The sequence below is a fragment of the Microvirga sp. GCM10011540 genome, assembly GCF_042650665.1.
Lineage (GTDB): Bacteria > Pseudomonadota > Alphaproteobacteria > Rhizobiales > Beijerinckiaceae > Microvirga > Microvirga lenta.
Window position 1 is genome coordinate 54,457 of record NZ_JBHSBQ010000010.1, and the last position, 55,603, is coordinate 110,059.

56 protein-coding genes and 2 pseudogenes (2 of these 58 running past the window's edge) are annotated in these 55,603 nt (G+C 60.6%); 24 read left to right on the top strand and 34 right to left on the bottom strand.

Annotated features, from left to right (window positions below; all coding sequences use genetic code 11):
• Positions 1–814 carry the 3' portion of a GGDEF domain-containing protein gene (locus tag ACFOYU_RS04465; protein WP_377032589.1) on the top strand. The gene continues 125 nt to the left of window position 1, outside the view, so the window shows 814 of its 939 coding nt (coding positions 126–939); its start codon lies beyond the left edge, outside the window; it ends in the stop codon at positions 812–814.
• 180 nt (positions 815–994) lie between these two features.
• Here ACFOYU_RS04465 and ACFOYU_RS04470 read toward each other — a convergent pair whose 3' ends face one another.
• Positions 995–1,603, bottom strand: a complete 609-nt coding sequence (locus ACFOYU_RS04470) for a dienelactone hydrolase family protein (protein WP_377032590.1) — start codon at positions 1,601–1,603, stop codon at positions 995–997.
• Between the two features lie 476 nt (positions 1,604–2,079).
• Here ACFOYU_RS04470 and ACFOYU_RS04475 point away from each other — a divergent pair, with 476 nt between their 5' ends.
• From ACFOYU_RS04475 to ACFOYU_RS04490, 4 genes are all read left to right on the top strand, one after another.
• On the top strand, positions 2,080–2,505 hold the full coding sequence (locus tag ACFOYU_RS04475; protein ID WP_377032591.1) for an OsmC family protein: 426 nt from the start codon (positions 2,080–2,082) through the stop codon (positions 2,503–2,505).
• 74 nt (positions 2,506–2,579) lie between these two features.
• On the top strand, positions 2,580–3,647 hold the full coding sequence (locus tag ACFOYU_RS04480) for a TRAP transporter substrate-binding protein (protein ID WP_377032592.1): 1,068 nt from the start codon (positions 2,580–2,582) through the stop codon (positions 3,645–3,647).
• 27 nt (positions 3,648–3,674) lie between these two features.
• On the top strand, positions 3,675–4,142 hold the full coding sequence (locus ACFOYU_RS04485) for a TRAP transporter small permease (RefSeq protein ID WP_377032593.1): 468 nt from the start codon (positions 3,675–3,677) through the stop codon (positions 4,140–4,142).
• Complete coding sequence (locus ACFOYU_RS04490; protein ID WP_377032594.1) at positions 4,139–5,440, top strand: TRAP transporter large permease; 1,302 nt, start codon at positions 4,139–4,141, stop codon at positions 5,438–5,440. The genes ACFOYU_RS04485 and ACFOYU_RS04490 overlap by 4 nt, the downstream gene beginning before the upstream one ends.
• 378 nt (positions 5,441–5,818) lie before the next feature.
• Here the strand turns inward: ACFOYU_RS04490 and ACFOYU_RS04495 are convergent, their stop codons facing one another.
• Complete coding sequence (locus tag ACFOYU_RS04495) at positions 5,819–6,448, bottom strand: NAD(P)-dependent oxidoreductase (RefSeq protein ID WP_377032595.1); 630 nt, start codon at positions 6,446–6,448, stop codon at positions 5,819–5,821.
• Positions 6,449–6,693: 245 nt separating this feature from the next.
• Here ACFOYU_RS04495 and ACFOYU_RS04500 point away from each other — a divergent pair, with 245 nt between their 5' ends.
• Positions 6,694–7,068: a cupin domain-containing protein gene (locus ACFOYU_RS04500; RefSeq protein ID WP_377032596.1), complete on the top strand. Its 375-nt coding sequence runs from the start codon at positions 6,694–6,696 to the stop codon at positions 7,066–7,068.
• Positions 7,069–7,522: 454 nt separating this feature from the next.
• Positions 7,523–8,707, top strand: a complete 1,185-nt coding sequence (locus ACFOYU_RS04505; RefSeq protein ID WP_377032597.1) for a metallophosphoesterase — start codon at positions 7,523–7,525, stop codon at positions 8,705–8,707.
• 158 nt (positions 8,708–8,865) lie between these two features.
• On the opposite strand, the gene ACFOYU_RS04510 is transcribed toward ACFOYU_RS04505, so the two are convergent.
• A complete protein-coding gene (locus ACFOYU_RS04510) occupies positions 8,866–9,861 on the bottom strand; it encodes a glycosyltransferase family 2 protein (protein ID WP_377032598.1) in 996 nt (331 codons plus the stop codon).
• Positions 9,862–10,170: 309 nt separating this feature from the next.
• Positions 10,171–11,226: pseudogene (locus ACFOYU_RS04515) on the bottom strand (DDE-type integrase/transposase/recombinase).
• 161 nt (positions 11,227–11,387) lie between these two features.
• Here ACFOYU_RS04515 and ACFOYU_RS04520 point away from each other — a divergent pair.
• The 4 genes and pseudogenes from ACFOYU_RS04520 to ACFOYU_RS04535 form a co-directional block, all read left to right on the top strand.
• Positions 11,388–11,576, top strand: a pseudogene (locus ACFOYU_RS04520) (IS701 family transposase); the annotation flags it as partial.
• A gap of 92 nt (positions 11,577–11,668) precedes the next feature.
• Positions 11,669–13,957, top strand: a complete 2,289-nt coding sequence (locus tag ACFOYU_RS04525; protein ID WP_377032599.1) for an FdhF/YdeP family oxidoreductase — start codon at positions 11,669–11,671, stop codon at positions 13,955–13,957.
• Positions 13,958–14,131: 174 nt separating this feature from the next.
• Positions 14,132–14,845, top strand: a complete 714-nt coding sequence (locus ACFOYU_RS04530) for a cytochrome c oxidase assembly protein (RefSeq protein WP_377032600.1) — start codon at positions 14,132–14,134, stop codon at positions 14,843–14,845.
• A complete protein-coding gene (locus ACFOYU_RS04535) occupies positions 14,842–15,354 on the top strand; it encodes a CopD family protein (protein WP_226742562.1) in 513 nt (170 codons plus the stop codon). Before ACFOYU_RS04530 ends, ACFOYU_RS04535 begins: the two co-directional genes overlap by 4 nt.
• On the opposite strand, the gene ACFOYU_RS04540 is transcribed toward ACFOYU_RS04535, so the two are convergent.
• A complete protein-coding gene (locus ACFOYU_RS04540; RefSeq protein ID WP_377032601.1) occupies positions 15,324–15,839 on the bottom strand; it encodes a DUF2231 domain-containing protein in 516 nt (171 codons plus the stop codon). The genes ACFOYU_RS04535 and ACFOYU_RS04540 overlap by 31 nt on opposite strands.
• Before the next feature lie 129 nt (positions 15,840–15,968).
• Between ACFOYU_RS04540 and ACFOYU_RS04545 the strand changes: the two genes are divergently transcribed.
• The 3 genes from ACFOYU_RS04545 to ACFOYU_RS04555 are packed head-to-tail and all read left to right on the top strand — an operon-like array spanning position 15,969 to position 19,329.
• Positions 15,969–16,535 carry a cytochrome B gene (locus ACFOYU_RS04545; protein ID WP_377032602.1) on the top strand — a complete coding sequence of 189 codons (567 nt, stop codon included), beginning with the start codon at positions 15,969–15,971 and terminating at the stop codon, positions 16,533–16,535.
• Entirely contained in the window at positions 16,532–19,012 is a 2,481-nt protein-coding gene (ctaD, locus tag ACFOYU_RS04550; RefSeq protein WP_377032603.1) for a cytochrome c oxidase subunit I, read from the top strand. Before ACFOYU_RS04545 ends, ctaD begins: the two co-directional genes overlap by 4 nt.
• Positions 19,009–19,329, top strand: coding sequence for a hypothetical protein (locus ACFOYU_RS04555; protein WP_377032604.1), 321 nt, complete (start codon positions 19,009–19,011; stop codon positions 19,327–19,329). The genes ctaD and ACFOYU_RS04555 overlap by 4 nt, the downstream gene beginning before the upstream one ends.
• Positions 19,330–19,529: 200 nt before the next feature.
• Here ACFOYU_RS04555 and ACFOYU_RS04560 read toward each other — a convergent pair whose 3' ends face one another.
• On the bottom strand, positions 19,530–19,889 hold the full coding sequence (locus ACFOYU_RS04560; protein WP_377032605.1) for a DDE-type integrase/transposase/recombinase: 360 nt from the start codon (positions 19,887–19,889) through the stop codon (positions 19,530–19,532).
• A gap of 650 nt (positions 19,890–20,539) precedes the next feature.
• A complete protein-coding gene (locus ACFOYU_RS04565) occupies positions 20,540–20,701 on the bottom strand; it encodes a hypothetical protein (RefSeq protein ID WP_377032606.1) in 162 nt (53 codons plus the stop codon).
• 235 nt (positions 20,702–20,936) lie between these two features.
• On the opposite strand from ACFOYU_RS04565, the gene ACFOYU_RS04570 reads away from it, so the two are divergent.
• Positions 20,937–21,956: an LLM class flavin-dependent oxidoreductase gene (locus ACFOYU_RS04570; RefSeq protein ID WP_377032607.1), complete on the top strand. Its 1,020-nt coding sequence runs from the start codon at positions 20,937–20,939 to the stop codon at positions 21,954–21,956.
• A 266-nt stretch (positions 21,957–22,222) separates the two neighbouring features.
• On the opposite strand, the gene ACFOYU_RS04575 is transcribed toward ACFOYU_RS04570, so the two are convergent.
• Positions 22,223–23,683: a tetratricopeptide repeat protein gene (locus ACFOYU_RS04575; protein ID WP_377032608.1), complete on the bottom strand. Its 1,461-nt coding sequence runs from the start codon at positions 23,681–23,683 to the stop codon at positions 22,223–22,225.
• 537 nt (positions 23,684–24,220) lie between these two features.
• On the opposite strand from ACFOYU_RS04575, the gene ACFOYU_RS04580 reads away from it, so the two are divergent.
• On the top strand, positions 24,221–24,703 hold the full coding sequence (locus tag ACFOYU_RS04580) for a hypothetical protein (RefSeq protein ID WP_377032609.1): 483 nt from the start codon (positions 24,221–24,223) through the stop codon (positions 24,701–24,703).
• Between the two features lie 224 nt (positions 24,704–24,927).
• Here the strand turns inward: ACFOYU_RS04580 and ACFOYU_RS04585 are convergent, their stop codons facing one another.
• Positions 24,928–25,269, bottom strand: coding sequence for a winged helix-turn-helix transcriptional regulator (locus ACFOYU_RS04585; RefSeq protein WP_377032610.1), 342 nt, complete (start codon positions 25,267–25,269; stop codon positions 24,928–24,930).
• Between the two features lie 40 nt (positions 25,270–25,309).
• Here ACFOYU_RS04585 and ACFOYU_RS04590 point away from each other — a divergent pair, with 40 nt between their 5' ends.
• Positions 25,310–26,329 (top strand): NAD(P)-dependent oxidoreductase, encoded by a 1,020-nt coding sequence (locus ACFOYU_RS04590; RefSeq protein WP_377032611.1) that lies wholly within the window; start codon positions 25,310–25,312, stop codon positions 26,327–26,329.
• On the top strand, positions 26,322–26,735 hold the full coding sequence (locus ACFOYU_RS04595; protein ID WP_377032612.1) for a GFA family protein: 414 nt from the start codon (positions 26,322–26,324) through the stop codon (positions 26,733–26,735). The genes ACFOYU_RS04590 and ACFOYU_RS04595 overlap by 8 nt, the downstream gene beginning before the upstream one ends.
• A gap of 491 nt (positions 26,736–27,226) precedes the next feature.
• Here the strand turns inward: ACFOYU_RS04595 and ACFOYU_RS04600 are convergent, their stop codons facing one another.
• The 7 genes from ACFOYU_RS04600 to ACFOYU_RS04630 all read right to left on the bottom strand — a co-directional run bounded on the left by ACFOYU_RS04600 (position 27,227) and on the right by ACFOYU_RS04630 (position 33,778).
• Positions 27,227–27,982, bottom strand: coding sequence for an alpha/beta fold hydrolase (locus ACFOYU_RS04600; protein WP_377032613.1), 756 nt, complete (start codon positions 27,980–27,982; stop codon positions 27,227–27,229).
• Between the two features lie 792 nt (positions 27,983–28,774).
• The gene (locus ACFOYU_RS04605) at positions 28,775–29,503 is read right to left on the bottom strand and encodes an amino acid ABC transporter ATP-binding protein (protein ID WP_377032614.1); all 729 of its coding nucleotides are present in this window, start codon (positions 29,501–29,503) and stop codon (positions 28,775–28,777) included.
• On the bottom strand, positions 29,500–30,246 hold the full coding sequence (locus tag ACFOYU_RS04610) for an amino acid ABC transporter permease (protein WP_377032615.1): 747 nt from the start codon (positions 30,244–30,246) through the stop codon (positions 29,500–29,502). Before ACFOYU_RS04610 ends, ACFOYU_RS04605 begins: the two co-directional genes overlap by 4 nt.
• Positions 30,247–30,248: 2 nt before the next feature.
• Positions 30,249–30,947: an amino acid ABC transporter permease gene (locus ACFOYU_RS04615; protein WP_377032616.1), complete on the bottom strand. Its 699-nt coding sequence runs from the start codon at positions 30,945–30,947 to the stop codon at positions 30,249–30,251.
• A gap of 66 nt (positions 30,948–31,013) precedes the next feature.
• The gene (locus ACFOYU_RS04620) at positions 31,014–31,847 is read right to left on the bottom strand and encodes an ABC transporter substrate-binding protein (RefSeq protein ID WP_377032617.1); all 834 of its coding nucleotides are present in this window, start codon (positions 31,845–31,847) and stop codon (positions 31,014–31,016) included.
• Between the two features lie 56 nt (positions 31,848–31,903).
• A complete protein-coding gene (locus ACFOYU_RS04625) occupies positions 31,904–32,536 on the bottom strand; it encodes an RraA family protein (protein WP_377032660.1) in 633 nt (210 codons plus the stop codon).
• A gap of 39 nt (positions 32,537–32,575) precedes the next feature.
• Complete coding sequence (locus ACFOYU_RS04630) at positions 32,576–33,778, bottom strand: aminotransferase class I/II-fold pyridoxal phosphate-dependent enzyme (protein ID WP_377032618.1); 1,203 nt, start codon at positions 33,776–33,778, stop codon at positions 32,576–32,578.
• A gap of 108 nt (positions 33,779–33,886) precedes the next feature.
• On the opposite strand from ACFOYU_RS04630, the gene ACFOYU_RS04635 reads away from it, so the two are divergent.
• Entirely contained in the window at positions 33,887–34,792 is a 906-nt protein-coding gene (locus ACFOYU_RS04635; protein WP_377032619.1) for a LysR family transcriptional regulator, read from the top strand.
• 287 nt (positions 34,793–35,079) lie between these two features.
• Here ACFOYU_RS04635 and ACFOYU_RS04640 read toward each other — a convergent pair whose 3' ends face one another.
• From ACFOYU_RS04640 to ACFOYU_RS04655, 4 genes are all read right to left on the bottom strand, one after another.
• Positions 35,080–35,481, bottom strand: a complete 402-nt coding sequence (locus ACFOYU_RS04640; RefSeq protein WP_377032620.1) for a DUF1398 domain-containing protein — start codon at positions 35,479–35,481, stop codon at positions 35,080–35,082.
• Positions 35,482–35,525: 44 nt separating this feature from the next.
• Entirely contained in the window at positions 35,526–35,930 is a 405-nt protein-coding gene (locus ACFOYU_RS04645) for a MarR family winged helix-turn-helix transcriptional regulator (RefSeq protein ID WP_377032621.1), read from the bottom strand.
• A gap of 186 nt (positions 35,931–36,116) precedes the next feature.
• Entirely contained in the window at positions 36,117–36,575 is a 459-nt protein-coding gene (locus tag ACFOYU_RS04650; protein ID WP_377032622.1) for a hypothetical protein, read from the bottom strand.
• Positions 36,560–37,090, bottom strand: coding sequence for a class I SAM-dependent methyltransferase (locus ACFOYU_RS04655; RefSeq protein WP_377032661.1), 531 nt, complete (start codon positions 37,088–37,090; stop codon positions 36,560–36,562). The genes ACFOYU_RS04650 and ACFOYU_RS04655 overlap by 16 nt, the downstream gene beginning before the upstream one ends.
• A gap of 309 nt (positions 37,091–37,399) precedes the next feature.
• Between ACFOYU_RS04655 and ACFOYU_RS04660 the strand changes: the two genes are divergently transcribed.
• Entirely contained in the window at positions 37,400–37,831 is a 432-nt protein-coding gene (locus ACFOYU_RS04660) for a response regulator (RefSeq protein WP_377032623.1), read from the top strand.
• Between the two features lie 64 nt (positions 37,832–37,895).
• Positions 37,896–38,219 carry a hypothetical protein gene (locus ACFOYU_RS04665; protein ID WP_377032624.1) on the top strand — a complete coding sequence of 108 codons (324 nt, stop codon included), beginning with the start codon at positions 37,896–37,898 and terminating at the stop codon, positions 38,217–38,219.
• A gap of 85 nt (positions 38,220–38,304) precedes the next feature.
• Here ACFOYU_RS04665 and ACFOYU_RS04670 read toward each other — a convergent pair whose 3' ends face one another.
• Positions 38,305–38,433 carry a hypothetical protein gene (locus ACFOYU_RS04670; protein WP_377032664.1) on the bottom strand — a complete coding sequence of 43 codons (129 nt, stop codon included), beginning with the start codon at positions 38,431–38,433 and terminating at the stop codon, positions 38,305–38,307.
• A gap of 180 nt (positions 38,434–38,613) precedes the next feature.
• Here ACFOYU_RS04670 and ACFOYU_RS04675 point away from each other — a divergent pair, with 180 nt between their 5' ends.
• Entirely contained in the window at positions 38,614–39,909 is a 1,296-nt protein-coding gene (locus tag ACFOYU_RS04675) for an NAD(P)/FAD-dependent oxidoreductase (protein WP_377032625.1), read from the top strand.
• A gap of 27 nt (positions 39,910–39,936) precedes the next feature.
• Here the strand turns inward: ACFOYU_RS04675 and ACFOYU_RS04680 are convergent, their stop codons facing one another.
• From ACFOYU_RS04680 to ACFOYU_RS04690, 3 genes are all read right to left on the bottom strand, one after another.
• Complete coding sequence (locus tag ACFOYU_RS04680; RefSeq protein WP_377032626.1) at positions 39,937–41,049, bottom strand: amino acid ABC transporter permease; 1,113 nt, start codon at positions 41,047–41,049, stop codon at positions 39,937–39,939.
• A 3-nt stretch (positions 41,050–41,052) separates the two neighbouring features.
• Entirely contained in the window at positions 41,053–42,225 is a 1,173-nt protein-coding gene (locus tag ACFOYU_RS04685; protein WP_377032627.1) for an amino acid ABC transporter permease, read from the bottom strand.
• 66 nt (positions 42,226–42,291) lie between these two features.
• Positions 42,292–43,329, bottom strand: coding sequence for an amino acid ABC transporter substrate-binding protein (locus ACFOYU_RS04690; protein ID WP_377032628.1), 1,038 nt, complete (start codon positions 43,327–43,329; stop codon positions 42,292–42,294).
• A gap of 491 nt (positions 43,330–43,820) precedes the next feature.
• Between ACFOYU_RS04690 and ACFOYU_RS04695 the strand changes: the two genes are divergently transcribed.
• Positions 43,821–44,333, top strand: a complete 513-nt coding sequence (locus ACFOYU_RS04695) for an amidohydrolase family protein (RefSeq protein WP_377032629.1) — start codon at positions 43,821–43,823, stop codon at positions 44,331–44,333.
• 69 nt (positions 44,334–44,402) lie between these two features.
• On the opposite strand, the gene ACFOYU_RS04700 is transcribed toward ACFOYU_RS04695, so the two are convergent.
• The 7 genes from ACFOYU_RS04700 to ACFOYU_RS04730 form a co-directional block, all read right to left on the bottom strand.
• Positions 44,403–45,671, bottom strand: coding sequence for an amidohydrolase family protein (locus ACFOYU_RS04700; RefSeq protein ID WP_377032630.1), 1,269 nt, complete (start codon positions 45,669–45,671; stop codon positions 44,403–44,405).
• A gap of 232 nt (positions 45,672–45,903) precedes the next feature.
• Positions 45,904–46,575, bottom strand: a complete 672-nt coding sequence (locus ACFOYU_RS04705; protein ID WP_377032631.1) for an aspartate/glutamate racemase family protein — start codon at positions 46,573–46,575, stop codon at positions 45,904–45,906.
• A gap of 7 nt (positions 46,576–46,582) precedes the next feature.
• Positions 46,583–48,031, bottom strand: coding sequence for an amidohydrolase family protein (locus ACFOYU_RS04710; RefSeq protein ID WP_377032632.1), 1,449 nt, complete (start codon positions 48,029–48,031; stop codon positions 46,583–46,585).
• Positions 48,032–48,100: 69 nt separating this feature from the next.
• Complete coding sequence (hydA, locus tag ACFOYU_RS04715; RefSeq protein WP_377032633.1) at positions 48,101–49,558, bottom strand: dihydropyrimidinase; 1,458 nt, start codon at positions 49,556–49,558, stop codon at positions 48,101–48,103.
• Positions 49,559–49,643: 85 nt separating this feature from the next.
• The gene (locus ACFOYU_RS04720) at positions 49,644–50,144 is read right to left on the bottom strand and encodes a thiamine pyrophosphate-binding protein (protein ID WP_377032662.1); all 501 of its coding nucleotides are present in this window, start codon (positions 50,142–50,144) and stop codon (positions 49,644–49,646) included.
• Positions 50,096–50,773: a TetR family transcriptional regulator gene (locus ACFOYU_RS04725; protein WP_377032634.1), complete on the bottom strand. Its 678-nt coding sequence runs from the start codon at positions 50,771–50,773 to the stop codon at positions 50,096–50,098. The genes ACFOYU_RS04720 and ACFOYU_RS04725 overlap by 49 nt, the downstream gene beginning before the upstream one ends.
• Positions 50,774–50,778: 5 nt before the next feature.
• Positions 50,779–51,771, bottom strand: coding sequence for a DUF6963 family protein (locus tag ACFOYU_RS04730; RefSeq protein WP_377032635.1), 993 nt, complete (start codon positions 51,769–51,771; stop codon positions 50,779–50,781).
• Between the two features lie 759 nt (positions 51,772–52,530).
• Between ACFOYU_RS04730 and ACFOYU_RS04735 the strand changes: the two genes are divergently transcribed.
• On the top strand, positions 52,531–52,878 hold the full coding sequence (locus tag ACFOYU_RS04735; RefSeq protein ID WP_377032636.1) for a DUF2726 domain-containing protein: 348 nt from the start codon (positions 52,531–52,533) through the stop codon (positions 52,876–52,878).
• Positions 52,879–52,937: 59 nt separating this feature from the next.
• On the opposite strand, the gene ACFOYU_RS04740 is transcribed toward ACFOYU_RS04735, so the two are convergent.
• The 3 genes from ACFOYU_RS04740 to ACFOYU_RS04750 all read right to left on the bottom strand — a co-directional run.
• Entirely contained in the window at positions 52,938–53,987 is a 1,050-nt protein-coding gene (locus tag ACFOYU_RS04740; RefSeq protein WP_377032637.1) for a hypothetical protein, read from the bottom strand.
• A gap of 466 nt (positions 53,988–54,453) precedes the next feature.
• Positions 54,454–55,104 carry an SOS response-associated peptidase gene (locus tag ACFOYU_RS04745; RefSeq protein ID WP_377032638.1) on the bottom strand — a complete coding sequence of 217 codons (651 nt, stop codon included), beginning with the start codon at positions 55,102–55,104 and terminating at the stop codon, positions 54,454–54,456.
• 362 nt (positions 55,105–55,466) lie between these two features.
• Positions 55,467–55,603 carry the 3' end of an error-prone DNA polymerase gene (locus ACFOYU_RS04750; protein ID WP_377032639.1) on the bottom strand. It continues 3,124 nt past the right edge of the window, so the window shows 137 of its 3,261 coding nt (coding positions 3,125–3,261); the start codon falls outside the window, past its right edge — the gene reads right to left on this strand; it ends in the stop codon at positions 55,467–55,469.

Sequence of the window (55,603 nt, forward strand, 5' to 3'; positions counted from 1 at the left end):
CTATCAGGGCATGTTCCTGGGGAACTACGACGGTCCCTTCACCTTCACCGCAATCCTTCATCACGCGCACAGGAACGGGCTTGGCGTCCGGATCGATGACGATGACGTCGAGGCTTTCATCGCCAGAACGCTGCCGCGGCGACGGAGCATGCCCCGCAAGTCCTTCGAGACTGACCTCGTGGATGGCCGCTGGTTCTGGATCGACCACACGGTGCTCCCGAACGGCTGGGTGCTGTCCGTAGGCGCTGACATCACAACTTTGAAGAACAACGAGAAGTCACTGCGGCAGGCCCATGAGGCCGCTCTCAAGGCGTCACAGACCGATCAGCTCACGGGGCTGCCGAACCGCCGTCATATCCTGGAGTTGCTCGACAAGGCGCTCGCCGCAAGCGAGGGTACGGGGTCCGACTTGTGCGTAGCAGTGATTGATATCGATCACTTCAAGGTCATCAACGATGCGCATGGGCATGAGGCAGGCGACGTCGTTCTTGAGCACTTCGCACGGTCGTGCCGGGCGAGGGTGCGAGCACAGGATCACCTTGGCCGGACCGGCGGAGAGGAGTTCCTACTGTTGCTGCCGGAGGTCTGTCTCGACGACGCTGTGAACATCATAGACCGGATCCGGGACGGCTTCCCTCCAGCGGTCCTGGGGCACAGTGGGCTTGAACTACCTTGTACCTTCAGTGCTGGAGTGACCGAGGCCCTGCCAGATGATGACCGCAGCTCCATCCTCCGCCGGGCGGACCGGGCTCTGTATACCGCCAAAGAAGAGGGGAGAAACCGCACCAGAACCGGCTCCGTAGGAATACGCTGAGAACGTCGAAGATCCGAATTTCGGGGAGGATGCAGAACGCCGAGCCTGAAAGGGTTTGGGCTGCCGAATTCATCCACCGGGCAAGGGCGGGAAAGCCGGCCATCATGGTACATGACCGCGCCGACCTGCTGTCATCACCGCATCGTGAGGGGTGGCAGCCACTTTCAGTTTGCAGCAATGTCACGGTTCACTCAGCATGAGCCCCGCCGAGCGCGAGAACGGGTCGATCATGAAGGCCGTAGCGTCCGCAGGCGCAGGAATCCGCCAGACATCGCCTGTCTGGAAGCCCAGCAGGCCGATACGCTGTGGGTCCGCCCAAGATTGCTTTGTGGCATAAGCAAGAGCCCCATAGGCATCAGCGACACGAACTGCCTCAAAGGTCGGGTTGGCGCACGTGTCCTTGGTGCCGCGAGAACCGTAACTGTCCACCAGCATCACCGCATAGCCCCAGGACGTAAGGTGCTTGATCCAGAAAGCCTCGCGTGACGTTTCAGCCAAGCCCCCATGAACGCTGAACTCGCTTGCCTTCACCTCAGGTGGCAAGCCACCGCAGTTGTGGAGGTAGATAATGGTCGGATACGGACCGTTGCCCAGAGGCTTGACGAAATATGTTTGGACTTTGTCGCCACGAGGAGGCTGGAGGATCTCGCCTTTCGCCTGTGCCCGCCGCTGCTGAAGTTCGCTCAGTGGAACAGCGGCACTCTCGAACTTCACCAGTTCGGCAGCATAGCTTAGCGGCACAGAGGAGAGGCAACTTACAGCTAGAGGGAAGACGCGCTTGAGAAGCATGGTAGCCTCCCGAAGTTCTGAAATGTCATCCGCCTTAAGCCCGGCCAGTATATCAACTACCTAGCAGAAAGTCCGGCAGTTAAATGGCAGCTTCTGGCACTAGGCGGACCTTAGCCGAAATTTTGCATTGGCGGCGTGAGCTGACCTTCATTTCGTGCGCTTTACTTCCTCGGTGGACCCGAAGACGAACTTCAGGGCGACGGCTATGTCTCAAACTCGCTTTGTACTTGCTTATGCTGGCGGCCCGCTGCGGCCGGACGCTGTAGGCTAACAACTTAGCGCCTCTACCATTACGCCGAGAAGGCGCCAAAAAGCCTAGACAGCAAGATCGTGACCTAACCCCGTTGCTGTTCCTTCGAAAAAGGAAGCTCTGGACTTTTCCGTGGTGAAGCGGATAATTGGTATGATATACATTCTTGGCGTGTGAAATTGGGTTCTGGCCTGATCATAACACTCCTTCTCTGCGACCCAGCTCTATGGCTCCCAAACCAGTCACTGTTCGCGCCTCCTACGCCTCCCAAACCAAGCTCTCGGTTGAGAACCTGCGCGGCGCCAGCCTTGAAGTAGCACTTTCGCCCTCGGCCCCCGGTTTCTCGCCGTTAGAGTTGCAGGCTTCGTCGCTCGCGGCCTGCATCGCGATGAGCATAAAGATCGCGGCACGGCAGGAGCAACTATCACCGCTGGAGCGAGTAGCCGTCGAGGTGGTTGCAACCAAGGCAGTGGATGAGCCTTCCCGCCTCAGAACTTTCTCCGCTAAGATTACGATTGGCGATCCGCTGCCGCCCGGAAAGATCGAAGATCTCGTGAGTGCTGCCGAAGCCATTTGCACCATCAGCAATACCCTGCGCAGTGGCGACGTGGAGATCATCGCCCATTCCGCCGAATCCGCCTCCAACTCATAGGTCATGCCATGAAGCGCCTAGCCCTTTCCCTCGCTATCGCAACCACTCTCACCGCGCCAGCCGTCGCCTACACGGTGCAGGACTGGCTCGACAACAAGGTGGAGGCGGCCAAGCCTGCGGTTTCCTATGACGGCACGCCCGTGAAGGTGCGCTTCTCCTCGCCCAATCCGGCCGCCTCGCTCGTTCCGACGATCTGGCACAAAGGCTTCGAGTGGTTGAACAAGGCGACTAATGGCAAGATCGAGATCGAAGAATTCCATGGCGGTACCCTTCATTCGGCGCCGGACGGATGGCGCGCTGTGAGAACTGGCATCACCGATTACGCCACCTGCTATACCTACACGGAATCGAGCGGCTTCCCGCTCCACAAGGCCATTGAGGTACCGTTCGTAACACCCACCGATCCGGTAGTCGCAACGCGCATTATGCAGGAACTCGCGCCGAAGTACTTCAAGAAGGAGTGGGAGTCGCGCGGTGTTCTCTACGGATACACTGCTATCGCGGGTGTCTCCGATATCATGAGCAAAAAGCCCATCCGCACGCCGGAGGATATGAAGGGCCTGCGCGTGATCGCGCAAGGGTTCTCTCCCGAGGCCGCAGAGGCGCTGGGCATCGTCACGCTCAACATCCCATTTCCCGAGATCTACACCGCGTTCCAACAGGGCATCGCCGATGCAGTAATCTGGGTTGATCCGGGATTCGTGCCCTACAAGATCTACGAGCTTGCGAGGTATCACACCACGCTTGGCTTGACCGCTCAGCACATCGACACCTGCATCAGCCGCGCCGCCTATGAGAAGCTGCCCGCGGCCCTCAAGCCCACCTTTGCCAATTTCCAGCAGCTTGCGGCCCATTCGGTGAGCCAAGGGATCGGCGTCGACTTCCGCGAGAAGGCGAAGGAGATCTATAAGCAGAACGGCGTGGAGCTGATCACGCTCACCGACGAGCAGAAGGCGGCGTGGCGCAACAAGCTTCAGCCGGTCGTCGACAAGTGGGTGGCGGCGCAGAAGGCTGCGGGCGTGCCCGTCGACGAGCTAATCGCGGACATTCGCCGCCTGGAGACAGAATACAAGGGCGCGACGCCTGACGCGATCTTCCAGAAGACGGTGGAATCTCCGATAAAAGGGCTTCTGCCGCAATAACGGCACAAGCGGACCGGAACGCATCTCGTGTTGCGCATCATCGCTCTCTGGGAGGGGCTAGCGGCCTATATCGTCCTGCCTCTTCTCGCCCTAGTAGTGACAGCGGACGTCGCGCTCCGTTACCTCTTCAACGCGCCGCTCGTGTGGGGCACCGACGTCAAGGAGCTCATCCTCCTTATCGTCGTAACCGCAGGCTTTGCCGGAGTGAGCCTCGCGGGCGAGCATATCCGCGTGACGCTGGTCGAGGAGCGCATGGGCGCGAGGGTTAGCATAACGTTCATCGTCATCCGCCATGCCCTAACTGCCATCGCTATGGGAGTCATCGCCTATGCACTGATCCAGCTGACGCTGGATATGGCGGCTTACAGCGAGCGCGCGGAAATGATCGCCATTCCCTATTGGCCCTTTGCCGCGCTGATGGCTTTGTCGGCAGCCATGTCTGCCGTCGTCGAGATCGTGAAGATGTTTAGGGCTCCTGCGGAGGCACGCCAATGACGCCGCTGGCTCTCGGCATGGTGATCCTCGTCGGCATGCTGATTGCCGTGATTGTCGGTCTTCCCGTCGGCATTGCGCTCCTCGGAGCCGGCGTCCTCGGCTATTCGATCCTGTCGGGGCCGACGCAGGCGCTGACGCAGATCGGCCTCGTGCTGTGGGATAACGGGACCAACTTCGTCCTCGTGGCGGTGCCGCTCTTCATCCTGATGGGCCAGATCATTTTCCATGCGGGCCTCGCGGATCACATCTTTACGCTCGCGCAGCGCCTGACGGCGCGGCTGCCAGGCGGCCTCGGGATCTCGACTGTGGTGGCCTCGGCGGCCTTCGGCGCGGTGACGGGGTCGAGCGTCGCGGCGGTCGCGACCATGGGCAACATCGCCGTGCCCGAGATGATCAAGCGCGGCTACACCAAATCCCTGGCGACAGGTTCCGTGGCGAGCGCGGCGACGCTGGCGATCCTGATCCCGCCAAGTATTCCGCTCGTGATCTACGGCGTGTGGAGCGAGACCTCCATCGGCGCATTGTTCATCGCGGGCATCGTGCCGGGACTTATCCTGGCGGTGCTGTTCGCCATCGTCCTCGTCGCGCAGCGCAAGCACTATCATTATACTACGAACAGCGGCTCGGATGTTCCTTCCGAGGGGATGCGCGCGGATGAGCTGAAGGGCGCGCTCTCCGTCGCAGCTATCTTCTTCATCGTTATCGGCGGCATCTATGCCGGCATCTTCACGCCGACGGAGGCATCGGGTGTCGGCGCGATCGGCGTCGCGGTAGTTTCGGCTGCCATGGGCCGCTTCTCCATGGCCGCTATGCGCCGTGCACTGCGCGAGACCATCCGCACCTCCGCCGCCGTCTTCATCATTCTCGCGGGCGGTGTGGTGTTCTCGCGCTTTCTTGTGCAGACGCGGCTGACGGAGACGCTGGTGGCTTTCGTCTCGGGGCTCGACGTATCGCCCCAGCTGATGATGGTAGCGCTCGCGGGTCTCTATCTCTTACTTGGCGCGATCATGGACACATTCGGCATGCTCATCCTGACGCTGCCGCTGGTCCTGCCGATCACCGTCAGCTTGGGCTACGACCCGATCTGGACCGGCGTATACTTGACCGTACTCATGGAGATCGCCATGATCACGCCTCCGGTCGGCCTCAACGTCTTCATCCTGGAGCGCGTCTCGGGCGTACCGGCACAGACGATTTTCCGAGGGGTCTGGCCTTTCGTCGTGGCAGCCTTGGGGCTGGTCCTGTTGCTGATCTGGGTTCCGGAGCTTGCCCTCTGGCTCCCGGCAACCATGCGCTGATCAGTACATCCGCAAGCACAGCCGGACACTTGGTACGAATGCCGGTTCCCACGCGTGGGCGTTTGGTGCCCTAGTGCAAGAGAACGTAGACAGCGGATGGATCAATCGAAAGTTGAAAGGTATCGAAGTTCCCGCTGAACAGTCTGAGCCCCTTCACCGATGTCGCGCGAAAGGCAGCTCTTGGCACTCCCCGGAAGTAACCGCGATTTCAGCACCCAGGCCATAAGCGGACTACTCGCTGCACTTGGTCGCCAAGTACGGAGCCACCGCGATCCCTTCGCGGCCTGGAAGGTCGAGATTGAGGACGAGATCGCAAGCGGCTGCCTGCTTGTTTCAGACCTGAGCCCAAAGGGAGAGGGGCCGGAATCCCGACCCCTCTCAGTAGGCAATTGCCGGAGCCTTGCGCAGATAGTCATGGTCCGTTGCCTGCCGCAGCATGAAGTCGGCAACGTCCGCCCGCGCGATGTGGGTTCCCTTGGCGGGAATGCCATCAACGGCGATCCGATACCGTCCAGTTGATACGCCATTGGTGAGCGGTAGGGGGCGCACCGCGATCCACTCCGGCACATGGCCCTGGATTTCGGCCAAGGCCCGTCGGTGGTCGTCCAACGTGTGGCGGAGAACGCGCTTGGCGAGGAACAGGAGCACCGCTCCCCGGATGTCCGTTGCCGTCTCCCCCAGGACGCCGAAGTTCGATAGGAAGACGAGGCGCCGTACTGGTTGCGACCGCATTCCCTGCACGACGGTGCGAGCAGCGGTCGAGTACAGGTTGGTCCTTCCCCGGGTGTCGGCGCCGACCGTGCAGAACACCGCATCCTGCCCGGCGATCCCGCGTGCGACCGAGCTTGCGTCCCGAACATCGCAGGACATGACCTGAAGCCCTTCCTGCGCGGCATCGATCGCTGCTGGGTTCCGAACCGCCGCTTTAACTGTATGGCCCTCCGACAGGGCTCGTTCGATCAGGCAGCGCCCTACGCCTCCATTTGCCCCGAAAACGATGATGTTCATGGATGAATTCCCTTCGCGTCCGAGAGCAGATCGCATTCCTTGGGACAGCATGACCGTTCGACCTCACCTTGCTGGAGGCTGCTCCGGATGTCAGGCGGCTCCCGTCTTGGCCTGTGATGTTTGCACCATCTGCCCACGTCGGGCGTGACCAAGCGCACGGATCGGGGAAGTCTCGTGCGATACAACTGCTGCCGAGGCAAGGACTACCCAACGTACGCAGGTCGACCCAACCGCTCGGAGGCCCGATGTCCCTGTCGCAGATCATCGTCAGGCCGGGTTTGCCGCCCATCGCGGCGGCCGGAGAAACCTTGGTGGTCCACGAGTGGACCGACTCCGGACCGTCCTACCTGCACATTCACCGTTCCGACGATGAAGCCTGGCACGTCCTCGAAGGAAACCTCCGCTTCAGGTTCGAGGACGGCGAGGTCGACGCTCCCGCAGGGACCACGGTCTTCGTGCCGGCAGGGCTCGCCCACACCTACAAGGTCACGGAGCCGAGCCGCTACCTGATCGTCCTCACCCCGCGGCTGGATCGTCTCATCGCCCGATTGCGGCGCCTGACGGATCAGAGCCGGCTGCGGGATACGCTTGCGGAGTTCAATACCGTAATCGTGGACTAACTCACCCGCTATTCCCCATGGCGGGGACGACCGAAAATCAATCCTGCGGCGGGTCGACCGTGCCCTGTTTGCCACCAAAGGCGAGGGACAGAACCGCACTATGGTCGGCGTTGCGGCGAAAGGAGGATCGCCTCAGCAAAGGTCCGGCAACGGCGCGACGAGCGGACCTTCATTCGTTCCGACCAATGTTACAATTTGACCCAGAGCCGACTCTGGATGTCTTCTACCACGCTATATACAACGGTGACACGTCAATCACTTATCGTTTTCCTAAACCCGATAGCGTCGATGACACGTCCTTCGGCCCTTGTGGAGGTGCCGAGCCCGAAGCTGTGACCGATTTCCTTCTTCCGTTGGTCCACCTCTGTGCCGAGACTGTCACCCGTTCTAGGTAAACGTACTTTCAGCCGGCCGACCCGTTCTGGTCTTGTGCCACTTCAATCCAAGGACATCCATGTTCCACCTGACTTTCGCACTGCCGGCCCTTTATGTGCTGGCGCGGTTCGTGTGGCCGCTGCCCTGGGCGCCGGGTGGGAAGATCGCCCTTGCCACCACCGTGCTCGTGGCATCGCAATACCATCTCTGGAGCCGCCTTTCGTCCGGCTCGGTCTTCTCTCCCGAGTTCCCACGCGCCCTGGTGCTTCTGTTCAACTGGGCGTTCGGGGCAATCGCGCTGCTGGCGGTGATGCAGATCGCAATTGATGTTATCGCATTGATCACGCGGCTGGTCCGGGGCGGCGGAGCCATACCGGACAGCGTGCGCTACACGGCCGCGACGGTGGCCATGCTGCTCTCGGCAGTCGGCGTGTACCAGGCGACGCGTGTTCCGCCGCTCAAGGATGTTGAGATCGCCATCCCGGACCTGCCGCCTCAGTTCGACGGCTACAAGCTCCTGCAACTGACCGACCTGCACATCAGTCGCCTGTTTGCCAGGGAGTGGACCCAAGCGGTGGTCGAGCGGTCTAATGCGCTCGGGGTTGACCTGATCGTGGTCACCGGCGATCTGATCGACGGCTCATTCGGTGCGCGGCGTGCCGACGTAGCGCCACTGCGCGAGCTGCGTGCGAAGGACGGCGTCTGGGTCATCCCCGGCAACCATGAGTACTTCTTCGGCTACGAGGAGTGGATGCGCCAGTATGCCAGTATGGGGATGCAGGTGCTCGCCAACGATCATACGGTCCTGACCTGTGATGGCGGATCGCTGGTGCTAGCCGGTGTCACCGACCTGTCGGCGCCTCGATCCTCCTATCCGGCACCGGACCTGTCGGCCGCGCCTGAGGGCGCGCCGTCGGGTACGCCGATCATCCTGCTCGACCACCAGCCGAGGAACGCCTCGCAGGCGGCCGCACGTGGGGTAGCGCTGCAACTCTCTGGGCATACCCACGGTGGCATGATCCCGGGACTGGACCGGCTGGTCGCACGCGCCAACAATGGCTTCGTCTCGGGCCGATACCAAGTCGGCGGCATGACGCTCTATGTCAACAACGGCACGGCGTTATGGCCCGGCTTCGCCTTGAGGCTCGGGCGTCCCTCCGAGCTGACTCGCATCACCTTACGACGAGCATCACAGCGGGATCGTTCGCCCGTCCATGCGCCGACGAGTTCGGGACGGACGCTTGCTCCAGTTCCCGCAGGATGAAATCGCGGTGACAAAGCCGTCAAGCGGAATGGCAGCCATCGCCACGCCTCAAACCTAAGCCCGAAGGCCGTAATCCTCATTAAACCGGACGTTCCGGACGCGCAGGGAATCTCGATTCCTGACCCGCAGCGGACCATCCTGTCTGAATTGAGGAAGCGCTACAGAGTATTGAATGTGCGTGCGCTGCCGCTGCCCTCCGCCATCGCAGCGAGTTCCTCTGCCAGCACAGTCGCCTCAAGACTTCTTTCCAGTAATGCCTGCCACCGCTCGGGGCTCTCCATCTTGAGCAGCCGCGCGCTTCGGAGAGCGCCTGGGCGGTTGCCAGTGAGCAGCCGATCCTCAATGTTCTCCACCACACAGTCGAGGAAGATGTCGGTCAGCCGCCCCAGCCCATGATGGTAGGCCGCCTCGGCCTCAGGATCGCCCTCCACCAGCGGCCACTGACGCGCGTAGACGGAGCGGATACTGTGCAGCATGCGCTCGCCGTCTCGCGACGAACTCGTGCTGTAGCGGCGGTAGCGGGTGACCGCCGGCGCCTGATAGCAACAGGCGGTGAAGCGGTGGGCCGTCCGCAGATAGAAGTCGAGGTCGTCGGCTCCCCAGGGATCGCGGAAGCCTCCAACCGCTTCCACCACCTCTCGCCGGAACATGACCGATGAGGGTGGAATAATGTACCAGTCGAAGCGCAGGAGGGGCAGATAGATGTAGGCTTGTGGCGGTGGGGGAGCCACGTGCCACGGCACCAGTTCGCCCTCGGACGTCATCTCCTCGCGCGGGCCGACGGCAAACCCGGCTTGAGGGTGCCTTTCCAGAGCATCGAGCCCGGCCGCAAGAGCGGAGGGGAGCAGGTGGTCGTCAGCATCAAGGAAGATCAAGTAGCGCCCGCGGCTCAGGGCGATCCCGGCGTTGCGTGCAGCCGCCGGACCTGCATTGTCCTGACGCACGGTGGTTGTTCGTGGATATGCGGCTGCCAATGGTGCTACAGGCACCAACGAGCCGTCATCCACCAGGATGACCTCGTAATCTTGGCAGGTCTGGGCGGAGACCGTTTGCAAGGTCTGATTGAGAAACTCGGCCTGAGCAGGTGTGCCGAGATGGCACGGCACGATGATGGAGACGAGAGGCTGGTCGTGTTCGGGAGACGATGAGGGCACCGAGACAACTCCACTTGGTCCTGCTTCAGGTGTGGAGGTGAGATAGGGCGAGAAGGCAGCGGCGAAACTGCCGGGGCTAGCCCAAGTTAGCCTGGAGACTGCGGATTTTCCCCTCCTGAAATGGGGCAGACGAAAGCCGAGCTTCCACAGTCGTTGGGTAAGCTGACCTTCATAAGGCCACGCCTGACGGCTCGGTTTGACCCTGAGCAGTCCCTCCGAACGGGCTAAAAGGCTCAAGGTTTGTGTCGGCCCTTACGGCTTTTGGCGTCGCGCCACGTCGGGGTCCTGCATGGGACTTGTTCAGGTGCCTTAACCGCCTTGAATTGTCTGCTGCCTGCGTGCGCCTCTTGATCCGTATAGGCTGGACCGGCTTGGAGCAGCCTGGTTGACTGGATGCGAGACCTCCTTGGCGGCTGCGACGACCTGGAGGGCTTGGGGCAAAGCATGGGGATCGGGCGGCTTGTAGCGTGGGTTGGCCAATCTAGGCTCGGCGGTCAGGCGCTAGTGCACGACCTGCTCGGGTGAGGCGCCCTTGAGCACGCGCTGGCGTCTCCTGTTGTAGGCTTGGTTGAAGCCCTTGAGCAGGATCTCCAGATCCCGATGGCTATAGATCGTGATCCCCAGCACCTCATGTTGCACGCGCCCATTGAAGCGCTGGGCCAGGCCATTGGTTTGCGGCGTATAGGGCTTGGTGATCCGGTGCTGCACCTTCAGTTTGCGGCAGGCCTCTTCAAAGCCATCGGCCGTGAAGCATGATCCCCTATCCGTCAGGATGTGCGTGATCTTGAAGGGGAAGGCCCGGACCGCCTCTTCCAGGAAGGCAACCGCGCTGGTGGTCAGCTCGTCGTCGTAGACGGCCAGGCGCACCCAGCGCGAGCAGCGGTCGATGGCGACATACAGATAGTGCTTGCGGCGCTCGCCATCAGCGGTCTCCAGCTTGGGCAAATGCTTGATGTTCATGTGCACAAAGGCAAGATCGTAATCCTTGGACGTGCCGCTTTCCCGCTTGCGCTGCTGAGCGGGCGGAAAGCGGCCAGGCCTTCCGCCCTGAGGATGCGGTAGACCGCGTCCCGATTCAGATGCGGCAGGAAATGGCTGACCACGAAGGTGAGGTCATCGAGCGGAAAGCCGGTGGCTTGGCGCAGGGCGCAGACGATCGCGCGCTCTCCCTTGCTGGCTTTCCAGGGCAGCTTGTGCGGCCGGCTGGGATGATCCTGGCAGTCATGGGCTCCGCGCTTGCGCCACTTGCGGAGGGTCTCGGTGCTCACGCCAAAGCGTCTCGGCAGTATGCCCGTGGGCTCAGACGAGCGCGATCTCCAGACGGACAGCCGGGGTGGTGCGGGCTTGAGGATGGATGGACAGCATCAGATCCTCCACCACGCACGCGGCGGGCGCCGCGAGCCATCGAGGCGCCAAGTATATTCCTCAGTCGCCCAACGCACCCGATCCCAATAACGTTTCGCTACCAAACACTTAGCACTACAGCCGGGATGGGTGCGTTGTCTTGGACACGGAGGTGTCGCGCCATGACACACGCAAGCGAGGCCCACCGCTGGGTCGATCAGTTGGACGATCTCGTCGCCCGCCTTGCTCCCCGCTTCAGCCGCATCGAACCGCGCCGGCGGGCCTGGGCCTATCTGCAGGGCCTGCTCGCGCCGCTGGAGCGCAAGAACGGCTGGCACCTGGCGGAAGCAGCCGTCGGGATGAGCGGACCGCTCCGGCAGATGGAACTTCCGGCGTCTAGGCCTGTTCCGAGAACAGCCACGTCTGTCCGTTGGCACGAGTGCCGCCATTCAGGGAGGACCAGATGAGCAAGCCCGAGGAAGCCGATCAGCGCCCCGACACGCCGCATTATGAGAACGCCACCGGCGGCTGGGGATCGCTTAAGGGGGTCAGCCGCATCCTTGCCGACCAGAGACCTACCGTCGGCGCCCTCCGTACGCTGATGCGCCAGAACAAGCCGGGCGGGCATATGTGCACCTCCTGCGCCTGGACCAAGCCTGCGCAGCCGCACCTCTTCGAGTTCTGCGAGAACGGCGCCAAGGCGACAATCTGGGACCTAACGCGCGACCGCTGCACTCCTGACTTCTTTGCCGAGCACAGCGTTACCGAGTTGCGCGACCTGCCGGACTATGAGTTGGAGAGGGCCGGGCGGCTCACTCATCCGCTACGCTACGACGCTGCCTCGGACCGCTACGTCGAGACGACTTGGGAAGAGGCCTTCGAAGGGATCGGGGCGAAGCTCCGAGAGCTCGATCCAAAATCGACCGTCTTCTACATGTCAGGCAAGGCTGTCCTGGAGACCGCCTATCTCTATGCGCTCTTCGCGCGGCTCTACGGGCACAACAACCTGCCCGACAGCTCCAATATGTGCCATGAGACCACGAGCGTGGGGCTCAAGAAGGTAATTGGTGTTGGGGTAGGCACCTGCGTGCTGTCGGACTTCGATCATTGCGACCTGATCCTGTTCTTCGGCCAGAATACCGGGACTAACTCGCCCCGCTTCCTCCACACCCTCAAGGACGCCAGGGAGCGAGGCTGCAGGATCGTCACCTTCAACCCGATCCGCGAGAGGGGCCTCGTCGAGTTCGCGGATCCTCAGAATCCTGCCCAGATGACGGTAAAGCCCGCCACCCCGATTTCGGACATCTACCTCCAAGTCCGCCCCGGAGGCGACGTCGCGGTGCTGGCCGGGCTGTGCAAGCGTGTGCTGGAGCTCGATGGCGAGCGGGGAGGGAGCATCCTCGACCGAGCCTTCATCGCGGAGCATACCACAGGGCTTGAGGAGCTCGAGGCGCGGTTGCGCGAGGTGCCCTGGGAGGAGATCGAAAGGGAATCCGGCCTGCGTCGCGAGGAGCTCGAAGAGGTGGCGGAGATCTACGCCACGTCGAAGAACGTCATCGGCATCTACGGGATGGGCCTGACCCAGCATGTCAGGGGCTGGCTCAACCTCGCCATGCTCGTGAACCTCCTCCTGCTTCGCGGCAATATGGGGCGGGAAGGGGCCGGCATCTCGCCCGTGCGTGGGCACTCCAACGTGCAGGGCCAGCGCACCGTGGGCATCACCGAGAAGCCCAAGAATGTACCGATGGACAAGCTGAGGGAGCTGTTCGGCTTCGAGCCGCCGCAGGAGGAGGGGCGCTCCACCGTGGATCTGGTCGAGGGGTTGCTCGACGGTTCAGTGCGAGGCCTCATCTCCATGGGCGGCAATCTTGCTCGCGCGATCCCAGACCGAGCCCGCGCCGAGGAGAGCTGGCGCAGTCTCGAACTCAATGTGCAGATCGCGACCAAGCTCAATCGCTCGCACCTGCTGCCCGGGCGTGCCACCTGGCTGCTGCCCTGCCTCGTGCGATCCGAGGAGGATATGCAGGCGACAGGGGCGCAGGCGGTGACGATGGAGGATAGCCTGAGCATGATCCACGGCTCTCTGGGCAAGCGCAAGCCCGCCTCGCCGCATCTGAAGTCCGAAGTCGCCATCGTCGCAGGGATCGCTAAGGAGACGCTGCCGCCCAATCCCATGGTGAAGTGGGACGAGTGGACCGGCGACTACGGGCTGATCCGCGACCTGATCGAGGCGACCTATCCCGACAAGTTCCGCGACTTCAACGGGCGGCTCTTCACACCGGGTGGGTTCCACCGGGGCAACTCGGCGCGCGAACGCGAGTGGAAGACCGAAAGCGGGAAGGCCCAGTTCACCGCGCCCGAGGTACTGACCGCCCTGGGTGAGCCGCCTGAGGGCGAGGAGTTTACGCTGATTACGCTGCGTTCGAACGACCAGTTCAACACCACGATCTACGGCTTTTCCGACCGGTTGCGGGGGCTTTCGGGGTCGCGCGACATTCTCCTCATCAACCCCGAGGAGATGGGGCGGCGGGGTCTCTCGGAGGGGCAGGTGGTGACGCTCGAATGCGCGGTGGATGATGGTGCCGAGCGCGTGGTGCGGGGGCTGAAGATCGTTCCCTACGATCTGCCGGACGCCTGCGTCGCGGCCTACTACCCTGAGGCCAATCCCCTGATCCCTGTGAGCTATCACGATGAGTTGGCCAAGACCCCTGCCTACAAGGGGGTGCCCGTTCGCATCCGTACCGAAGGGTGAGCGCATGAAAGAGATGCTGAAAGATCTGGCGAGTGGCACCCTCCCACACTATGGCCGATCCTGCAGTACCGCTGCGATATCCCGACGAGGTGTCCGAACAGTCCGCTGACAGGTGCGGCCGATCAGGATCTTGACGGGAGGCGACGACAGCGGGGGAGCGATGAGGACGGAGGGATGAGCCCGGAAGATTGGAATCAGATTTATTGCGGCCCCGCTCCGGCTCCGGCGGAGATCTGGCTGCGCTGGAACCTCGACCCGATTCTCCTGCTGGCGCTCGGCATCTTAGCTTTTTCTGTCGGCCGGAGTCGGTCAGGCGCATTGGGCGTGGCGGCGCTGGCGTTGGCGTTCGTGTCGCCTCTTTGCGCACTCTCCGCATCGCTTTTCTCGGCTCGTGTCGTCCACCACGTCTTGCTGGTCGCGGTCGCGGCTCCGCTGATCGCATCGGCATGGCCCGCGCGCGAGCCACGGCCGGCAGCAGCGCCCTTCCTGATTTCAACGGCGGTGCTTTGGGCATGGCACCTTCCCTCAGCGTACGATCTCGCCCTGTCTTGGGTCCCGGCCTACTGGATCATGCAGCTCTCGCTCATCGTGACCGCAATCGTCTTTTGGCGCACCATCCTCCAACCGCGCCAGAACGGGGGCTACGCTCTTCTCATGATCCTCGGCGGCTACATGCAGATGGCGTTCCTGGGTGCGCTCCTTACGTTTGCGCCCGCCTCCCTCTACGCGATCCACGCCGTGGCGCCGTTCGACTGGGGCTTTTCGCCCCTCAATGACCAGCAGCTCGGCGGCCTTATCATGTGGGTGCCGGCGGGTCTGCCCTATCTAGCTTGGGGAGCAATGGTGGCGCGACGCGGCTGGCGGGCAATGGACGGGCGCCTGGCATGATCCCTTGGCTGAACCCGACTATTCCTTATCTGAAGGCGCTTCACATTGCGATGCTCAGCCTCTGGTGCGCGGGACTCTTCGCCCTGCCGCTCATGCTGGCGCGGCACGACCCGGCCATCGGCCAAGCGGACTACGCCCGGATCCGGCGCGCCACACATTTCGGCTACACCTTCGTCATTACCCCGGCCGCCGTGATCGCCATCGCATCGGGGACGCTGCTCATCTTCCTGCGCGAGGTTTTCGTCCTGTGGATGTTCGCCAAGTTGGTTTTCGTGGCGCTGCTCGTGTCCTTCCATGCCTGGGTCAGCTACATCATCGTCGCCGTCGCCGAGACCGAGGGCTCTCACACGCCGCCCGAGCCGCTGGTGCCCACGCTGCTGCTGATGGTCCCGATCCTCGCCATTCTCACACTTGTCCTCGCCAAACCGGATTTGAGCAGGATCCCGATCCCGGACTGGCTCGAGGAACCTCGGGGAGTTCAGCTCCCCTTCGATGTCCCCAGGCGATAGTCAAAGACAAGCTTGCCCCCATGCCACCCTGTTGCCGAGACCATCAGGACGTTGAACCCAGACAGAAGGAGGCCATAGGGCAGCACTGCCGCCTCATAGCCATACAGCCGGTAGCCCCAGTTGGCTCCGAGCAGCGACAGCAGGAGCACCGCGATAACGGCATGGGTCCAGGAGGGCACGCGTATACGGATGCCAGGGACCATCAGGAGCTCCATGGTTCCCGTCGCAGCCGCCGCGAGTCCGAACAGAAAAGCTGTGCCTGCAGCCCAGACGCCGGCACGTGCCCAAAACATGTCGCCAGACAGCCAATAGAGTCCATCTGCCCCGAACGTGCAGAACGTCAGCGCTACGGGAAAGGCTACGGTCATCGCGTGGAGCGGGTGGCCCCAGATGCCGATCTTCGACTCGGTCTCGGTGTAACCCGGAAGCTGCTCAATCGGGTCGATGAGTCCATCACGCCCGTTCTGCACCATTTCCTGCGTCATTACGGCTGTTTCCCTCGCTGGAGTATCGGGGCCACAACGTTCGTCGTCCTCGCTGGTTGCGAGTCGCGACTCTCGACGGTCCACCCGGCTGGACCGGCAGCCGACCTGATCGCCACCCTGTGGTGGGTGATGTTGGCCGGTGCCACGGTGATCTTTCTTTTCGTGATGACGCTTCTCGTGCTGGCATTCAGTCGCGGGCCGGCGCCAGCCTCTGCCCAGGCGGACGAGACACGGGAGAAGGTTTGGATCGTGGGTCTCGGCATCGGTTTCTCAGTTACGGTCCTGGCCACGCTCCTGACTTACGGTCTCGTCGTGGGCGAGCGGCTCCTCCCTCGGCCGGGACCGGAGGTAGTGACCGTCCGCGCCGAAGGGCGGCAGTGGGCGTGGTCCTTTAGCTATGCCGACGCCCCTGGTCATGTGACTGAGGGCGTGCTTCACATCCCGGCCGGGCGGCCGGTGGACGTGCAGGTCACCACCGTCGACGTGATCCACAGCTTCTGGGTGCCGCAGCTCGCAGGCAAACTCGACGCGATCCCGGGCCATGTGAACGTCTTGCGGATCGAGGCTTGGGCGCCTGGCGACTACGCGGGCGTGAGCTCGGAATACAACGGTCCTGGCTACAAGGACCACGTCTTCACCGTTCGCGCCCATGATGAGGCCGGCTGGATTGCCTTCCTGGCGGGAGGCGAGCGATGAATGCGCTGCGCCGCCATCGCGCACTGACGCGGATCTGGGCGTCAGACCCCGGCTGGAAAGGCTGGTTCACCACGGTGAACCACACCGACCTCGGGCGGATGTTCCTGTTCGTGGCGGTGTTCTTCTTCGTGATCGGCGGAATTCTGGCGATGCTGATCCGCGCTCAACTCGCCACCCCGCGCTCGGCCTTCGTCGGACCGGACATTTACAACCAAATCTTCACGATGCACGGGACCATCATGATGTTCCTGTTCGCGATCCCTCTCTTCGAAGGGCTCGCGGTGTATCTGCTGCCCAAGATCCTGGGAACGCGCGACTTGGCATTCCCGCGCCTCACCGCCTATGGTTTCTGGTGCTACGTCTTCGGCGGCTCGCTCCTGATCGTCTCGCTTCTTGCGGGCATCGCGCCCGACAGCGGCTGGTTCATGTACCCGCCGCTCTCCTCCCGTATCGCGAGCCCCGGTATCAACACAGACTTTTGGCTCCTCGGCATCACCTTCGTGGAAATCTCCGCGATCTGCGCCTCCGTTGAGATCACCGTGACGGTGTTGCGCTATCGTGCGCCGGGCATGTCACTGCCCCGGATGCCGATCTTTGCCTGGTATGCTCTCGTCACCGCAGTGATGATCCTGACGGGCTTCCCGCCGCTTATCCTGGGCTCGATCCTGCTCGAACTCGAGCGTGCCTTCGGAATGCCCTTCTTTCAGGTTGAGCACGGGGGCGACAGCCTGCTGTGGCAGCACCTTTTCTGGCTCTTCGGCCACCCGGAGGTCTATATCATCTTTCTGCCCGCCGCCGGAGTGGTCTCAATGATCCTGCCGGTGATGGCGCGCACAACGCTGCTGGGTTACGGCTGGATTGTGGCCGCGGCGGTGACGCTGGGCGTCCTCAGCTTCGGGCTATGGGTCCACCACATGTTCACCACAGGCATCCCGCATATGGGCCTCGCCTTCTTCTCTGCGGCCTCGACCTTGGTCGCGGTGCCCACAGGAGTCCAGATTTTCGCATGGATCGGGACGATCTGGAAAGGGAGCCCGCAGCTCAAACTTCCGATGATGTGGATCCTGGCCTTCTTCGCCACCTTCGTCATCGGCGGGCTCACTGGCGTCATGGTGGCCGTGGTGCCCTTCGACTGGCAGGTGCATGACACACACTTCATCGTCGCGCACCTCCATTATGTCCTCGTCGGGGGCTTCGTATTCCCGATGCTGGCAGCGCTTTACTATTGGATGCCACACGCCACCGGACGAAAGCGCTTCTTCAAGCTTGGCGAGACCGCCTTCTGGCTGATTACAATCGGCTTCCATGTCACCTTCCTCGCCGTCCACTGGGTGGGGCTCCTGGGCCAGCGTCGCCGCATCCATACCTACGATGAAGGGCAGGGATGGGAAGTCATCAACCTGGTTGCCTCCGTCGGCGGCTTCGTCACAGCGGTTGGTTTCGCTCTGGTGATCGTGGACGTGGCGCTCAACGCGGCCGTTGCCATCCGCGGCTCTCGCGATCCGTGGCATGCCGGCACTCTCGAATGGGCCATGCCGACACCGCCGCCGGCCTACAACTTCGCAAGCCTTCCCCTGATCGAATCGCGCAATCCGCTCTATGATGATCCGGACCTGCCGGTCTGCCTCGTCCGCGGGGAAGGCTACCTGGGCGACCCGTCCCGGGGGCGCCGCGAGACCCTCACCCTAGAGGTTGCGAGCGGCAGGCCAGCATACGTCGTCATCTTTCCCAGCAACACGGCGTTGCCCATTCTCATGGCCTTCATCACGGGCGGCATCTTCGTTGGCATGCTCCTGAAGCTCTACTGGCTTGTGCCGCTTGCCGCTCTGGGAGTTGCTGCAATGGTCGTTAGATGGGTGTGGAGCCTGGGCTCCAATCGCGATGAGGGTCCACTGGAGGTGGGACGTGGCCTCACCCTGCCGCTTGCTTCCGAGGTTGCGGATCCGCCAGGGTGGTGGGGATCGCTGTTCCTGCTCCTCGCCAATGCAACGCTCTTCGGATCCTTGCTGTTCGGTTATGCATTCCTGTGGACGGTCGCGCCCAACTGGCCGCCGCCCAAGTATCTGGAGCCCGGCCTTGTCGGCCCGGCTCTCGTGCTCGGGGGCACTGCCCTGTCGATGGCGGGGATACGGCTCGCGCGCTGGAAGCTGCGCTGCGGGAGCGGCCCCTGGTTAGGCCTCCTTCTCAGTGTAGTCGGCGCCGTCGGGACAGGTATGGCAGCGGGAACTCTACTTCTCGGGACATCATTTGATGCCCATGCCTATAGCGCCACAATCTGGGTGATCGGCGGCTACGTCCTATTTCATGCGGGCCTGGTGGGCGGAATGATCACCTTCCTCACCCTTCGCGCGGCAGCGGGATATGTCGCAGGTCGCCGCGTCGGCGAGGCGCGGATCGTGCAACTCTGGACCGACTACACCGCGGCCGTGGCGCTGCTCGGGCTTGGTGTGGCTTGGGTGCCAGGAGTTCTGACGTGAAGGACATCCTCCGCATCTCTGTCCCGCTGACGGTCTGGCTCGCCGCTTTCAGCGCGGTCTACGGGCTCGAGGGCCTTGTCTGCTCCCATCGTTGGGCCGAAGCAGGATTGAGCCTTGCCGCGGGTCGCGGGATACTTCTGGCCGCGTGGGCCCTGGCTGTCGCGCTCCAGGCTATGCTTCTGCTCGCCCTCCGCTCACCGCGGTTCGCCTCGCCTTCTGGGTTTGCCCGGAGCGTCAGCCTGACACTGGCCGGTGTGGCGCTCGTCGCTACGACCTGGACACTACTCCCTGTAGCCGCAATGTCGCTGTGCTTGTAAAGTACGATGGCTTTGCTCCATTAATTTGGAACAGGCACAACAAACCCAGTCGAACTGGTCGTAAAGGCGGCAAGAGCGAAGAGCTGGCTCACAAGACGGACGTCGCCTATCGCGCCGGGCTGTGTCAGAGTGCAGTGGCCGCGGCGGATCATGCGCATCGTTTCGCAGCCCTTGAGGATGGGAGAGGCTGTTTTCATCCTCTAGAAACCGCGCGTCAGCTGGATGACACGCTTGAGCGCCCTGTGGTCCGCCCCGATGATGTTGTTGAGGTACTTTGATGTCCGGTGGTCAACTTCTCTCGACAGCAGGCCTTTCCTCCGTAAGCGCCGGATCGCCCTCGGATAAGATGCCATTACGTCGGTCGTAATTGACCAGGGTGGATAGTCGCTCATCGTCCTCAATGCTTGTGAGCAGGAAGCGGTAGGCTGCTCTGGTATTCCGCCGACCTGTTGACCATGCTTGTCAACGGCACAGAACAGATACTTCCATCCTCCGCCTACCCGCACGTAGGTTTCATCCACGTGCCATGATCCGGAACGGGATCCCTGGTACTTACGCACCCGCTTCGCGATCTCAGGGGCGTAACGCTGGACCTACCGGAAGATGGTGCCTGGGGCGACGCTGACACCGCGCTCCTGCATCATCTCAGCGAGATTGCGGTAGCTGGTCCCGTACTTGCAGTACCAGCGGACACACAGCAGGTTAATTTAACCGGGAAAGCGACGGCGTTTGAACGATTCTTGGTGAACCGCTCCTCGTTATACGGCCGAGGCTAATCCAATGGAGCTAGATCGTGGCGGCTTCGCTGAAGGTCGCAGCGGCAGCCATTGGAGCCGCAGGGGAGGCGGTGACGAGGGCGCTCGGCAGTTCATCGGGCGAGAGCGGCGGCAAGACAGCCGCAAGGGCGGCAGGCGATCCTCGTCGCGTGAGAGATCGTCGGCAGTCGGCGACTAGCCGACCCGATGATCGGTCAGACGGGGTCAGATCCCCAAACCTAGCCCTGTCCGGGTGGCAGATTCGGGGCAAGTAGCACCGAGCCCAGCCGCAGGGGCAGGACGCTCGGTCAATCTCCATCGCGGCTGAGGTTGCCTAGGGCCTTCTTCTGCTCGGTTCAGGCTCCGGCAATCCGGGCAAAATGAATGACGAGGCCAGGACGCTCGCCCTGAATCTGGAATTCATCTTCCTCGCATTGCAATGCCGACATAATCTCCTAGGCGGCAACCTTCGTCTCGCGATAAAGAAGACCGACAGCTTCAACGAAGGCGCACTCCAGGTGATCGATCCGGCCGTAGATCTCCTCCAGGCACTCCTCCTGCTTCTGGCTGCTTTCCTCCAACTGGGTGAGCCGTTCTTCAACCGACCTATTCGGCATTGGTTCCTCTGCTATTGTGACGGAGATTGGCTAACGGTGTAGTCGCAGAGATGTTGCACCGCTTCTTCGGCAGAGCCACCTTGTCCCCTTGCCTGACCATCGATATTGGCGGGGGACATCACCGCTCCAACCAAGAGTGCGAGTTCACCTCTGGCAAGCGACCCAGTCATTGCCGAAACGGTTTATAGGAAGCGTCCTTTGCTCGCTGTTCGGAGAGCATGACTCGGAGTACACAATGGTAGCGCTGTCGATCCTCGACCTTGTTCGCATCACTGAAGGCACAGATGCCCGTGGCGCACTCGACAATGCCCGCGATCTAGCCCGTCATGCGGAAGGTTGGAGGTACCACCGCATCTGGGTGGCTGAGCACCACAACATGCCGGGCATCGCGAGCGCCGCCACGTCCCTTGTGATTGCTCACATTGCCGCGGGCACCCAAACTATTCGGGTTGGGGCCGGCGGGATCATGCTTCCAAACCATTCCCCACTCGTGATCGCAGAGCAGTTCGGTACCCTGGAGCGCCTGTTTCCGGGCCGCATTGATCTCGGGCTCGGCCGCGCGCCCGGCACCGATCAGTTCACTCTCCGGGCCCTGCGCCGCTCCCCTGAGGCCGCCGAGTATTTCCCGCAGGACGTGCTGGAGTTGCAGGCTTACTTCGCCCCGGGCGAGCCGGACCAGCGCATCCAGGCCGTCCCGGCTGCCGGAACGGAGGTGCCGCTGTGGATCCTCGGTTCGAGCACCTTCGGCGCGATACTCGCAGCCGAGCTTGGCCTGCCCTACGCATTCGCGTCGCATTTCGCTCCTGACCAGCTTTTGCCCGCACTCCGAGTCTACCGCAACCGCTTCAAGCCCTCCGACCAGCTTGACCAACCCTATGCAATGGTGGGGGTCAATATCATCGCTGCCGATACGGACAAGGAGGCACACCGGTTGGCGACCACGCAGCAGATGTCCTTCGCCGATCTCCTTCGCGGGGCCCGTGGGCTGAGCCGCCCCCCGATCGATGACATCGAGAGCTACTGGTCACCGGCGGAAAAGGCCCAGGCGATGCGGATGCTCGCCCGATCGGTCATCGGCTCTCCTCAGACTGTTCGAGAGGGCATCGATGCTCTCGCTGCGGAGACCGGAGCCGACGAGCTGATCGTTGTCTCGGATATCTACGATCATTCAGCGCGGCTGCGCTCCTTCGAGCTGATCGCAACAAACCACGACGATCATGCGGATGCTGCTATGGCCGTTGGCAGAGCCGACTAAGTTCGCAAGCCAGTTCAAATGAGACAATGCAATGGGTCCGATTTGACAAGCACCGTGCCAGCATATGGACTGGAGCAAATACCCGCTTCTGGCACTTCGCGGAAGTCCGCCGCGGGTCTGATCTCGCAAGGAACAGCGGACATTCCGGGAGGGCAGGGGATCGTCACTGCATGACAGGGGCAGACTTTCAGCCGGGGTCAGGAGTTGCCGATTTCTTGTAAGAAGACAGGATACTCAAACGATGGAGCTATTTGCTGGTACGAGGTTCATGGTGCCTCTTCAGGGACACCCGCCTTGCGAAGACCCTCAACGAAGGTGTCGCAGTGTGCAAACCTATGCATATGCCTGCGGACCAGACTCAGGCTCAGAGGCGCCCCACCCATCCCGTTTCGAACGGCTAGCAGTTCCGTGGCCTCTTCTATCAATCCCAAGTGGCCGCAGCAGCTGATCAAAGTGTTGAATGGCCCAGTGTAGTCCGTGAAGCCGGAAACGGACACTCTCAGAAAGGGGAGCGCCTCCTCGAAGCGACGCGCCGCCAGAAGGGCAAGACCGTGGGTGGTCGTGTAGAATCCGGAGAAACTATCGAGCGGGCTCATGCGCAGGGCCCACTCGGTCTCGACGATCGCCTCTTCAAACCGGCCTGCTCTCAGGAGCGCCCAGCCGAGCGCCGTATGACCGAGCGCGAAGCTCGGGTTGAGCGTCAGGGCGCTTCCGAGCTCCGCCAGCGCCCGCTGATGCTGACCAGCCGTGCTGAGGCACAGCCCAGACACCATCCTGGCCCAGGGCTCGCCGGGATCGAAGGCCAGAGCGTCCTGCGCGTGAATGGCGGCTTGCTCGTAGCCGGCGTCCACGTCGGGCGTCCACAGGCACATAGAGGCCCACCAGATCGCCCAGCTCAGGAGGGCATGGGCTCTTGCATAGCCTGGCTCCAAACCGATGGCACGCCGCAAGAGCAACTGTGCTTTTTCGTTCTGCGTCCGCTCTACCTTGTTGAGGAGGGTCATGGCCTGGACTACGAGGCCCCAAGCATCAATGCTGTCCGGCTGCTGCGTCGAGGCTCGAAATCCTTCCTCGGCATAAAGGTGCGGCTCGACCGCAGCGACGACCCGCTCAGCGATGTCGTCCTGTACGGCGAAGATGTCCTGCATCTCGCGGTCATATTTCTCGGCCCAGATATGCTTGCCCGTAGTCGCGTCGATGAGCTGGCCGGTGACGCGAATGCGCGTTCCGGCGGTTCGGACTCTGCCCTCCAGAACATACCGAATCCCCAGATCATGGGCGACCTGTCGGACGTCCACGGCCTTGCCCTTGTAGACGAAGGTGGAGTTCCGGGCGATTACGAACAGCCACCGCAGACGTGCGAGAGCCGTAATGATGTCCTCGGTGATGCCATCGGCGAGAAAATCCTCCTCAGGATCTATCCCCATGTGGACGAAGGGCAAAACGGCGATGGACGGCTTGTCGAGGGGCTTCAAATCTACGGTCTTGGACGGCTGACGGGCCGTGCCGGCCGGTAGCCGGATTGATCCACCGCTCATGGACCGCAGGGAAAGCTGTGTCTGGCTTTCGACGATCGACAGCGTCTTGTCCGAGAAGTGACCTGTCAGCAACTTATCGACCGTCGACTTGCCCAACTTCGTCTTAAACGCGAACTGCTCGCGCGACATGCGTTCCCGCGCGATGTAGTCCCTGATCACGGCTGCAATCTGTTTCCTATTGTCCAGCATCACCCAGCCTGGCCGTGGGCTCCCGGAAAATGGTCGGGCAACTTCCGGAAATTATAGACAACTTCCGACAAGAGCCACGGAAAAAACGTTCGTTACAACCGCCGCACCGCCGAAGAGGCAGGTCGTCAAGCGCATTGCCGGACGAGATATTTGGAGGGAAGACCATGTCCGATTGTGTCGAACAAACCAGCGAGGCCTTGAGAAGAGCCGCGGAACGAGACTCCGAGACGCTATTTCCGGCGCTGTGCGGATGCGAGGCATGCAGGACCACGGAGCTGATTGCAGTCCCTTCGATCGGCACCTGCGCCGCGTGTGGAGCCGAACTAACGGTGCTCACATCTGCGACGACCTCGCAGGCTCTCGATCAGGAGCCGGAGGTCCTGTCGCCATTTGCAGCGTAATAACATTCATCAGAGGCGGGGCGCATTCCGGTGCCGGGTCCGGAACTGCATGACGTCTCGGCCATGGGCCGCGGTCGATCTCACAACCGTGGCCACGTCTCGCCAGTGCTAAATTGTATCAAAAGGATCAGAAGCTGTGGCCAATCTGTCGAATCTCTTTCTCCGGACGGCTCTCTTGTTTCTTGGAACGGGCGTCGCCATGGGCATATTCATGTCTCTGTCGCAGGACTTCACGATCAGGCCCGTGCATGTGCATGTGAACCTGCTCGGCTGGGTCGGCTTTTTCCTCTACGCGCTATTTTATCGCCACTTTCCGCACGTTGCCGCAACCCGGCTTCCGTGGATCCATTTCTGGACCGCCGTCATCGGCCTCCCCGCAATGATGGCGGGTCTCACGCTGGTCGTCTTCGGATATATGAGTTTGGGCTTGCCTCTTTTGCTCGGCGGTGAACTCGTGACTGTGATCTCGGTCGCACTCTTTATCCATATCGGCTTCACGGCAACGAAGGCCGAGCCTGCCTCGGCGCATCGCGAGAGCTTCGCACCGGCGGAGGGATCGGATCGAAGATTGCTACGAAACGATGAAGCCCAAACGCAGATGCCTCGACGGTATGGATGATGGCTTATGCCGTTTATGTCTTGTGCATCGGGATAACCCTCCGGGCGGTATCGCTGCGGTGAGAATCTGGACATTTTAGGTCCGCAGCTGGCACACCCGCGACCTAAGCTCGACGGCCGCAATCCTCACCAAAGCGGACACTTCGAAAACGCAGGGAATTTCATTGCCTGACCCAACGCTGACCTTCAGTGAACCGGGGCACTCAGTCCCTCCCTTCTTGTTCCTCAGGCAGCCGCGCTCCGATGCGACTTCCAGGCTTCGTGCTGTTTCCCCCATTTCGACATCGCGGTTACCGCTTCGTTCAGGCTCAGGCCCAACTGCGTAATGGAATACTCAACCCGCGGAGGCACTTCGCCGAAGTCATGACGAGCGATTAAGCCATCCGCCTCCATCTGGCGTAACTGTTGGGTGAGCACCTTCTCGCTGACGCCAGGCAAGAGGCGGCGCAACTCCGCGAACCGGTGCGGCCGCAGATGCAATTCCCACAGCAGTGAGATTTTCCACTTGCCGCCGATCACCTGGAGAGCGGTTCCAAAACCGCAGCTATCTGGCTCCTCGCTCCGCATGCGATAGCTCCTGTCTAAGCCTAGGGTAGCTTACCTGAAGGTGCGTACTTCCAAACAATCTAGGAACATATATCTTCGAACCCGGCCGGCCAAACCGAAACTGTTTCTGTCGAAGCGATCTTCAACAATCGGAGAAATTGCCATGAAAACGGCAGTCTGCGTTCTTGGCGCGGGCCGGATGGGCTCGTCTATTACTAGGACTTTTCTGAGCCACGGCTATGAGACATGGGTGTGGAACCGCACCCCGGCCAAGTGTGAGCCGCTGGCGTCGCAGGGCGCGCAGATAGCCCCCTCTGTGGCGGACGGAATCCAGGCGGCTGACGTCGTCATCATCAACGTCCTGGACTATACTGCCAGCGCGACATTGCTGAAGCACGATAGTGCCACCTCAGTTTTGCCTGGCAAGACGGTCGTGCAGCTCACCTCGGGTTCGCCGCGCCTAGCGAGGGGGGAGGCCGCCTGGGTGGAAGCGCATGGGGCCTTCTACTTGGATGGCGCGATCATGGCGACACCCGACTTTATCGGCAAGCCCGAGGCGGCACTACTCTATTCAGGGCCTCGAAAGGTGTTCGAGGCGCACAGGAGCCTGCTGTCCGCTCTCGGTGGCGGCACGACCTATGTCGGGGACGTTCCGGGCCAGGCCTCCGCGCTCGATACCGCTCTGCTGACCCAGATGTGGGGTGGGCTCTTCGGCGCCCTTCAAGGCATGGCTGTCGCTGAGGCGGAGAACCTCCATCTTGAGACATTCCGGAACCAATTTACCGCTTTCAAGCCGGTCGTCGATGCTGCGCTCTACGATCTGATCGATCGGACCAGAGCTCAGCGCTTTTCCGGTGACGAAACCACCCTGGCGTCGCTGGGCGCCCACTACAGCGCCTTTCAGCATCTGCTCGAATCCTGTGACGAGCAAGGCCTTGACGCGTCTCTCCCCCAGGCTATGGATAGGTTTTTCCGTCAGGGGCTCTCTCAAGGAGGCCCGGAGAGCGATCTTGCCGCGCTGGCCCCGTTGTTCCGGAAGGGCCACACCGTCGCTCCGCCCGCGGAACTCGCCAATGTATGACGCAGGACAGACACGAGTGGCGGCCTGTTCCTGCCGGAGCGTCGAACTCGTCCTCGCAGGCGAGCCCCGGCGCGTCTATGCATGCAGTTGCCTTGAGTGCCAGCGCTGCACCGGATCGGCGTTCTCGTACCGGGCGATCTATCCGGATGCAGCCATCCTCAGCCAAAAGGGGGAGACGCGATCCTGGCGGCGAAGCGGCTCATCCGGACAATGGCTCGAGCAACATTTCTGCACCACGTGCGGATCAGTCGTGTTCATGCGGGCCGAAGCCTTGAAAGACGCGCTTTCCGTGTCGGCGGGCTGTTTGGAGGATGAGCAGTATCCTGCACCACAAGTTCTCCACTGGCCCGAAAGGAAGCACCGGTGGCTATGTCTGGAAGGTGTTCCTGACGCCAGTTCTGCGTGAGTACCTATCAAAGTAGGCGTGTAATCTGAGAGCAAACAAAGCACATCCAACACTGAGAAAGCCTGCCTTGCGTTCCGAGGCGGGCTTTAGATGTATTCGAGCTCACTATGGGTGGTTTATAGCCAACACTTGCACTAGCCGCCGCTTGGTCGCTGAGCCAGGAACGCCTCATATAGGCACCGGGCTTTCGCGAGGCGGAGAAGGATAGCTGCATTGCTTCAGACCTCGTGAATTCTCAAAAGGTCTGAACCTGGCACGCCTGCGAGGTTTTGCGCGAGGGCCGCAATCCTCACGTAAGCCGACGTTCCGGAAAGTGAATAGACTTCACTGCCTGACCCGGAGCTGACCCCGACGCCTGCAGCATCACGGACTGGAGCGCCCGCCCCTCCGCTTTCGTTTCAATGATCGCGGATATGATAGCGGACGTTCGCGATTTTTCCCACCAGCTCCAACAAAAAGTCCTTGCGCGCGCTCGGCAGAGGGAAATCTGACTACGGATCTTGGTTCGGCTCGAGCAGCCAGTCCCGAAGCGCCTCAGTGACGGCGTTAGGGTTCTCGAGCGGGGTCATGTGCCCGCTCCCGGGAATGACGACCAGCTTCGCCTGCGGGACCAGGCGGGCCATCTCGTAGTGGTCTGCCAGGGGCGTCACCCGATCGTTTTCGCCGCACAGGATTGTGACGGGGCATGTCAGGGACCGAAGGACCTCGGTGCCGTCCTTTCGTTCGATGCCGTTCTGCCGGACGAAGGTCTCCGCGCCGAGTCGCTCCGTCATGGCCCTGATCCTAGCAACGATCCGCTCATCCGCGACATGGGAAGGATCGAGGTAGGTGGTCAGGAGGCGATCGCCGAAACCGTGGAACCTGCCCGGCGCAAGGGCCGCCTTGTTGAGTGCATGCCGACCAGCCAGGCGCTCCGACGTATCGGGGCGAAAGGACGTATCGAGGAGGGCGAGACGCGTGATCCGACCAGGGGCAAGGCGGGCGATCTCCTGAGCCACATACCCCCCTAGGGAGAACCCGGCGAGCGCAAAGCGCGCCGGTGCGTCGGCCAGCACGCTCTGGGCGAGTTCCCTTTGGGTCCCGCCCTTGGTGATGTCGGCAATATGGCACGTCGCAATCCCGGAAAGCCCGCTAACCTGATCGCGCCAGAGCTCGGCATCGTTGAGTAGGCCAGGGATCAGAATTAACTCCGCTCGTTCGGCACCGGCCGAGCGGCTCTCCGTCCGGCCCTCCGCCCTCTGTTTCATCCCATGCTCTCCTTGCTACCGGACAATGCGCATTCCTTACACCTCACAAACCACAGAATTCCCGCTCAGGCGAGCAAAGCCATGAAGCCTGACTCTGCGCTGGGCTTGTCTCCTGAGGGGCGAAACAGCAAGGCGATATGTTTGTGTTATCTGCCCGGCGTGGATCCCATAGAAGCCTGAGAATTCAGACGCGGGCGAACTGCTTATGCACACTTGAGATCTTGTCACGCTGAGCGGATCCGATCGGCTCTGCCAACGACGCCGGACCATGCGCAGGATGGTGTCGCGGCTCACCGGCAGCATCAACCACCTCGCCAGGGCCGAGCTTGAACGGCCGTCGAGCGCGAGACCAAGATGATGAACAATGCTTTCCAACCGCATCGTGCACTGCGCCAGCGTCTCCAGCGCATTGACGAGGCGCTTGGCGAAGATCCGAGGCGCGCTACGCCCTACCGCACACAGGAAACACCTCGCGGCGATCCGTTGGCGTGACCACCGACCGGCACAGGGCAGATCCCAGACGTGTCGCTCATGCCGGCGGGGGATTCGTCCAGAACTGGTTGAGCAGAGTTGTCACGCCTTCCTTCATCGTGCTTTCGACAGCGAGCCCCGCCGGGACCGCCGCCGAGATGCTGAACATCGTCTGCATGCTGGTGATTCTCCTGCGGATTCCTCCGCATGCGAGCACCGGACGTCATCAGATTCTAGTCAGCCCCCTCTTCGGAGCCGATGAGGAGTCCTTTAGTGTGCCGACTCACAACGCCTTTCGCCCAGCAGCCCAAATCGGAGTGGCTAGTGCCGCAGGTCAGCGAGGAAACGTTGCGAGCGCGGATGCTTGGGGCTGGAGAAGAACTCGTCTGGCTTCGTGTCTTCCAGAAGGACACCTTTGTCGAGAAACCAGACACGGTCCGCCACCTCACGCGCGAATCCCATCTCGTGCGTGACGCACATCATGGTGATGCCCGTGTGCGCGAGGCCCTTGATGACGGCCAGCACCTCCCCGACCATTTCCGGATCTAGCGCCGAGGTTGGCTCGTCGAACAGGATGATCGGCGGATCCATGGCGAGCGACCGTGCGATGGCAACGCGCTGGCTCTGCCCGCCGGACAGCTGGCTGGGATAGGATTCGGCCTTGTCTTCCAGGCCCACACGGGCAAGCAATGTTCGCGCCTTTTCTTCGGCCTCGGCGCGGCTCATGCCGCGGAGCTTACGCGGAGCCAAGGTGATGTTGTCCATCACGCTCATGTGCGGGAAGAGGTTAAACTGCTGAAAGACGAATCCAATGTCCCTGCGCAGGCGGTTGACGTTGGCCGTTTTGGCATGGGTCTCCTGTCCGTTGACCGTGATTGTTCCGCTGTTGATTGGCTCCAGGCGGTTGATGGTGCGGATGAGCGTGGTCTTACCCGACCCGGAGGGGCCGCAGAGGACGACCACCTCACCCTTTTTTACCTCGGCGGTAATGTCGTTGAGGACCTGAAGATGTGGCCCGTACCACTTATTGACTCTGTCGAAGCGGATCATGGCATCGGTTCCGTAGCCAGAATACTTGTCTGGGGTTGCGCCTGGCGCCCTCCGGGACTGCCTTGGCGGCTGTGCGCGATACGCTGTTCAAGCCAGCGTGCTGATTGCGTGAGCGTGAAGCAGATAATGAAATAGGTAATGGCGAGGATGGTGAAGACTTCCACAGGCTGGACAAGGAGCTGACTATTCAGCTGGGCGGCCGCATAGGTAAACTCGTTGACCGAGATCACATAGCCGAGCGAGGTCTCCTTGATCAGTGAGACGAACTGGCCGATGAGCGCGGGTAGCGAGTTGTAGAGCGCCTGCGGCAGAATCACGAGCGCGAGCGTCCGGAAGTAGCCGAAGCCCAGCGAGCGAGCTGCCTCCTCCTGCCCCTTCGGCAGCGCCTGGATGCCTGCGCGGATGACCTCGGCCAGATAGGCACTCTCGTAGAGCACCAGCGCCCCGACAAGGGTCCAGAAGCCGCTGAGCGGCCGTCCGATGAGGACCGGCAGCGCGAAGTAGCTCCAGAAAAGGACCATCAGGAAGGGAGTGCCGCGTACTACGTGGACGATGAAGGCCGCTGGCAGGCCCACCCACCGAAACGGGCTGATGCGGGCAACGGCAAGAAGCACCGCGACAGGAAATGCCAGCGCCAGTCCAGCGACCGCGATCAGAAGCGTCGCGACGATGCCCCCCAGCGGCCCGTTCGGATACTGGCCAATGAAAAGCAGCATCCAGTTGTTCTGAATGATCTCCAGCATGGTTACCGTACCTGCATGCTGAGGCGGCGTTCAGCAAAGTTGCCGACGGCCATGATGATGAAGGAGAGAAGGAGGTAGAGGCCCGTTGCGACCAGGAATATCTCGAAGGTACGGAAGGTGTCGCTATCGATCTGGCGCGTCTGGTAGGTCAGTTCATGGACGCCAATCGCCATTGCGATTGAAGTGTTCTTAAAGAGCAGCAGCGAGTGATTGACCAACGGCGGTATCGACAAACGGAGAGCTTGCGGTACCACGATGTACGACATCGTCTGAATGTAGTTGAAGCCGAACGAGCGCCCGGCCTCGTACTGCGTCACCGGCACTGCACGGAGGCCGCTCCGGAGCGCCTCGGAGATGTAGGCGGCGTGACAGAGCGCGATCGCGATCATAGCGAGAATGAATTCGCTGTTGTTGCGGTTCAGCCATTCACGCCAGGCCTCCGGAAGGATCTCAGGCATGGCGAAGTACCAGAACAGGATCTGCACGAGCAGCGGGATGTTCTGGTGGATCTCGACGAAGACGGAAACGAACCAGACGGCGGGGCGGAAACCCGTCGCCCTCAGTACAGCCAAGGCTGTGCCTACGATGAACGCAAGCACCCATGCGCCCGCAGCCAGCAGCAGCGTGACTCGAAGACCCGCCAGGAGCCAGTCGATGTACTGGTCTGTAAGGACGGCCGAGAAATCGAACTCATAGCCCATGGCGATCCTCTCGATGCAGTCAGTCCCCGGTCACAGAGCCGGGAACTGAAGCTCATGATATCTGGATCAAGGCGCCGGGCGCAGGACCGGATCGCTGACAGGTTCGTCGAACTTGAACGGTTTCTTCATCTTATAGGCGGTCGTTTCGCCGAGCCACTTGTCGAAGATCTTCTGGCCTTCGCCGCTCTCCTCGAGGCGCTTCAGCGTAGCATTTACCTGCTCCAGAAGGGCTGGCTCGTTCTTGCGGATACCGAGGCCCCAAAACTCTTCCGCCACTGGCTGGTCAATGAACTTGAACTTCTGACCAGTCTGCGCGACGAACTTCTCCGCGTTGATCTCGGACAGGATCATTGCGTCGACCTTCGATTGAGCAAGCGCCATGAACGCCGACGGCGGGTCCTGGAATGTCAGCAGCGTTGCCTGCGGAAGAGCCTCGCGCACATAGCGTTCGGAGCTTGACCCCTTGGGTGCGCTGATTCGACTTTTCGCAAGATCGTCGATGTTGGAAAAATTGGAGTTGGCCTCCACGAGAAGCTTCTGGAGGCTGACGAAATACGCCGTGGTATAGTCGATCTGCTGCGCGCGCTCAGGCGTGTACCCGAGGTTTCCGGCAAGGACATCCACGCGTCCCTGGACGAGCTCAGGAATGCGCGCTTCGACCGACATCGGTTTCATCTGCAGCTTCACGCCTATGTCATCGGCGATCGCCTTGCAAAGGTCGATGTCGTAGCCGACAATCTCGCGGGTGCTAGGACTGGCGAAGCTGAACGGCTCGGCCGTTCCCAGCGTTCCGCAGATCAGCGTGCCGCGGGACTTGATGTCAGCCAACTGGTCGGCAGTGGCGGTGCCGACGGATAGCGCCGTGGCCGCCAAGGCAATGGTGAAGAGTTTTAGCTTCATTGTTGTATTCCCTCATGTTCTTACTTAGGCTTATACAGGCTGAACGCCTGCAGTAGTCAGGCCTTTGCGTAGGCTCCAACATAAGTTCCTTCGGCGATTTGCCGAAGCATTTCTTCTTCCTTGCGCTCGTGGGCGCGGACTGCCTGGAGGAGCTCGCTGGCTACCGTCGCCGGGAACGCGACCACCCCATCGGCATCGCCCACTACGATGTCGCCCAGGTTGGTGACCATTCCGCCGATGCAGACTGACTCGCCGATCGCGCCCGGACCGTGCTTGTATGGCCCCCGGTGGACGGCTGCGCGTGCGAAGACAGGGAAATCTTCACGACCTATGGTGCCGCTGTCGCGGATGGCGCCGTCGATCACGAAGCCAGCGAGCTTCCGGCTCTTAGCGATCGCGACCATAATTTCTCCGATGAGCGCACGGGAAGTCTCGCCTCCGCCGTCCACCACGATAACATCGCCCGGTTGAGCTAGATCCAGTGCCTTGTGGATGAAGAGGTTGTCGCCTGCCGCGACTTTGACGGTGTGCGCTCGGCCGACCATTGTGCCGGCGATGCGGTGGAACGGACGCAGGCCGACCGCGCCCGGCAGGCGCTCAAGATTGTCACTGATCACCGCCGTCGCCGCTGTGCGGAACTCGGACAACAACGCATCAGATAGATCATCATGGGCTGCAACTGTCGACATCGTTTTCCTCATTTTCGGGATCACGTTCAACCACGTGTCCTAGACGAGCGCCTCGCAGGCCTTGCGGATGGCCCGGCAGCCGGCCTCTATATCTTCCATCGCCCCACCGAACGACATCCGGAGGTAGGGAGACATACCGTAGGCGCTTCCGTCGAGGACAGCCACATGGGCGCTCTCGAGCAGGTAGAGAGACACATCAAGGTCGGATTCCAGGACCTTGCCGTCGGGCGTGACTTTCCCGATCAGGCCGGCAACGGACGGATAGAAGTAGAACGCCCCCTCCGGCTTGTGGAGGTCCATGCCGGGAGTGCCGTCCAGCAGTTCAAACATGCGGTCGCGGCGCTTCCGGAATGTCTCGGTAGCCTCTGCCACGCAGGCCTGATCGCCGGAAAGGGCAGCGGCGGCAGCCGCTTGGCTCACGGAACTCGCACACGAGGTGCTCTGGCCGATCAGCTTGTTCATGGCGGTGATCAGGACAGCCGGGCCGGCCGCGTAGCCGATGCGCCAGCCCGTCATCGCATAGGCTTTGCTAACACCGTTCACGATCAGGAGACGGTCCTTCAAGTCCGGCGCCACCTCGCCCAGGCTCAGAGCCTTTCCTTCGTAGGTGAGGTGCTCATAGATCTCGTCGGTCATGACCCACACGTGAGGCGACCCGCGCAGCACCTCCGCCAGCGCCGAAAGGTCCTCACGGGAGTAAACCGCGCCCGTCGGGTTGTTCGGTGAGTTGAGCACCAGCCACTTCGTCCGAGGCGAAATAGCAGTCCTCAAGGACTCCGACGTGAGCTTGAAACCGTTCCCTTCAGGACAGTGCACAATGACGGGCTTGCCGCCGTGGATCGTGGTGATGTCAGGGTAGCTGACCCAGTAAGGTGCAGGGACAATCACCTCGTCGCCCTCGTTCAGGGTCGCGGCGAATGCCTCATATATGAGCTGCTTGGCGCCGACGCCGACGATCACCTCGTTCAAGGTATAGTCTAAGGCGTTGTCTTGTCTGAGCTTCTCGATGATCGCCTTGCGGAGAGCGGGTGTGCCCATGGGGACGGTATAATGCGTGTCCCCGCCTTCCGCAGCCGAAGTGGCTGCACTGACGATGTGAGCAGGCGTATCCAGGTCGGGTTCGCCGATGGTGAGGTCGATAACCGTCTTGCCTGCAGCCTGCAGCTCCAGGACCTTCTGCTTGGCAGCGATGCTCGCTGAAGGTTTCAGCGCGATCACGCGCTCCGCAAGCCCGATCGTCATCTTACGTCTCCCCATCAGGTGGACTCTGACGAACGTCAGGCTAATGTTGACCAGTTATTGAAAAAAGAGATAATAAATCATGACGTTCCATCACTTTTTGGCATAATAATGCTTTCGCTCCGGCAGATTGAAGCACTCGTCTGGATTGCCCAGCTTGGGACATTCGAACGTGCTGCTGCCAGACTCAACACGACCCAGTCAGCAATTTCGAAACGCATGAACGAGCTAGAGGCTACCGTCGGCTTCGCGCTTTTCGATCGGTCCCAGCGCGGTTCAAAGCTGACGCAACGTGGGGAGGAGGTACTCGAGATCGCGCGCAAGATGCTCGAGCTTCGGGACGAGGTCGCAGCGATCAAGTCCGGTAGTCGTGCGGGGATCCAGCGCCGGGTGCGGATCGGCGTCACCGAGCTGACTGCCATCACTTGGCTTCCTCAGCTGATCTTCGCAATTCAAGGAAGGTTCCCGGGCATCACAATCGATCTTGAAGTTTCAAGCAGTCGTACGCTGTACGAGAGCCTTCAGAGCGGCCAGCTAGACATTATCGTCTGTCCCGATGTAGCCAACGAAACTAACGTGAAAACAGTCCACCTGGCGAATGTCGATTTCGGGTGGATGGAAAAGCCTGGTTTTACAGGGCAACATCGGATCCTCCCCCTGCAGGAGCTGGTATCTTATCCGCTGCTGCTGCAGGGAGGCCGTTCCGGAGCGGGATCTCACCTGGCCAAGTGGCTCCTGTCCGAGCGGCTCGTTTTCGAACGCGTATTGATCACCGACAGCCTGATGGCAGTTGTTGGCATGACGGTGTCTGGGCTCGGCATCAGCCACGTGCCGCGCCTCTGCTTCAAGCACCTGATTGACGATGGAAGGCTGAGGGTCATCGAGACGAAGCCGCTGCTGCCTGAGATCCCGTACGTGGCCATTTTCCGGCAAGATCATCCCTCACAGTTCATCGGGTCGCTCGCCGAGCTGATGCGGGAACTCTGCGATTTCTCGGAGAGCCTCGCTGAACCATGACGATCGCCAGTTGACGCGTCGCCACACCCACAATTTTCGACGTAAGCCATTGATGGATAAGGCATGCATTGGGCTCCAGGCACGGAAGGTCTCACATTTGCACATTCGCAAAGAAAGCCAAATGTCTGCTGACAAAGGGTACAACAGACATTCCCGAGGCGTTCCCAATTTCCTCAGATGACCCGGAGCGGACTCAAGCTATTCCGAAGCAGCATAGTTTGTACCCGGCACGGATTCCGCAATTCCCGTTCTGCGAAACCTGTAATAATGCCACAAGATTTCGCCGATCACTTAGGGAAGTGTTCGACATGGGTTTCGGCGGTGCGCCCGAAGTAAACCACGCGGCGGCCAAGGAACGAGACAAAGTAGCCTGCACAGCCTGCCGCCTTCACCTTCTCGCAGAAACCCTTGTAGCTGTAGTCGGGGTCATTCGCCTGCGCCCACCGCACCAGCGCCTCTACGCTATTCGCGTTGAAGGATTCAGCTACCGTTCCTGCCGAAGGTTGCATATCCAGCAAAGTACTGTCGCCATCAGGCACATAAAAGATCTGGGTGTTACGGCGGTAATCCACCACATAGCCTTCGAAGCCGACGGCAATTAGCTTGCCCACGATTTCAGGGAAGCTGAGGCTGCCGTCGTGCGCAGCGTTGAGGCAGGTCTGGGCAATAGAAATCCGTTCCGCATCCATGGCGGTTCTCCCTTTTGATTCATGGGTCGGGATGTCCGTGGCGGTTAGTCCGCCGGGATATTCCTTAGCCCGCGCCTTGCAGCGAGAGCCTTCAATGTCCGGTCGAGCGCCTCCCGCTCGTCCATTGTCAGAACGCCGAAGTACTCGGCATCATTCTCGTCCGCGAGTGACGCCAGAACCGGCACCTTCGCACGCCCCTCCGCACTCAGCAAAAGGCTGTGTGCCCTCTTGTCCTGTTCGCTCTCTATCCGTGCTACCAGCCCTTTTGCCAGCAGCCTGTCGGCAAGTTTGCTAATTGCGCCCTTGGTCATGCCCATTTTCTCGGCGAGGACCGAGGGCGCTACCGCTTCCTCATCATAGAGCGCCCTCATGAAGGACCATTCCGCCACTGTGACGCCCTCGGTGGTGACCTTGCGGGCGAATTCCTGCGACACGGCGTTGGAAACCATGCGCATCCAGTAGCCGGTGTGTGTGGTTAGGTCCGAGATAGGGGGCATGCGTAAACTTATCCTGGTTGACTAGGAAACTACGTGCATGTAGTTTCCTAGTCAACATAAATATGTTGTGCGGGTGCCATAAAGGCAATTATCGGAATTGGAGGATGTGGCGACATCCTTCCTGCCCCGTCACTTTCCCTATAGGATATTTGAGCTTGGATTGGCCAAGCGCCCCTTCGCAGCCCATGCCCGCGCAGCAAGCAAGATCTCGCCGTCGGGACCTGTGGGAAGTCGTCTACGGATGGTGTCCCGAAGGTGCTGGCGCGCCTGCTCATCAAGGGACATGCAGTACTTCGGCGCTGAGCCGGTTCCGCCCAGAAAGGGTGTCCAATAATCATCGAAGCTCTCAAAAGCGGCAGGAATATCGATAGCCCGGACTTCCACATCTGTCAGGCCCGCGCTCGCGAGTATCTCAGCCAAGGGGCCCGGCCTACAGAAGGGTGCCTTCACGCCGTCGTCGAACTCCTTGGCCCTGGAATCCAGCGCATTCGCAGCATCAAAGAAATATCGCATTACTTGCATGTGCCCAGGATAGTCCCAGACATACAGTGCAACCGTGCCTCCCGGCCTGATGACACGGATCATCTCTCTGAGCATGGCGTCCCTGTTTGGTACAAGTTCAGAACAAGCCCGGAGACGGCCACGTCGAAGACCCCATCGCCCTCTGAGAATGCTTGGGCATCTCCCTGCTTGAAAGAGACGCGGGGATCATCGACCTGCTGCTGAGCAGTCTCAAGAAAGACCGCGGAACTGTCGATGCCGATGATGCGGGCAGGTTCACAGTCTCTGAGTATGGCCGAGGTCAGAATGCCAGTTCCGCATCCGACGTCAACCCAGTGTGCCCCGGATCGCGCGCCAATCCAGGTGGTGAAGATCGGAGCGACGCTCCGGCTCCACCGGCCCATATACCGTTCGTAGGCATCGCTTGCGCCCCAGAGGTTCGGCTGTGCTGTCGGCATTGGGGATCCTGCTGCTTGCCTTGAAACATACAATACGAGCGAACGGGCAAACAGATCATTCGAGGGGATGGTCTCCGCTACATAATAGCACCGCTTCGCAGAGTTCCATAAACGGCCTTCAGAAATTCCACCCAGGGACCGGGAATGTCGCATATTGGCACATTTGCGAAGTAGGCCGAATGTCCGCACGAGTAGGGCCCATCGGACATTCACAAGGCGTCGGCAATCTACTTCCGTGACTCCTTGCCGACATTCCGGGTTCCGAAAAGGATCATCTTGAAGTCTCCAGAGAAGATGAGCTCGGCGAGCTCCGGGGCGGCATCAATGGACCCCCGGCCAGGGCGACAGCAGGGAGCTGTTAACAGATCCCTCACCATGCTGAGCGGAAGGCAGCTGCGCGAGTGAACGCCTCCTTCGGGTTCCGGGTTACCTCTGCGAACTCGCACGAGAAGGGCCACCCGTATGATGTCGATCTCATCGTTGTGGAGCCGCGTTCCTCAACCTGAGGGCCGGCTCGCAGAGGCAAGCCGCACCCGTGTTCTCGTCGTTGAGGATGACCTGCTTGTCGGGGTTGCGGCAGGCGAAGCGCTCGAGGAGGCGGGTTTCTCTGTCCTGACCGCCGCCAGTGCCGAGGAGGCCAACGTCATCCTCGCTGAAGAGGTTGTTGACGTGCTATTCACGGACATCGACCTGGGTGGGCTGGATGGATGCGATCTCGCCCACCAGGCCCTAAGAACACGGCCTGGCCTTGCGGTGATCCTTACCTCGGGCCGCGCGCGAAGGTGCCATGCCGATCGCCTTCCGCTAGAAGCCGCGTTCCTCGCCAAGCCTTACCGGTTGGCGCACTTGGTCGATGAGTTGCTTCGCGTCGTTCAGGCAAAATCGTCTCATTAGCAGCCCACGTCGGATCCGTCGCGACAGGATCTATCACCGGACCTCCATCGCAAGGGAGATACCTATGCGCATCGCACTTACCATTCTTGGGAGCATCAATCTTCTAACATCCTCAGCCCTTGCTCAGGTGCCGGCTGAGGTCGAGGCGTGTCGCCTATCAGGGTTGGCGGCCCTCCAGGAACGTTCGCCGTCCATTCAGCATCTCACCTTCGATATACAGTCGCTGGCCATCTCCAAGGCGGACACCAAGGTTGAGGACACACCGATCCGGATGGTCGTTATAGGCGAAGCCTATCTCCAACGGGAGAAAAGCGATAAGCCGAACCGCTTCGTTTGCCTTGTCAGTGACAAGGGCAAGGTGGTGCTCACCTTCTTCACTGAACAATAGGCACCCTTACGCGGGGATACGGCTCCGCTTTCAAACAGCGCATGCGCAGAGGCGCGGATGTCCGAAGTCGCTGCACGGGCTTCCCCTACTTGCGGGCCGCCATAAGGTCATGCATCAGCACCGTGAGCTTGCCGATCAGGGGCGCCATATCGCAGGGATCGCACGACCATTGGGTGCCAAGAGCGCCCCCGATGAAGGGTGCGCCGGTAAGCACGGCCGGTTCATCCCATTAGTTACTGTATTGTCTATCGCCACGCAGTGACGAACACGACGGTCACTGTCGGTTTGCTCCCGGCGCCGAAAGATTTGGTTATGCTCATGGAAGCCGAAGGACCTTTGCACCAGAGGAGGCTCCCGCTACTGTCTCGGGTGAACCCAAGGACCGGGGCGTTTGATGAACGGATACGGAGATACCTACTACGCCCGCACACTCGCTGATGTGTCGCAACGGCCTTCTCTTAAGGGAGCAGTGACCGCTGACGTCGTCATCATCGGCGGGGGCCTCGCAGGTCTTACGGCGGCACTGGATCTGGCACGTGCGGGGCGCTCCGTGGTGATCTTGGAGGCTGAAAAGGTCGCCTGGGGGGCTTCCGGACGGAATGGCGGCTTCGTCGGACCCGGATACGCGACAGGTCACGCCGAAATAATTCGCATGGTCGGAGTTGAGCAGGCGCAGGTTTTGCACCGCCTTTCGATCGAGGGTGTCCAGATTGTTGAGGAGAATATGGACAGCCTTGCCATGGGCGAAAACAAGCGGGTCTACGGCAAGTTGAGCGTGCTCCGATACCACGATCAGGACAGCCTCGAGCGGCATTGCGAGATGATGCAGAGGGAGTTTGGCTATCATCTCGAAGTGATGCCAACCGACGCGGTACAGGATTTACTGCGGTCACCGAAATACCATCAGGCGCTTTACGACCCCGCGAGCTTTCATTTTCATCCTCTCAACTACGCCCGCTCTCTGGCGAAGGCTATCGAGGCCTTGGGCGGGCGCATCTTCGAACAATCCCGGGTCACAGGATGCGATCTCGACCGGTCGGAGAAAACCGTCAAAACAGCGCAGGGTGAGGTGAAAGCGCGTGACGTGGTCCTGGCCGGGGGAGGATATACAGACGACCTGGTGCCCCGTTTGCGCCGTAGTATTCTACCGATTGCAACGTATGTGCTGCTGACGGAGCCAGCGCCGGGCAAACTGGCGGAGGCGGTGCGCACGCCAATGGCAGTTAGCGACAACCGGCGTGCGGGGGATTACTACCGCCTTGTTGATGACGGGAGGCGCCTTCTCTGGGGCGGCCGGATCACGACGCGCACTACTGAGCCTCGGCGCCTCGCTCAGATGATGCAGAAGACAATGGTCTCCACCTACCCGCAGCTTGAGGGCGTGCGCGTGGAAACAGCATGGTCAGGCCTTATGGCCTATGCCCGTCACCTGATGCCTCTCATCGGGCAACTCCAACCGGCGGTCTGGTACGTGTTTGGCTTCGGCGGGCGTGGCATGAACACGACGGCCATCGGCGGACGCGTGATCGCAGAGGGAATCCTCGGATCAAGTGACCGCTTCCGGTTCTATGAACCCTTCTCTCTCACATGGAACGGAGGTCCGTTCGGCGTTGCCGCAGCACAGCTCACCTACTGGACCTACCAGGCGATGGATCTCGCCAAGGAACGTCGCGCTGCCCGAATGGCCTGATGCGGGCCTCCAGGTTCTCACGATAAGCTAATCGTACCCGAGCCGCATGCGACGCTCCAGGAACCGGCTATAGGCGCCCATCCCGTAGGAGAATACCAGGAACACAGCAGCCGCGAAGACGTAGCCTTCCAGCACGGCAATACCCACCCAGTTTGGATCCGTCATAGCCGTGCGAACAGTGGAGAGAAAATCGAGGAGGCCGATAATCGTGACTAGGGTTGTATCCTGAAAGAAGCCGATCGAGATATTCACTAGCGGCGGGATCGCGATCTTCAGCGCCTGGGGCAGAACGATGAGACGCATGGCCTGCCAATAATGCAGGCCCATAGCACTGGCAGCCTCGTGCTGCCCTCGCGGGATCGCCTGCAGCCCGCCGCGCACGGCTTCTGCGATATAGGCAGCGGCGAAGATGATGATCGCGATCTGGGCCCGCAGCAATTTGTCCACTGTAATCCCGCTCGGCATGAAGAGCGGAAGCATGACAGAAGCCATGAATAAGATACTAATGAGTGGAATGCCCCGGATTACCTCAATGAAGATAATGGCGATCACACGGATGGCTGGAAGCTTGGAGGATCGCGCTAGGGCGAGCACCACTCCCAGAGGAAAACCGAGTGCAAGCCCGACTGCGGAAAGCAGGAATGAAAGGGGGAGGCCGCTCCATTGCGTCGTTGGAACATAGGTGAGGCCGAAGACGCCGCCCCAGAGCAGGACCCCCGTCGCTATGATCGTAACACCCCAAATAGCGAGGAGTTTCCTGGTCCAGAAGCGCGGGATCATCGTAATAACAATCGCGCCGAGAAATAGAATCATCGCGAGCAGGACGCGCCAATGCTCATCGTAAGGATAGACGCCGAAGATCATGAAACGGATCTTGGCTTCGTAAAATGGCCAGCAGGCACCTTGCCCCACTTTGCAGGCCTGGGCGCCTCCTTCGGTGACGGCCCGGGTCACAAGCCAGCCGTAGGCACCTTTCGCCCCGAGCCACATGACCCAGAGGCAAGCCAGCGTGATCGCCGCATTGACCGGGGTGCCGATGAGGGGCTTGAGCGTCCGATGGAGCAGGCGGCGATCCACACCCTGGTCGCGCCGGACCGGCATCTTCAATTGCGCTTCGGCAATGTCGGTTGCAGTCGTCATGACCTATCGCTCCTTCAGCGCGACGCGGCTGTTATACCAGTTCATGAGCAGGGAGATCGTGATGGACAGGCAGAGATAGACCAGCATGAAGATTGCAATGCCCTCAATCGCCTGACCGGTCTGGTTCATGGTCGTGTTTGAGACCATCACGAGATCCGGGTATCCGATCGCAATAGCGAGCGACGAGTTCTTGAAGAGACTTAAGTAACTGCTAGTGAGGGGAGGGATGATGACCCGCAGCGCCTGGGGAAGGACGACGAGCCGCATGGTCAGCCCGTCTGTCAGGCCTAAGGCGCGCGACGCCTCCCATTGCCCCTTACGCACTGATAGAATCCCGCTTCGCACGATTTCGGCAATGCCGGCCGAGGCGGAGAGGGCGAGGCCGACGAGGAGAGCTGTGAATTCCGGCGTGAGCTGGGAGCCTCCAGCGAGGCGGAAGCGCCCCTTCTCTGGGATGCTGATCGTGAACTCAGGCTGCAGGATCAGAAGCGCGAGAACCGGCGGAATCAAGAGAGCAAGGGCAACCAGCGGCCAGGTGGTCCGCTCCTTGCCAGTACGGATGCGCTCAGTCGTCGTGCGGCGGCGAACGGCAACCGCCAGAACCCCTCCAAGAATTAGTGCGGCGAAGATGATTGTATGAGCACTGGTCCAGACCAGCGACGGGACGGTCAGGCCGCTGTTGCTCACGAAAACATGAGGAAGCACCTCCCAGGCCTCCCGCGCAGCGGGAAGACCGGTGACGATGAGGGCATACCAGAGGAAGAGATAGAGCAGGAGAGGTACGTTCCGCAGTGCCTCCACATAGAGGAAGGCAAGAAAGGCAAGGAGCGGATTCCGAGACAGGCGTGCGATACCAACTACAAGACCCAGAACCGACGCGAGCACGACACTCCAGGCCGAAACCCAAATTGTGTTGGCGATGCCGGCCAGGATGGCGCGGCCATAGGTATCTGTCGGCTTGTAGTCGATCAAAGTCTGGCTGATGACGAAGCCAGCCTCACGGCTCAGGAAGCCAAAACCCGTCGCAATGTTCTGTTCTGCCAGCTTTTGTGAAACATTCGAAAAGAGATAAAGCCCCAGAAAGATGATGCTCCCGACGGCGAGAACCTGATAGAGGATCGCTCGGAAGCGGAGATTATAGAGGAGTCTCGTCCCGCTCGTCGAATCCACGTACATGATGATCCTTCCCGGAGAACACTGAGGGCGGAGCAGGCGGCCGAGAGGCCGCCCGCGGATCTCAGATTACCGGAACGGCGGCGAGTAGAGTAAGCCACCCTTGGTCCAGAGTTGGTTCGGGCCACGTGAGAGGCCGAGGCGGGTCTCTGGGCCGAGATTGCGATCAAAAATTTCCGAATAATTTCCAAGGGACTTGATGACGTTGTAGCCCCACTTGTTGTCGAGTCCGAGCATCTGTCCCAGGTCGCCGCTTACGCCGAGCATGCGCTGAATTTCCGGATCTTGGCTCTTTAGATGCTCGTCGACATTGGCCTGGGTTATACCCTTCTCCTCGGCGGCAATGAGAGTATAGACCGTCCAGCTCAGAATATCGCGCCAATTCGCATCGTCCTGGCGAACCGTTGGGGCGAGCGGCTCCTTCGAGATGGTCTCAGGTAAGACCACATACTGAGAGGGATCATTGGCGATGGCACGTACGGATGCGAGATCCGAGCGGTCCGAGGTGATAGCATCGCAGCGCCCGCTGAAGAACGCATTGCGCCATTCGTCGGAGTTCTCGAACACTACAGATTCATACTTGATGTTCTTGGGTCGGAAGAAATCTTCCAAATTCTGGAGCGTTGTCGTGCCTGGGAGGAGGCAGATTGCGGCATCAGCGAGTTCGCTCGCGCTCTTCACGTTGAGCTTGGTCGATACCATGAGACCTTGACCGTCATAGAACACCACCGGGCCGAAATCGAGGCCCAAGGATGCGTCGCGCGAGAAGCTCCAAGTGTTCTGACGAGATAGCAAGTCCACCTCACCAGATTGAACAGCCTGGAAGCGAACGTTGGTGTTGAGGGGAATGAACTCGACCTTGTCAGGATCGGCGAAAATCGCTGCCGACATGGCGCGGCAGATGTCGACATCGAAGCCGCGCCGAGCGCCTTTGTCGTCGGCGTATGAGAATCCGGGTGAAACAGGCGAGACGCCGCAGAGAATTTTTCCGCGCTTTTTAACCGTATCGAGTGTCGTCTGAGCAGAGGCTGGCGCAGCCGAGACGGCGGCAACACCGGCGATGAGGCTCATCGCTAGCCAACGGGTCAAAGATCTGGACTGTGTCATTTTATTCCCTCGTTCCCTGCGTCTTATCTGGTCGCTAACAGTTAAAGCTAGACCTGAAACAACCGGAGTTTCAAGGGCAGATTTTCCCAGCGTAAAGCATCTGAGAACTTGATGACCGACTAAAAGATATGCAACCTTACCTGTCCTTAGCCGCAGCATTCACTGCAAATCCCAGCATTGCGCGAGCCGCTCATGCTAATTCTCCCAAAAGCTGACGTTGTTCTCACGAATGGCCGCATATTCCGCGGACATTCAGAGTCAGGGACAGAAGCGATCGCCCTCTGGGCGGGGTAGGACTTAGCCGCAGCAGGGTTGACTGCCGCGATGGATCCTCTCATCGGTCCCACGACCCGTGTCATCGACCTTGCCGGACGGCTTGCAAAGCCAAAGCTGTGCGAGTCGCACATGCATCTTCTCTCATATGGGGCCCTCAGGGGTCATGTAGACGTGCGCCCTGCTTCGGACCGACTCTGACGGCATTGCTTGAACGAGTGAGGCCGCGCGTCGGTCACGCCGCCGGTCAGTGGATCCAGGGGCGCGGATACGATCAGTTCGAGCTCGATGCCCGACGCCACCCCTTACGTGAGGAACCTGACGCGGTCGCACCCGACCATCCTGTTGCAATCGAGAGAGCCTGCGGCTATCTGGCGATCTGCAACTCCAAGGCGCTCGAACTGGCAGGAATCGACACCCGTTCCGCTGGCAGCCGCCATCGAGCAGCGAGACGAGCGATTGACGGGCCTCCTGGCCGAGACCGTCTCAAAGCCGTGCTGCCGGAGCCGACGGATCAGGAGTTCGTGGAGGCTATCGACGATGTGGGCGGTGCACGCATGCCCTATGGGATCTCCAGTGTGATGGATACGGACGTCGACATAAGGGCAGGCTACCGCGAGATCGCCAGGAGGGGATCCTGCACGGTAACCGCTGCGAAATCACGATCCGCGGGCGCAAGGTCGTGTTCGACCGTCATGGAGAGACAGCTCGCTGACACGATCCGTCTTTAGGGAATTGCCGCGGTAGTACGGAAGACCCCAAGAGACCTGGGGCCTTTCGTAGTTCATGAACCTGCCTCATCAACTGCGGACGGGAAAGACGCGGGGGCTCAGCTCTTCGATACTGCGACCTGCCCAGTCACGCTGTGACGCTGACGCGATCGCTTCGGTCTGACCGCGGCGCAGCATTTCGATGTCTTCGCCGATATCGAAGTCGAGAACTTCACCATCGCTAACAACCTGGCGACCATCGACATAGACATCCCTGATGGCCCTGTCGTTAGCCGAGTAGACGAGGCTGCGGATGGGCTCGTAATCGGGCTGCATGTAAGGGTTGCTCATGTCGACGACTGAGAAGTCCGCCTTACAGCCGGGAGCAAGACGCCCCAAGTCTGGGCGGCGGATCATGTCGGCACCAACGGCTGTGGCTGCCATGAACGCATCCCGCGTGGTGGATGCCGTGAAATTCCCCGCAATGATCCGGCCTGCATAGCACGCCATGCGGAGTTCATCGAGCATGTTGTGGGGGAAGCTGTCTGTGCCGACGCCGCAGCGGATGCCCGCCTTCATGTAACGGCTAAGGGTGTTCAGGGCGATCCCGCGCCGGGCGAAGACCACGGGGCAGTGCGCGACCTGGGCCCCGCTGTCGCACAGGAGCTCGAAATCATTGGCGTGCGGCCAATGCAGCCAGGGATGGTCGTTCAAGAAGATGCAGTGGCCGATGATCGTGTCCGGCCCGAGGGCACCGATCTTGTCCAGCCATTCGATGGGGGTGCAACCATAGCGGCGCATAATCTCCTGGAATTCGACGATGCTCTGGGCAGCGTGGATCTGGATCGGCTGGTTGCGCTCACGGGCAGCATCGAGCGCGTCGCGGATTTGCCCTTCCGTGCAGGTGTCGATCTGGGCCGGTGTGAAGTAGCCGGTGATACGTCCGCTCGGGTGCTTCGAGGCCGCATCGGCGATTTCGATCGCCTCGCGCAGAAGCCGGTCTCCAGTTGCTGGATCGAGGTTGTATTCCACTGAATGCCCATTAGTGGTTTTCCAGGGGCCGGAGCGGAACATTCCCCAGAGAACTGCGCGGATGCCGGTTTCCGCATATTCGTCGGCCCAGGTCTCTCGCGGTCTCCCGAGATCACAGATGGTCGTCACGCCGCTCTTCAAAAGCTCCGATGTCGCGACGCGAAGCGCCGGGCGGGTGTATTCCGGTCCGATCTGGAACACCGGCATGAACTCGTAGAGCGAACTTTGGCCGAGGCGCGGGCTGCCCAGTTCCTCCAGCATGCCCTTCCAGCCGGGCTCATGGCCGGGATGGCTGTGAATATCCACGAAGCCGGGGATGATCATCATCCGGCTGGCATCGACCTCAGCATCGACCGAGCCGGGAAAGTCGCTCCCGACATGAACGATGTCCGCGCCTCGAATCACGAAATCCGCGTTGCGGAGATAGACATGGGAATGAGCCGCTTCGTCCCAGGCGACGATCCAGTCGCAGTTTCGGAAGAGGGTCGTTTTTGGGACGGTGTCAGTCATAGAAAGCTCCACAGAGGCAGGAGGGATCGAGCAGAGGATGTAGTTGCCGTCAGGACCCGAGAGTATGCGAGAGGTGGACATGGCCGACCGCCATGATAACGGCGGCCTGGGTCGGCTCGACGACGGGGATCCTGACAGCCTCTTCCAGGGCGGAGCGATAGCGAGCCATGCCCGCACAACCCATCACGAGGACGTCAGCCCCATGAGCGTCCTTCAACGTCCGCCCGACCTCGATCATGCGGCCCAAGGTTTCTCCCTCGTCAGACAGTTCGGCAACGCCCAGCCCGATCGGGAGGTCGCCCGCAAAGCGATCCATAACACCCATCGAACCGAAATAGCGGAGATGCCGCGGAATGGAGGTCGGCAGGATGGCGATGACTCCAAAGCGCTGCCCGAGAGTGAGCGCCGTCAGCACGCCGCATTCCGCAATCCCGAAGACGCGGCGGCGGCTCTGCTCGCGTAGAGCATGGAGGCCTGGATCCGAGAAGCATGCGATGACGAAGGCGCCTGCGCTCTCCTCCAGGTCGGATGCTTTGCGCAGCATAGGCATTATAACGCCGTCCACATCCCGCTGCGACTGAATTCCGGGCGGACCGTCGGCCAGCGAGAGGCATACGATGCTCGGCCCGTCGGCGCTTCTCAGGGGAGCCACGGCTGCATCGATTGCTGCCGTGACCGCCTGTGAGGAATTCGGATTGATGACATAGACCGAAGAACTCATGGTTGCTTCATCCTCGGGCCGCGAGGGGCAATGAATAAGGCGCCAAAGCAGATATGGAGCGGCCCTGCAGATCGTCCTGCTCCGCCCGTTGGCAGGCGCGCCTCTGCGCATCCTGGAGTTCTCGGACCGCGCCGTCGTAATCCAGGTTTGCGATCCGGCGATCCTTCACGACGGCACGCCCGTCCACATATACATCGCGAATGGCGCGTTCTGCAGCACAGTGGATCAGATTGCGTAATGGGTCATGAATCGGCTGCATAGCCGGATGGCTCAGATCTACGAGCGACAAGTCCGCCTTGGCACCGGGCGCCAGGCGTCCGATGTCGCTGCGGCCGAGGGCTCTGGCTCCGCCAACCGTCGCGGCGTAGAGAAGGCTGCCCGTATCCAGGTCGAAGACGCTGCGCCCAGCGATGCGTGAGCAGATCATAGCCTTGCGCATTTCCTCGAGCATGTTGAAGGGATAGCTATCGGTGCCGATGCCGACGTTGACCCCTGCGCGGAGATAGGCTCCGAGACTTTCCAGCGTCATGCCGCTGCGCGCGAAGGTGACGGGGCAGTGGGCGACGGACGTGCCACTTCGGGCGAGCCGGTCGAGGTCGTCGCGGCTGCGCTGCCTGGTCCAGGAATGGTGATCGAGGAAGATGCAGTGCCCGAGGATCAGATCCGGTCCTAGGATGCCGAGGCGCTCAAGCATGGCGGGCGCCGTTTCGCCGGTACGCCGAAGTAACTCCTCATGCTCCGCCATAGTCTGCGCCGCATGGATGGTGATCCGCATGCCGCGACGGCGCGCTTCGGTGACCGCATCGGCGATCAGTTCCTCCGAGCAGGTCTCGATCTGCGACGGTGCGATAATGCCATCAATACGACCGCTGGGATGAGCACGCGCCTGGTCCACGAAGGCGAGCGCTTCGGCATAGCGCTCCCGACCTCGCGCTTCGTTCCAGTCGAAGTCAAGGCGATGGCTGCCGGCCATGCGCCATTGCGCCTCGCGGAAACCGGGTGCGAGATAGGCCCGCAATCCGCTTTCGGCCGCCAAGGTGAGCCATTTCGCGTGAGGCGATGCAATGTCGAGATGTGTGGTGACGCCGCTACGCATCAGGTCACCCAGCATGACCGTCTGGCAGGCGGACTTGGCATTGTCATCAGAGTCGATCAGGGCCGAATACTCATAAAGGGCGTTGCCCCAGAGCGCCGCAGTTCCGACATCCTCGAACAGGCCTTTGGCGATAGGCTCGTCCCCGGAATGGGAGTGAACGTTCACGAAGCCGGGCATCACCATGATGGAGGCGCCGGCAATCTCCTCGTCGGCATCGTCCTCGTACGCCGGACCAATATACAGGATCCCCGCCTTGGAGAAGGCCACGTCGGAATCATGCATGTAGACGTGCCGCGCCGCGCTTTCGTCCCACGCGACTACCCAAGCGGCCTTCCGGATAACCGTGACTGTGTCAGTCATGATGTGGGGCACCGATGCGAAGAGATGTTCGTTGATGGGCTGGAATGCTGACTAATCTCAACCGGGCGGTCACAGAAGGTGAGCTCCGAAATTGGTGACCGGGTCGAACTCTGGGCTCAGGCGTCCGGTTGGTCGCATCGAGCCAGCAGGCTCGCGCAACTGCAGCCGGCCTGATCCCGGGGCGGCCTGAAGCGCGCCGTCCGCGATGATCACATCGCCCCGGCGCAGGACGATCTCGGGCCAGCCCCGCAGCGTACGACCGGAAAAAGGGTTGTAGCCAACATTGTCGTGCAGCCCATCATCGGTGAGCATGACCTCCCGATCAGGGTTCCAGATTGCGATATCGGCGTCTGCTCCCACCGCGAGGGCGCCCTTGCGGGGGTGGAGGCCGTAGATCTTAGCCGGAGCAGTCGCCGTCAACTCGACGAACTTCTCCAGGCTCGATCTGCCCTGGCTCACCATGGAGTCGAACAGGAGCGGCAAGCGTGTCTCAAGGCCAGGAAGTCCGTTGGCGATCTGCTTGAAGTCCGGCCGAAGACCGGCCGAGAGCTTGCCGCTTTCATCGAATCTGTAGGGCGCATGGTCGGAGGAGACGACCTGAAGGTCGTCGAGTTCGAGCGCGCGCCACAGTGCATTCTGATCCTCCGTTGAGCGAGGAGGCGGGCTGCACATCCATTTGGCGCCGTCCAAGCCCGGCCGGTCCAGATCCTGCGCCGTCAGGAACAGGTACTGCGGGCAGGTCTCGGCGAAGACCTTGATGCCTTCGCCGCGGGCACGTCGAATGACGGCAGCGCCTTCGGCGGTGGAGACATGGAACAGCATGATGGGCTGATCCAGGAGCTGGGAAAAACGGATGAGCCGCTCGAATGCCTCGATCTCGCACACGCGTGGATGACTGATGCCGTGAAACTTCGGTTCGACATAGCCCCGGGACACGAGCCTGTCGGCCATCCACTTGATCATCCCGTGGTTCTCGGCATGGGCACATACGAGAGCCCCGTACTTGCGGGCCACCATCATTACGTCCAAAACCTGCTCGTCGAGAAGGCGAACGCGATCGTAGGTCATGAAGATCTTGATCGACCGGTGTCCGCTCTGGATCAATTCGGGAAGGTCCCGCTCCAGCGTTTCCGTCGTCGGATCGGATATCCAGAGATGAAAGGCATAATCCGTCACCGCGCCGACCGCAGCAAGGCGCGAATAGTTCTCGACGACACCTCTCAAGCTGTCTCCACGATGCTGCGCAGCAAAGGAGATGACGGTCGTCGTGCCGCCAAAGGCAGCGGAGCGGGTCGCCGTCTCAAAGGTATCGGCGTTCATCAGCCCGCCGCCCGAGAGCTGCTGGATGTGGCAATGGGCGTCCACGCCGCCGGGAAGAACGAGCTTGCCCATGGCATCAATGTTGCGCCGTCCGTGTGGAAGGTTTCGGCCGAGTGCTACAATCTGGCTACCCTGAACCGCGACATCCGCGGTCGAAATGCCTTCGGTAGTCGCAAGGGTTCCGCCTTTGATGACCAGATCGTACAAGGTCGGTAGCTCCCCCAAAGCTTGGAACTGTAATGTATTTCAGTCGGTATTCTGTAAGCAATTTAGGCAGATAGATTGCAGCTCATCAAGGGGGTCTAATCGTGGGTCCAGGACTTCTTTGTAAATCCGCATTTCGCCTAAAGCTGTGATCGATCTCGATGACCCATTTTACCATAGATCCGAAGACATGCTCGTAATCAACCTCCTGAAACGCACCCATATGACGGTGCTCACGCTCGACCTGCCCCACGGACAGGATTAAAGGGACAGCATCCTGCTCTGCGGAATGTACCGCGATCGCCGCGTTCATCGCTCCAGGGCCACGACTCACAAAGGCAACTCCGGGGCGGCCTGTCAGACGCGCGTCTGACAAGGCCATAAAGGCTGCGCCACTTTCATGGTGGCAAGTAATAACGTCCGCGCTTGGATGTTGAGACAGTCCATCAAACACGCTCAGATAGCTTTCCCCAGGGACACAACACACGCGATCGATGCCATGGAGAATGAGTGTATCGATCAACAGATCAGCGGCCCGTCTTATTTCATCATTATTCCTTGTTGGCGGTTTGCGGTCTTGCGCCGGGATTCCAGCATCGCCAGGGAGTCTTGGTTCAGCTCCGGCGGAAAGGCCCGGACAATGTGTTCAAGCGCGGCATACAGCCTTTGCCATCCCTCATCCGTACGCAGCGAGACACCGAGGAAGTGGCTCTCCGTCTTGGACCGCAGCATCAGGTACAGAACCCCGGCCAGCATGATGCTCACAACCGCTGGAACATCCATGTCAGGGGTCAAGCCATCGATGCGGTCGATGAAGGTACGAGCGGCCTTTTCACGGCGGTTCGCGAGTTGGGCGGTCACCTCATTGACTTCAACGAGCTCCCATCGGCGGATCTCGCGAAGCGTCTCGTTTTTCCTCAACGCTTCAATCTGGGCTTTCAGCATCGACAGAACCAGCATCCCAGGTGACTGCTGGCTCGACTCGCCAGAGGAGAGGAGATCCCGGTGACTGGTCCAAAAGTCCTGCTCCTGCATCCACGCAAGCAGCAGTCCAGGCATGCCATCGAAATACCGGTATATCAGCTCTTTGCTCACGCCAGCGCGGTTCGCGATCGCGTTGATGCCCACACCACCCATGCCGGCTTCCTGGATCTGGGCTTCGAGCGCATCGAGGATCTGCCGCTCCGTTCGCTCACGAAGAGACATGCTCTTTTTCACTGCCTTCAGTCTCTTGAAGATGTTCGAGGAAACGAAGTCGGCTCGCCGAGGATGGCCTTTCGCGTCTCCATAACAATTGAAAGGGATGAGTTCTCAGCCGGTTTGGAGATCCGGCCCTGGTCTACGGCTGTGATCAACTCGGTGGCAGCGTGGCCAATCAGTTCGGCGCCGTGCCAGATCTCGCTCCCGAGATAGATCGTGGTGGCCCGATCCAATGTCGACTGAAGTCGAATGTTGGGGCTCTCAATGCACGTGACCGTGCCCGTCGCATCCACATGAACACGGTCTTTCGTCGCGAGTTGAACCGGAACGCTGTCTCGTAGGAAGAGGAGGCGGACCCCCGTTGGTTCACCTGAAAGGTAGCTCCAGGCGAGATCCACGAGTCTCTCGGCCAGAGGTTGATTGGAATAAATTGAGTTATGCAGCAAAGCGACGCGTGACTTTTGTGTTTCACGCACCGCACATCCGCCATCGGCGCGCCGGCGAACTCGCTCGCTATTGCCGATCCCGATCTGTCCGGAGGTATTGATGGCGATCAGCCCTGCATCGAGTTCCGGACACTGAGATAGTACCCCATCGACAGCCTTCTGGGGCTCCTCGCCCGCACTGAGACGAGTCAGTACGAGATGATTTACCGGTCGTCCATCGCGATCCAGCGAATTCGGAAGGCGGTGCCCGGTCACCAATCCGATCCCATCAAGTCCTGGCAGGAACTGTGTAAGTGGCTCCGGCCGGTCCGGGCCGCTTGAGATCGCGGCCGCATGGCGTGCCATTAGCCAGCTCTCAGGCAGATCCAGGACTCCGATACCACCACGCTGCGTAATGCGATGGTAAACATGCCCCTCTGCGTCGAGAATTGCGAAGACTGTAAATCCGCCAATGGCACCGCGTCCGAGAAGTTCGGCACCTAGCACTGCAGCTTGCACCGACGCGCCAGCTCTCTCCCCGGTCGCCGCTACACCTATCGTCATCGGTCCAATCCGGTTGATCGACGCCATTGGCGGCGATGCACGATTATTTGATACGAAATGTGACCACGTGGTCACATACTGGTCAACAAGGTATCAATTTTGACGATGGTAGCGGCAATATCCAGGAGTCGGTAAATGCGACGGACGATTCGGTTTCACCAGGCATCATATGGCTGGCTTGCAGCCGTGATGCAGACCTCTGCATTATAGGTGGGGGTCAAATGGCGTGTCTTAACGTGTCAAAGGCATGGGCAACAATGGGTCGGTATGATCTTCTGGGGTCGACCCAAGCATGACTCGCGAGCTGGATGCACTGAGGTCCCTTGGTACGGCCCGTTGGGTAATTGACCGCAACGATCCCGTGGGAGCTGGCTTCCTCGTTGCATAACATTGTGATGGGGCTCCAAAGTACATATGTCACGCTTGCAGCCCACCACGAAACAAGTTTGCACGTATTGTGGCCCGGCTTGGCATACTCTCGCCCAAGTCGGGTTCCCTGCGTGGACGCGGGACAACATCCTGCGTTTCTTGGGCTGCGAGAGGATAAGGATCCGCGCGAAGTCATCGTGGATCGATCAATTTGAGCGTATAGACCGGGTACGACGCGACTTGCGTTTCCAAGCATGTCGCTATTGGGATGCCACTCCGGCTGCAACGCGCAGACTTCTATGCAAACCATAATCCACGACTATTGGCTCTGGGCCGCTGGCGGCTTGCTCGCTCGTCATCAGTATTCTGGCGTTCGTCTTTTCTGCCCAGAAGCCTCGGTTTAAACGCCAGTCGCTGATGACATCCAACGAGCGAGAATTCTACGGGCGTCTCCTCGTTGCCTTCCCGGGATGCCAGATCTGGCCCCAAGTGCCTATTCTCGCGTTGTTACGACCCGACGCCAAAGAAGGCTCCCGTGCGTTCTGGCGCGGATTTCGGATGATCTCGAATGCCCGTGTGGACTGGGTAGTCGTCGAGAACCTTGAGGTGCTCGCAATTATTGAGCTCGATGATCGGTCCCACGATGCGCGAAAGGACGCGAAGCGGGATCAGATCCTCGCGTCCTGCGGCTATAGGGTCGTGAGGTTCGACACAAAGCGTCGACCACCGCCCGAACAGATCCGGCGTGCTGTGATGGGCTCCTGAGGGAGGAGAGGTCGGGTGTAGCTCAGCCTCTCAATCACAGGAGCCTTAATAGGCGCTTATCACTTCCGATATGGAAGAAACTGCCAGCTCGCGGCGCTCCGGATATGCGCCTGTCCCCTCACATCTAGGAACAGCACGTCAATATCGTTCGGGTTGACGGCCTTCGGATCGGGCTCGTACGCAGCTACGACGACGCAGACGGACGGTTCGTCAGTCCCCACCTCTACATCGCCGTAAACCGCAGCCCGGCACTCGCTCAGCGGCACAATAAAGTCGTCTAGGTTGTAATAGCGATCCGACCGGAAGCGCCGGGAGAGCTGTAGGAGAGTACGGAGCTTGTCCTCGTCATTCCGCGGGGATTGTGGCGCCATGGGCTCGCGTGCTGAGCGGGCGATCGGCGCTGGAGATTGGGGGGGCACTCTCCTCGCAGCCACCTCTGGAGCCGGGACAGGAGCGGTAGCCGGCGCGGCCGTCGCAACAGGAGTAGGCTCAGGCTTGGAAACCGTTTTCGGTGGCGGTGATGGCTCTTCGGCCTTTCGGAGCGAAATGGTCGGACGTGGCTTCGGGGAGGCATCGGAAGCAACATCTGCCTGTGCTGGCGGATGACCAAAGGAGTTCTTTAAATCCGCGGTAGCCGAGGCCATAAATTGAAATTGCCCGTTGCCCAGATTTTCCACGAACCCCCGCTTGGCTGCCGATTTCAGGAATCCATAGGCATTCTGGAGATAAGCTAATTCCGGAAATCGTTCGAGCGCCTGCTTGGGCGAAAATACGGTTGGGTGAGGAAATTCGAGAGACACTCTAAAATACCGCTCGATCCGCTCTTCTTCTGTCAGGCGCTCAGGTAGCTTCCGCTCCTTCTTGCCCTCTGTCTGAGATGAAGGTTCGGCTGCGGCGCGTGCAGCGAGCTCAGCCTTGGAGGGGCGCCCGCGCTTTCGCTTCGGGAGGGTGGCCTCAGGTGGTTGGCCCTGCGACGGGAGCGCTCCGACATCCTCAACCAGGGATGATTGCTCGCCTGACGTTTTATTGATTTTTGGCAATCGGCTCTTCCCGCGCTTCGCAACTGTGGGCTGAGGCTCCTTTAAATCCGTCTGCGCGGCACTCAACATAAACTTGATCCTCGATTTTTACGCTACCTGCAGCTGTGAGCTAATTAAGGCATGGAGAAAATCGGCAGTTTGTCGGCATTTTCACGCAGACGAGCGAGCTGATTTAATGTGCCTGAACGGCAGATAGCGAATTCAATCCTTTCGATAAGATAATTCCCGAAGGATTCAGCTTCAAGCCAAGGCTCTCCGCATCTACGATCAAGGCCTTACTTTCGGAAACTGCTACGGTCATAGCCCAACCGAGCGAAGGATTAAAGATAGGCAGGCAGATCTAGCGGGGCGATTTCAGGGTGAATTCAGCCACATGCACGAATTTTCGGCAACTGAACCCTTCGAGCAGGGCTGAACAGGATGCCGTGCCGCCAAGCCGGCCGGATGAGCCCTAACCCGTCGGAAGGTGTTCAAGACCGGCTGGCCTCCGTCCGTGCTGACGTCTACGTCGGGTGCGTACCGGAAGATTGACTGCCTACGCTGCCTCTGGCTTGTCCGATCTCTGACCTTCGGCCACGATCTCCAGCATGTCATCGGGGAGCTGCCGCTGGAGCTTCAATGCTTCTTCAGTCGGCGCATTGAGCCAGATCTCGTACTCTTCGGGCGTGGTCAGGATCACTGGCATTGCTTTGGGGTGGATCGGTTTGACGATCTCATTGGGATCGCACGTGAGGAACGAGTAGAGCAGGTGCTCACCCTCGACCGGATCCGCTTTTGTCCCCCGAACACCCTTCCATGGGCGCCAGATCCCGGCGAAGGCCATCAGCGGGCGGTCTTCCGATTGAGCGAACCAAACCGGAGTTTTCCGTGGCTGAGTATCTGCATATTCTGAGAATGAAGTCACGGGAACTAGGCAGCGGTGCTCCGGCTTGAGCCACGCACGCCAAAAAGGCGAGCCGACATTCCTGACATTCGTGACCGGATGATTGCCGACTTTCGGGGGCGGAGGGAAACCCCACCGCATCTGGATCAGCTCGCGGCCAGCGTCGCTATTGCGAACGACAGGTGCCATTTGGTCAGGGAAGATCGCAGGGAGGGGAGGGATGTTCCCGGCTCGATCCTCAGCAATTTGGAAGGTTTCTCTGAGAGCCTGTTGGGTGGTGTAGGACGAGTAGAGATTACACACGGGCGGGACTCTTTTCCGGGGCATCGGTGAAGTTCGGCGATGATAGATTAGCGCGAATGGCGGGTGAGGGCAGGGTGGATGACCAACAAATCAACAACGGCAGTATCCGAGCTTTCGGGCGAAGAGATCAACACATGGTCCGAGGAGTGGCGCCACGAATGCGATGTGCGTGCAGTCCTGGAGATGTTGGAGGAGCGTGATGCCTTCTTCCCATGGAGTAGAGGGTGACCGCAGCCAACGCGGGATCCTCACGCTAGGAGGACAGGACGCTGCCGACTACCTGTATGAGGATGTGAAGTGTCTGAAGGCATTTCGCGACCCGCAAAGTAAGGCTCGACAGTGGCCGTATGCAGATTTGCGTTTCAGTGAAAATTACGGCTTGCGATCTTTAGTTCCGGTGCGCCTTCAAGGCCAATTATATCGTCTGCACGACCCTCTGCGTTCTTTTTCGGGCCTGACCTCAGCAAATCGCGCGTGCCCATTTTAGCCTCGTCGCCGC

What these genes read in the sequence shown, in the direction of transcription:
- ACFOYU_RS04470 (WP_377032590.1), bottom strand. Translation starts at nt 1,603, where the DNA reads ATGCTTCTCAAGCGCGTCTTCCCTCTAGCTGTAAGTTGCCTCTCCTCT.
- ACFOYU_RS04475 (WP_377032591.1), top strand. Translation starts at nt 2,080, where the DNA reads ATGGCTCCCAAACCAGTCACTGTTCGCGCCTCCTACGCCTCCCAAACC.
- ACFOYU_RS04490 (WP_377032594.1), top strand. Translation starts at nt 4,139, where the DNA reads ATGACGCCGCTGGCTCTCGGCATGGTGATCCTCGTCGGCATGCTGATT.
- ACFOYU_RS04495 (WP_377032595.1), bottom strand. Translation starts at nt 6,448, where the DNA reads ATGAACATCATCGTTTTCGGGGCAAATGGAGGCGTAGGGCGCTGCCTG.
- ACFOYU_RS04500 (WP_377032596.1), top strand. Translation starts at nt 6,694, where the DNA reads ATGTCCCTGTCGCAGATCATCGTCAGGCCGGGTTTGCCGCCCATCGCG.
- ACFOYU_RS04505 (WP_377032597.1), top strand. Translation starts at nt 7,523, where the DNA reads ATGTTCCACCTGACTTTCGCACTGCCGGCCCTTTATGTGCTGGCGCGG.
- ACFOYU_RS04525 (WP_377032599.1), top strand. Translation starts at nt 11,669, where the DNA reads ATGAGCAAGCCCGAGGAAGCCGATCAGCGCCCCGACACGCCGCATTAT.
- ACFOYU_RS04530 (WP_377032600.1), top strand. Translation starts at nt 14,132, where the DNA reads ATGAGCCCGGAAGATTGGAATCAGATTTATTGCGGCCCCGCTCCGGCT.
- ACFOYU_RS04535 (WP_226742562.1), top strand. Translation starts at nt 14,842, where the DNA reads ATGATCCCTTGGCTGAACCCGACTATTCCTTATCTGAAGGCGCTTCAC.
- ACFOYU_RS04540 (WP_377032601.1), bottom strand. Translation starts at nt 15,839, where the DNA reads ATGACGCAGGAAATGGTGCAGAACGGGCGTGATGGACTCATCGACCCG.
- ACFOYU_RS04545 (WP_377032602.1), top strand. Translation starts at nt 15,969, where the DNA reads ATGTTGGCCGGTGCCACGGTGATCTTTCTTTTCGTGATGACGCTTCTC.
- ctaD (WP_377032603.1), top strand. Translation starts at nt 16,532, where the DNA reads ATGAATGCGCTGCGCCGCCATCGCGCACTGACGCGGATCTGGGCGTCA.
- ACFOYU_RS04565 (WP_377032606.1), bottom strand. Translation starts at nt 20,701, where the DNA reads ATGCCGAATAGGTCGGTTGAAGAACGGCTCACCCAGTTGGAGGAAAGC.
- ACFOYU_RS04570 (WP_377032607.1), top strand. Translation starts at nt 20,937, where the DNA reads ATGGTAGCGCTGTCGATCCTCGACCTTGTTCGCATCACTGAAGGCACA.
- ACFOYU_RS04575 (WP_377032608.1), bottom strand. Translation starts at nt 23,683, where the DNA reads ATGCTGGACAATAGGAAACAGATTGCAGCCGTGATCAGGGACTACATC.
- ACFOYU_RS04585 (WP_377032610.1), bottom strand. Translation starts at nt 25,269, where the DNA reads ATGCGGAGCGAGGAGCCAGATAGCTGCGGTTTTGGAACCGCTCTCCAG.
- ACFOYU_RS04595 (WP_377032612.1), top strand. Translation starts at nt 26,322, where the DNA reads ATGTATGACGCAGGACAGACACGAGTGGCGGCCTGTTCCTGCCGGAGC.
- ACFOYU_RS04600 (WP_377032613.1), bottom strand. Translation starts at nt 27,982, where the DNA reads ATGAAACAGAGGGCGGAGGGCCGGACGGAGAGCCGCTCGGCCGGTGCC.
- ACFOYU_RS04605 (WP_377032614.1), bottom strand. Translation starts at nt 29,503, where the DNA reads ATGATCCGCTTCGACAGAGTCAATAAGTGGTACGGGCCACATCTTCAG.
- ACFOYU_RS04610 (WP_377032615.1), bottom strand. Translation starts at nt 30,246, where the DNA reads ATGCTGGAGATCATTCAGAACAACTGGATGCTGCTTTTCATTGGCCAG.
- ACFOYU_RS04615 (WP_377032616.1), bottom strand. Translation starts at nt 30,947, where the DNA reads ATGGGCTATGAGTTCGATTTCTCGGCCGTCCTTACAGACCAGTACATC.
- ACFOYU_RS04620 (WP_377032617.1), bottom strand. Translation starts at nt 31,847, where the DNA reads ATGAAGCTAAAACTCTTCACCATTGCCTTGGCGGCCACGGCGCTATCC.
- ACFOYU_RS04625 (WP_377032660.1), bottom strand. Translation starts at nt 32,536, where the DNA reads ATGTCGACAGTTGCAGCCCATGATGATCTATCTGATGCGTTGTTGTCC.
- ACFOYU_RS04630 (WP_377032618.1), bottom strand. Translation starts at nt 33,778, where the DNA reads ATGACGATCGGGCTTGCGGAGCGCGTGATCGCGCTGAAACCTTCAGCG.
- ACFOYU_RS04635 (WP_377032619.1), top strand. Translation starts at nt 33,887, where the DNA reads ATGCTTTCGCTCCGGCAGATTGAAGCACTCGTCTGGATTGCCCAGCTT.
- ACFOYU_RS04640 (WP_377032620.1), bottom strand. Translation starts at nt 35,481, where the DNA reads ATGGATGCGGAACGGATTTCTATTGCCCAGACCTGCCTCAACGCTGCG.
- ACFOYU_RS04645 (WP_377032621.1), bottom strand. Translation starts at nt 35,930, where the DNA reads ATGGTTTCCAACGCCGTGTCGCAGGAATTCGCCCGCAAGGTCACCACC.
- ACFOYU_RS04650 (WP_377032622.1), bottom strand. Translation starts at nt 36,575, where the DNA reads ATGCTCAGAGAGATGATCCGTGTCATCAGGCCGGGAGGCACGGTTGCA.
- ACFOYU_RS04655 (WP_377032661.1), bottom strand. Translation starts at nt 37,090, where the DNA reads ATGCGACATTCCCGGTCCCTGGGTGGAATTTCTGAAGGCCGTTTATGG.
- ACFOYU_RS04660 (WP_377032623.1), top strand. Translation starts at nt 37,400, where the DNA reads ATGATGTCGATCTCATCGTTGTGGAGCCGCGTTCCTCAACCTGAGGGC.
- ACFOYU_RS04665 (WP_377032624.1), top strand. Translation starts at nt 37,896, where the DNA reads ATGCGCATCGCACTTACCATTCTTGGGAGCATCAATCTTCTAACATCC.
- ACFOYU_RS04675 (WP_377032625.1), top strand. Translation starts at nt 38,614, where the DNA reads ATGAACGGATACGGAGATACCTACTACGCCCGCACACTCGCTGATGTG.
- ACFOYU_RS04680 (WP_377032626.1), bottom strand. Translation starts at nt 41,049, where the DNA reads ATGACGACTGCAACCGACATTGCCGAAGCGCAATTGAAGATGCCGGTC.
- ACFOYU_RS04685 (WP_377032627.1), bottom strand. Translation starts at nt 42,225, where the DNA reads ATGTACGTGGATTCGACGAGCGGGACGAGACTCCTCTATAATCTCCGC.
- ACFOYU_RS04690 (WP_377032628.1), bottom strand. Translation starts at nt 43,329, where the DNA reads ATGACACAGTCCAGATCTTTGACCCGTTGGCTAGCGATGAGCCTCATC.
- ACFOYU_RS04700 (WP_377032630.1), bottom strand. Translation starts at nt 45,671, where the DNA reads ATGATGATCATCCCCGGCTTCGTGGATATTCACAGCCATCCCGGCCAT.
- ACFOYU_RS04705 (WP_377032631.1), bottom strand. Translation starts at nt 46,575, where the DNA reads ATGAGTTCTTCGGTCTATGTCATCAATCCGAATTCCTCACAGGCGGTC.
- ACFOYU_RS04710 (WP_377032632.1), bottom strand. Translation starts at nt 48,031, where the DNA reads ATGACTGACACAGTCACGGTTATCCGGAAGGCCGCTTGGGTAGTCGCG.
- ACFOYU_RS04730 (WP_377032635.1), bottom strand. Translation starts at nt 51,771, where the DNA reads ATGGCGTCGATCAACCGGATTGGACCGATGACGATAGGTGTAGCGGCG.
- ACFOYU_RS04735 (WP_377032636.1), top strand. Translation starts at nt 52,531, where the DNA reads ATGACATCCAACGAGCGAGAATTCTACGGGCGTCTCCTCGTTGCCTTC.
- ACFOYU_RS04740 (WP_377032637.1), bottom strand. Translation starts at nt 53,987, where the DNA reads ATGTTGAGTGCCGCGCAGACGGATTTAAAGGAGCCTCAGCCCACAGTT.